The organism is Paraeggerthella hominis, from assembly GCF_021044775.1.
Lineage (GTDB): Bacteria > Actinomycetota > Coriobacteriia > Coriobacteriales > Eggerthellaceae > Paraeggerthella > Paraeggerthella hominis.
Window position 1 is genome coordinate 1 of record NZ_JAJNOQ010000011.1, and the last position, 57,671, is coordinate 57,671.

Annotated in this window: 47 protein-coding genes (1 of these 47 running past the window's edge); 10 read left to right on the plus strand and 37 right to left on the minus strand. The window is 64.5% G+C overall.

Annotated features, from left to right (window positions below; genetic code table 11):
* Positions 1-239: hypothetical protein (locus tag LQE90_RS10645; RefSeq protein ID WP_231088297.1), on the plus strand; the 239-nt coding region annotated here is incomplete at its 5' end.
* A gap of 163 nt (positions 240-402) precedes the next feature.
* On the opposite strand, the gene LQE90_RS10650 is transcribed toward LQE90_RS10645, so the two are convergent.
* Positions 403-1,458, minus strand: coding sequence for a putative endonuclease domain-containing protein (locus LQE90_RS10650; RefSeq protein WP_216529716.1), 1,056 nt, complete (start codon positions 1,456-1,458; stop codon positions 403-405).
* A gap of 820 nt (positions 1,459-2,278) precedes the next feature.
* Entirely contained in the window at positions 2,279-4,378 is a 2,100-nt protein-coding gene (locus tag LQE90_RS10655) for a sodium-translocating pyrophosphatase (RefSeq protein WP_181792564.1), read from the minus strand.
* Positions 4,379-4,675: 297 nt separating this feature from the next.
* Here LQE90_RS10655 and LQE90_RS10660 point away from each other — a divergent pair, with 297 nt between their 5' ends.
* Positions 4,676-6,589, plus strand: coding sequence for an LTA synthase family protein (locus tag LQE90_RS10660; RefSeq protein ID WP_231088298.1), 1,914 nt, complete (start codon positions 4,676-4,678; stop codon positions 6,587-6,589).
* Positions 6,590-6,664: 75 nt separating this feature from the next.
* On the opposite strand, the gene ribF is transcribed toward LQE90_RS10660, so the two are convergent.
* The 13 genes from ribF to LQE90_RS10725 form a co-directional block, all read right to left on the minus strand.
* Positions 6,665-7,588, minus strand: coding sequence for a riboflavin biosynthesis protein RibF (ribF, locus tag LQE90_RS10665; protein ID WP_114566931.1), 924 nt, complete (start codon positions 7,586-7,588; stop codon positions 6,665-6,667).
* Positions 7,572-8,585 carry a tRNA pseudouridine(55) synthase TruB gene (gene truB, locus LQE90_RS10670; RefSeq protein ID WP_231088299.1) on the minus strand — a complete coding sequence of 338 codons (1,014 nt, stop codon included), beginning with the start codon at positions 8,583-8,585 and terminating at the stop codon, positions 7,572-7,574. The genes ribF and truB overlap by 17 nt, the downstream gene beginning before the upstream one ends.
* A complete protein-coding gene (locus LQE90_RS10675; RefSeq protein ID WP_114566933.1) occupies positions 8,582-9,601 on the minus strand; it encodes a DHH family phosphoesterase in 1,020 nt (339 codons plus the stop codon). The genes truB and LQE90_RS10675 overlap by 4 nt, the downstream gene beginning before the upstream one ends.
* Positions 9,602-9,613: 12 nt before the next feature.
* Positions 9,614-10,054 carry a 30S ribosome-binding factor RbfA gene (gene rbfA, locus LQE90_RS10680; RefSeq protein WP_114566934.1) on the minus strand — a complete coding sequence of 147 codons (441 nt, stop codon included), beginning with the start codon at positions 10,052-10,054 and terminating at the stop codon, positions 9,614-9,616.
* A gap of 108 nt (positions 10,055-10,162) precedes the next feature.
* Positions 10,163-12,910 (minus strand): translation initiation factor IF-2, encoded by a 2,748-nt coding sequence (gene infB, locus LQE90_RS10685; protein WP_216529719.1) that lies wholly within the window; start codon positions 12,908-12,910, stop codon positions 10,163-10,165.
* An 18-nt stretch (positions 12,911-12,928) separates the two neighbouring features.
* Complete coding sequence (rnpM, locus tag LQE90_RS10690) at positions 12,929-13,210, minus strand: RNase P modulator RnpM (protein WP_114566936.1); 282 nt, start codon at positions 13,208-13,210, stop codon at positions 12,929-12,931.
* Between the two features lie 26 nt (positions 13,211-13,236).
* The gene (nusA, locus tag LQE90_RS10695) at positions 13,237-14,451 is read right to left on the minus strand and encodes a transcription termination factor NusA (RefSeq protein ID WP_114566937.1); all 1,215 of its coding nucleotides are present in this window, start codon (positions 14,449-14,451) and stop codon (positions 13,237-13,239) included.
* 25 nt (positions 14,452-14,476) lie between these two features.
* Complete coding sequence (gene rimP, locus LQE90_RS10700; RefSeq protein WP_216529720.1) at positions 14,477-14,950, minus strand: ribosome maturation factor RimP; 474 nt, start codon at positions 14,948-14,950, stop codon at positions 14,477-14,479.
* 340 nt (positions 14,951-15,290) lie between these two features.
* Positions 15,291-16,454, minus strand: coding sequence for a putative ABC transporter permease (locus tag LQE90_RS10705; RefSeq protein WP_216529721.1), 1,164 nt, complete (start codon positions 16,452-16,454; stop codon positions 15,291-15,293).
* 77 nt (positions 16,455-16,531) lie between these two features.
* Positions 16,532-18,934: a glycoside hydrolase family 3 C-terminal domain-containing protein gene (locus LQE90_RS10710; protein WP_216529722.1), complete on the minus strand. Its 2,403-nt coding sequence runs from the start codon at positions 18,932-18,934 to the stop codon at positions 16,532-16,534.
* A 24-nt stretch (positions 18,935-18,958) separates the two neighbouring features.
* The gene (locus LQE90_RS10715) at positions 18,959-20,371 is read right to left on the minus strand and encodes a DUF2252 domain-containing protein (protein WP_216529723.1); all 1,413 of its coding nucleotides are present in this window, start codon (positions 20,369-20,371) and stop codon (positions 18,959-18,961) included.
* 141 nt (positions 20,372-20,512) lie between these two features.
* Positions 20,513-21,247, minus strand: coding sequence for a LytR/AlgR family response regulator transcription factor (locus tag LQE90_RS10720; protein WP_216529724.1), 735 nt, complete (start codon positions 21,245-21,247; stop codon positions 20,513-20,515).
* Between the two features lie 159 nt (positions 21,248-21,406).
* Positions 21,407-23,263: a sensor histidine kinase gene (locus tag LQE90_RS10725; RefSeq protein WP_216529725.1), complete on the minus strand. Its 1,857-nt coding sequence runs from the start codon at positions 23,261-23,263 to the stop codon at positions 21,407-21,409.
* 31 nt (positions 23,264-23,294) lie between these two features.
* On the opposite strand from LQE90_RS10725, the gene LQE90_RS10730 reads away from it, so the two are divergent.
* Entirely contained in the window at positions 23,295-24,407 is a 1,113-nt protein-coding gene (locus LQE90_RS10730) for a hypothetical protein (RefSeq protein WP_216529726.1), read from the plus strand.
* Here the strand turns inward: LQE90_RS10730 and LQE90_RS10735 are convergent.
* The 4 genes from LQE90_RS10735 to LQE90_RS10750 all read right to left on the minus strand — a co-directional run bounded on the left by LQE90_RS10735 (position 24,404) and on the right by LQE90_RS10750 (position 29,467).
* Positions 24,404-25,105, minus strand: a complete 702-nt coding sequence (locus tag LQE90_RS10735) for a TorD/DmsD family molecular chaperone (protein WP_216529727.1) — start codon at positions 25,103-25,105, stop codon at positions 24,404-24,406. The two genes, LQE90_RS10730 and LQE90_RS10735, sit on opposite strands and share 4 nt — an antisense overlap.
* A 2-nt stretch (positions 25,106-25,107) precedes the next feature.
* The gene (gene nrfD / locus LQE90_RS10740; protein WP_216529728.1) at positions 25,108-26,334 is read right to left on the minus strand and encodes an NrfD/PsrC family molybdoenzyme membrane anchor subunit; all 1,227 of its coding nucleotides are present in this window, start codon (positions 26,332-26,334) and stop codon (positions 25,108-25,110) included.
* 87 nt (positions 26,335-26,421) lie between these two features.
* Complete coding sequence (locus tag LQE90_RS10745) at positions 26,422-27,042, minus strand: 4Fe-4S dicluster domain-containing protein (RefSeq protein WP_216529729.1); 621 nt, start codon at positions 27,040-27,042, stop codon at positions 26,422-26,424.
* A 10-nt stretch (positions 27,043-27,052) separates the two neighbouring features.
* Complete coding sequence (locus LQE90_RS10750) at positions 27,053-29,467, minus strand: molybdopterin-dependent oxidoreductase (RefSeq protein WP_216529730.1); 2,415 nt, start codon at positions 29,465-29,467, stop codon at positions 27,053-27,055.
* A 333-nt stretch (positions 29,468-29,800) separates the two neighbouring features.
* Between LQE90_RS10750 and LQE90_RS10755 the strand changes: the two genes are divergently transcribed.
* A complete protein-coding gene (locus tag LQE90_RS10755; protein ID WP_216529731.1) occupies positions 29,801-31,366 on the plus strand; it encodes a PucR family transcriptional regulator in 1,566 nt (521 codons plus the stop codon).
* A 175-nt stretch (positions 31,367-31,541) separates the two neighbouring features.
* Positions 31,542-32,543 carry an MBL fold metallo-hydrolase gene (locus LQE90_RS10760; protein ID WP_216529732.1) on the plus strand — a complete coding sequence of 334 codons (1,002 nt, stop codon included), beginning with the start codon at positions 31,542-31,544 and terminating at the stop codon, positions 32,541-32,543.
* Here LQE90_RS10760 and LQE90_RS10765 read toward each other — a convergent pair.
* The 7 genes from LQE90_RS10765 to fixA form a co-directional block, all read right to left on the minus strand.
* Positions 32,516-34,207, minus strand: coding sequence for an AMP-binding protein (locus LQE90_RS10765; RefSeq protein WP_216529733.1), 1,692 nt, complete (start codon positions 34,205-34,207; stop codon positions 32,516-32,518). The genes LQE90_RS10760 and LQE90_RS10765 overlap by 28 nt on opposite strands.
* A 51-nt stretch (positions 34,208-34,258) precedes the next feature.
* The gene (locus tag LQE90_RS10770; RefSeq protein WP_114566952.1) at positions 34,259-34,837 is read right to left on the minus strand and encodes a helix-turn-helix domain-containing protein; all 579 of its coding nucleotides are present in this window, start codon (positions 34,835-34,837) and stop codon (positions 34,259-34,261) included.
* Positions 34,838-35,118: 281 nt separating this feature from the next.
* Positions 35,119-35,607, minus strand: coding sequence for a DUF1269 domain-containing protein (locus tag LQE90_RS10775; protein ID WP_216529734.1), 489 nt, complete (start codon positions 35,605-35,607; stop codon positions 35,119-35,121).
* Positions 35,608-35,864: 257 nt separating this feature from the next.
* Positions 35,865-36,164, minus strand: coding sequence for a ferredoxin family protein (locus LQE90_RS10780; protein WP_114566954.1), 300 nt, complete (start codon positions 36,162-36,164; stop codon positions 35,865-35,867).
* Entirely contained in the window at positions 36,161-37,462 is a 1,302-nt protein-coding gene (locus tag LQE90_RS10785) for an FAD-dependent oxidoreductase (RefSeq protein WP_216529735.1), read from the minus strand. Before LQE90_RS10785 ends, LQE90_RS10780 begins: the two co-directional genes overlap by 4 nt.
* 137 nt (positions 37,463-37,599) lie before the next feature.
* A complete protein-coding gene (locus LQE90_RS10790; protein ID WP_114566956.1) occupies positions 37,600-38,484 on the minus strand; it encodes an electron transfer flavoprotein subunit alpha/FixB family protein in 885 nt (294 codons plus the stop codon).
* Between the two features lie 48 nt (positions 38,485-38,532).
* Positions 38,533-39,291, minus strand: a complete 759-nt coding sequence (fixA, locus tag LQE90_RS10795) for a putative electron transfer flavoprotein FixA (RefSeq protein ID WP_114566957.1) — start codon at positions 39,289-39,291, stop codon at positions 38,533-38,535.
* A 514-nt stretch (positions 39,292-39,805) separates the two neighbouring features.
* Here fixA and LQE90_RS10800 point away from each other — a divergent pair.
* The gene (locus LQE90_RS10800) at positions 39,806-40,591 is read left to right on the plus strand and encodes an enoyl-CoA hydratase/isomerase family protein (protein ID WP_114566958.1); all 786 of its coding nucleotides are present in this window, start codon (positions 39,806-39,808) and stop codon (positions 40,589-40,591) included.
* Between the two features lie 240 nt (positions 40,592-40,831).
* Here the strand turns inward: LQE90_RS10800 and LQE90_RS10805 are convergent, their stop codons facing one another.
* From LQE90_RS10805 to ilvD, 6 genes are all read right to left on the minus strand, one after another.
* Positions 40,832-41,305 carry a hypothetical protein gene (locus LQE90_RS10805; RefSeq protein ID WP_216529736.1) on the minus strand — a complete coding sequence of 158 codons (474 nt, stop codon included), beginning with the start codon at positions 41,303-41,305 and terminating at the stop codon, positions 40,832-40,834.
* A 99-nt stretch (positions 41,306-41,404) separates the two neighbouring features.
* Positions 41,405-42,703 (minus strand): hypothetical protein, encoded by a 1,299-nt coding sequence (locus LQE90_RS10810; RefSeq protein ID WP_216529737.1) that lies wholly within the window; start codon positions 42,701-42,703, stop codon positions 41,405-41,407.
* A gap of 771 nt (positions 42,704-43,474) precedes the next feature.
* A complete protein-coding gene (gene ilvC, locus LQE90_RS10815; protein ID WP_216529738.1) occupies positions 43,475-44,470 on the minus strand; it encodes a ketol-acid reductoisomerase in 996 nt (331 codons plus the stop codon).
* 63 nt (positions 44,471-44,533) lie between these two features.
* The gene (ilvN, locus tag LQE90_RS10820) at positions 44,534-45,019 is read right to left on the minus strand and encodes an acetolactate synthase small subunit (RefSeq protein WP_114566962.1); all 486 of its coding nucleotides are present in this window, start codon (positions 45,017-45,019) and stop codon (positions 44,534-44,536) included.
* Positions 45,016-46,926, minus strand: a complete 1,911-nt coding sequence (ilvB, locus tag LQE90_RS10825; RefSeq protein WP_216529739.1) for a biosynthetic-type acetolactate synthase large subunit — start codon at positions 46,924-46,926, stop codon at positions 45,016-45,018. Before ilvB ends, ilvN begins: the two co-directional genes overlap by 4 nt.
* Positions 46,923-48,596 (minus strand): dihydroxy-acid dehydratase, encoded by a 1,674-nt coding sequence (gene ilvD / locus LQE90_RS10830; protein WP_216529740.1) that lies wholly within the window; start codon positions 48,594-48,596, stop codon positions 46,923-46,925. The genes ilvB and ilvD overlap by 4 nt, the downstream gene beginning before the upstream one ends.
* A gap of 658 nt (positions 48,597-49,254) precedes the next feature.
* On the opposite strand from ilvD, the gene LQE90_RS10835 reads away from it, so the two are divergent.
* The 3 genes from LQE90_RS10835 to cysK all read left to right on the plus strand — a co-directional run bounded on the left by LQE90_RS10835 (position 49,255) and on the right by cysK (position 52,336).
* On the plus strand, positions 49,255-50,172 hold the full coding sequence (locus LQE90_RS10835; RefSeq protein ID WP_216529741.1) for a cysteine peptidase family C39 domain-containing protein: 918 nt from the start codon (positions 49,255-49,257) through the stop codon (positions 50,170-50,172).
* Between the two features lie 597 nt (positions 50,173-50,769).
* On the plus strand, positions 50,770-51,324 hold the full coding sequence (locus tag LQE90_RS10840) for a gamma carbonic anhydrase family protein (RefSeq protein WP_114566966.1): 555 nt from the start codon (positions 50,770-50,772) through the stop codon (positions 51,322-51,324).
* Between the two features lie 79 nt (positions 51,325-51,403).
* Positions 51,404-52,336: a cysteine synthase A gene (gene cysK, locus LQE90_RS10845; protein WP_114566967.1), complete on the plus strand. Its 933-nt coding sequence runs from the start codon at positions 51,404-51,406 to the stop codon at positions 52,334-52,336.
* Between the two features lie 72 nt (positions 52,337-52,408).
* Here cysK and LQE90_RS10850 read toward each other — a convergent pair whose 3' ends face one another.
* The 5 genes from LQE90_RS10850 to trxB form a co-directional block, all read right to left on the minus strand.
* The gene (locus LQE90_RS10850) at positions 52,409-53,215 is read right to left on the minus strand and encodes an MBL fold metallo-hydrolase (RefSeq protein ID WP_216529742.1); all 807 of its coding nucleotides are present in this window, start codon (positions 53,213-53,215) and stop codon (positions 52,409-52,411) included.
* A gap of 93 nt (positions 53,216-53,308) precedes the next feature.
* The gene (locus tag LQE90_RS10855) at positions 53,309-54,142 is read right to left on the minus strand and encodes a purine-nucleoside phosphorylase (RefSeq protein WP_216529743.1); all 834 of its coding nucleotides are present in this window, start codon (positions 54,140-54,142) and stop codon (positions 53,309-53,311) included.
* Positions 54,143-54,235: 93 nt separating this feature from the next.
* Positions 54,236-55,240 carry a N5-glutamine methyltransferase family protein gene (locus LQE90_RS10860; protein ID WP_216529744.1) on the minus strand — a complete coding sequence of 335 codons (1,005 nt, stop codon included), beginning with the start codon at positions 55,238-55,240 and terminating at the stop codon, positions 54,236-54,238.
* A 1-nt stretch (position 55,241) separates the two neighbouring features.
* A complete protein-coding gene (prfA, locus tag LQE90_RS10865; RefSeq protein ID WP_216529745.1) occupies positions 55,242-56,315 on the minus strand; it encodes a peptide chain release factor 1 in 1,074 nt (357 codons plus the stop codon).
* A 140-nt stretch (positions 56,316-56,455) separates the two neighbouring features.
* Positions 56,456-57,427: a thioredoxin-disulfide reductase gene (gene trxB, locus LQE90_RS10870; RefSeq protein ID WP_216529746.1), complete on the minus strand. Its 972-nt coding sequence runs from the start codon at positions 57,425-57,427 to the stop codon at positions 56,456-56,458.
* A gap of 189 nt (positions 57,428-57,616) precedes the next feature.
* Here trxB and msrB point away from each other — a divergent pair, with 189 nt between their 5' ends.
* A protein-coding gene (gene msrB, locus LQE90_RS10875) for a peptide-methionine (R)-S-oxide reductase MsrB (RefSeq protein WP_216529747.1) crosses the window boundary here: on the plus strand, positions 57,617-57,671 show its 5' end (the start). 1,079 nt of this gene lie beyond the right edge of the window; only the first 55 of its 1,134 coding nucleotides appear in the window; it begins with the start codon at positions 57,617-57,619; its stop codon lies off the right edge, out of view.

Consider the following 57,671-nt stretch of genomic DNA (forward strand, 5'->3'; position numbering starts at 1 on the left):
GCCTAGTCCTCGGCCGAATCGCCGAAGAAGAGCCCTGCCGCCGGGGTTTGCGCGAGCATGCCCGAATCAAACGGCCCGATCCCGAAAAAGCAATTGACAAAACCATAGAAACACCCCCCCCCATCGCGCAATCCGTGCGCACGACGTCGAATATTACGCAGTCCGTGCGCACGACGTCGAATTTCGCGCAGTCCTGTCAAAACGATCGAGTTTTGCGGCGATTTTCCGCCTTTTTATGATTGCTCGCCAACACACGATTTTCATTGTCCCAGTTCAGAAGCTTATCCGCTTGCTTTATCCTGGTTTGAGGACCAGCAAAACTCGTCCGTTTTGACAGATGGGCCCTACGCGTCCGAAAACCGATCGAAAGTCGGCAGCGTCCCGAAAGCCCTTCACGGCAACTCACAGCACTGCGGCTCTCAGCATGCGGCACGCTTGCGCGAAACCATCGTACGGACGAACCCGCTCGCCTAAAGCAGCAGCAAGCTGACGCGCCGCCTTGTCGAAGCGAGCAAGATCCATGATCTGGTGATTCGTCATCGTGCGCACCGACACCCCCAGATGGGACAAGTCATCGCGACGTTCCGAATCCCTTGCGATCCGAGAAGGACCGGTATGGTACTCGTCGCTTTCGTACTCAACGTCGAGCTTCGCTTGCGACCAGTACAGATCGCATAAGTAGTATCCCTTTTCGGTGCAATCTCGCCGCGCGTCCGGCACATCCATTCGATAATTCAATTCGGGATGCGAAAGCGCATAGCCGCCCATTCTTCGCGGAAGGCAAAGCAGCAACGTCAAAGCCGTCTCGCGCGGCGAAGCGGAACAGGCGACCAAATGCTTGAGGACTCTTCGAGCCGCAGCCGCGCCAGGAATTCCCCGTGCAGATTCGACGTATCGAGCAAGGGCCGACGCCGTGGTCAAAAGCATGGGCCTCCCGTACCGCGTGCGCCCATCGCAGTTGCGCGCGTACGTTCCGCACAACTCGAATCCCAAGGCAAGAAGCTCCAACGCAGGCAAGACGGAAGCCATCTGCACGAAGCACAGCTCCGGCGAGCTCGCGTACAGATCTTCGTCCAATCGCACGAATGATCCAGGAGGAAACGGGCGCGCATGAACATGGCAGCGCACGCCGACGCGGTCGATCCGATCGCACGTACAGGGCACGACCACATGCACGGGCGATTCGCGAGAAACGCGCCCGAGCGGCAATCCGCTTTCAAGAAGCAGGGAATCCCCGCGAGCGCGATCGACATCTACGGCCTTGCGGCCCTGGAAAAACGCCGCGGTATCGGCATCGCGGCTGCGAGCCCGCGCCGCCTTGTCCGCATCGCCGATAAGCTCCGACGATCCGACGGGATGCCGAACGCGTTTTCCAGAGCAGGGCACCCGAAGGCGGGCGTCGAACCTTCCCGACCGCCAACATTCCAACGCTGTTATATGGCTGATGTATATAGTCATATATTAAGACTAGCAAGGGCAACGCCCCTCATGTTCGCGGACAATCGTTTCGTTATCTTCACGTTATCTTGCGCTGGATTCCTGCTAGATTCCCGCTAGACCCGTGCTAGATTCCTGCAAGGTTTTCGCAAAACCACGCCCAGAAGACGGCAGGCGTGCATCCGCGCCGATGCACGCGCAGGCAAAGGCGAAAGCGGGATCGCGGCTGAAAGCAAACGGCGAACGGGCGGGCCGAGACGAGCGCGCAGCTAGAGGAAGGCACGCGGGTCAAAGTGGACGCACGGCTGGAAGCAGGTACGCAAGCTGAAGCAGGCGCGCAAGCTGAAGCAGGTCCGCAGGCTGAAGCAGGCGCGCAAGCCGAGGCGAGCGCACCGGCTGAAACAACCGTGCGGACCGAAGCGGAGCACGCAGACCGGCGGAACGGACAGCTTGCAGGAACGCGTGCAGTAGCAGAATGTATTCGACACGGTCCGCTGTCAAAACGATCGAGTTTTGCGGCGATTTTCCGCCTTCTCGAGGTTGTTCGCTGATGCGTGATTTTCATTATCCCAGTTCAGAAGCTTACCGGCTTGCTTTATCCTGGTTTGAGGACCAGCAAAACTCGTCCGTTTTGACAAAACTTCGAACTGAAGATGGGGTCAGCGAGGACTGCAAGTCCCCGAAGCGCAAGACGGAGCCGGGCACGTCGCAAGCCCCCGAAACTGGAACGGAACCGGGTACGCGGGCAGCGCCCGTCCTCGCCGCGCGACCGCCTCCTAAAACAACACGGGACCCGGCGCGAAGCCGGGTCCCGAAACGTGCAAGCTTTTCGAACGAGCGCTTACATCATCGTCTGAATCGCGACGAACAGCGGGGTGAACGTCAGCGAAACGATGGTCATCAGGTTGATGAGGATGTTCATGGACGGACCAGAGGTGTCCTTGAACGGATCGCCCACGGTGTCGCCGACAACGGCGGCCTTGTGAGCATCGGATCCCTTACCGCCATGATAGCCCTGCTCGATGTACTTCTTCGCGTTGTCCCACGCGCCACCGGCGTTGGACATGAAGATGGCCATGAGCATACCCGTGGCAACGGCGCCGGCCAAAAAGCCGCCCAGCATAGCCGGGTTGAAGCAACCGATCGCGACCGGCACGATAATGGCAAGGCAACCGGGAAGCATCATCTCGCGCAGCGCGGAGCTGGTGGAGATGGCCACGCACTTGTCGTACTCGGGCTCGGCCTCGTACTCCATGATGCCCTTGATCTCACGGAACTGGCGACGCACTTCCTCGACCATGGCATGAGCAGCGCGGGACACGGCGCCCATGGTGAGGGCCGCGAACATGAACGGCATCATGGCGCCGATGAAGATACCGGCAACGATCAGAGGATCGGTGAGCGTCAGCTCGAAGTTCGGAATAGCATGGTGCATCGTGGCCTGGTAGGACACGAACAGCGAGATAGCGGACAGGCCCGCAGAGGCAATGGCGAAGCCCTTCGCGATGGCAGCGGTGGTGTTGCCCACGGCGTCCAGCGCGTCGGTGCGATCACGCACTTCCTCGGGAAGTCCGGCCATCTCGGCGATGCCGCCCGCGTTGTCGGCAACAGGGCCGTACGCGTCGACGCCAATGGTGATAGCGGTGTTGGAAAGCATGCCAGTTGCGGCAAGACCCACGCCGAACAGGCCGACGGCAATGCCGCCCTCAGCCGAGGCGAGCGGGAACGCAAGGTTGCCGAACGTGTACGCGCCGATGATAGCCAAAGCAACCAGCACGATCGGAGCGATGGTGGACAGCATGCCCGTGCCGATGCCCTCGATGATGACCGTGGCGGCACCGGTGTCGGCAGCCTCGGCGATCTTGTGGACCGGCTTGTACTTGTCGGAGCAGAAGTACTCGGTGATCTTGCCGATGGCAAGGCCGGCCACCAGGCCGCACAGCACCGAGCCGAACAGCCACAGCGGCTGCGCCTCGACGGACTGGGAGTTCCAGATGGAGAACAGGCAGAAGATCACGACGATCTCGATGCCGGCAGCCAGGTACGTGCCGCGGTTGAGCGCCTTGTGCAGGGCAGCGCCTTCCTTGGTGCGCACGGCGAACAGGCCGATGATGGACGTGAGGATACCGGTTGCCGCGATGATGAGCGGCGTCACCAGGGCCCACACGAGGTCGCCCGTGGCGAAGTACCCGCCCAGCGCGCCGAAAGTGGCGGCCAGGATGGTGGGGGCCAGGATGGCGCCCGTGTAGGACTCGAACAGGTCGGCGCCCATGCCGGCCACGTCGCCTACGTTGTCGCCTACGTTGTCGGCGATGGTGGCGGGGTTGCGGGGATCGTCCTCGGGAATGCCCGCTTCCACCTTGCCCACGAGGTCAGCGCCAACGTCGGCGGCCTTCGTGTAGATGCCGCCGCCCACACGGGCGAACAGCGCAACAGCAGAAGCGCCGGTGGCGAAGCCTTCGACCATGCCGATGTTGGTGTGCATCTGAGCAACCTCGACGATGTCGATGCCGAACACCAGCAGGATAAGCCACAGCGACAGGCCCAGCAGGGCGAACGACGCCACGCACAGGCCCATGGTGAGGCCGGACTTGAAGCTGATGTTCAGGGCCTTGGCAACCGACTCCTCGGCAGCGTGAGCGGTACGCGTGTTCGCGCGCGTTGCCACGTGCATGCCAACGTAGCCGGCCGCCGCAGACATCACGCCGCCCGTGACGAACGCAAGCGCCGTGATCGGCGACAGGAATACCGCCATAACAACGGCCACGATCACCATGAAGATCACGAGCAGCTTGTACTCGCTCATCAAAAACGCCTTAGCGCCCTGCTGGATCTTCAGGGAGATGTTATTCATCTTGTCCGGACCCGGGTCCTGCTTCAGAACCCACGTTCCGAGGTAGGCTGCCATGCAAATGCCGATGAGGGCGCACACGGGAGCCATCCATGCGACTGCAGTAGTCACGTGTCTCCTCCTTTTTTCGACCAATACGATATGCGACCTTTTCGCCGGGCATTCGAGCGAGAAAGTCGCAACCGCTTTATTCTAGAGGATTTGCAGATAATGTGAACCCGTAATCGAGTTTTTTTGGATACATGAAATTGCAAGCGTTTCACCAGGAATCAGGCCGCGCATCGACAATCAGGGCGGATTCAAGCTGCAAACGAAGCGATATCCGGTATACTTCGCCTTTTCACATCACCGACGATGCATGCATCTGAACCACGCGAGGAGCACGTTATGCCCGGTATACGCCACGCACGCGCCGCACAAGACGCGGTGCGTGCGCTTTTCGCCCTGATCGCGGGCGCCGTCGATCGCTTCCGATCCCTGCCGTCCGCGAAAAAGGCGCGTCCCTTCGTTCTTGCGCTTGCCGTGCCAACGGCTTTCCTGCTGCTCGAAGTGCCCTACAACGCGAACCTGCTTTCCATGGATCCTTATTATGCGGGGTTGAACCTCGTCCTCTTGGCGATCCTTTTCGGCATCTGCTACTTCGTCGGGCAGCGCTCCCGCGCGGCTGTTGCGGCGTTTCTGCTGGCTTGTCTGGCGGCCGGAACGGCAAACCACTTCGTCATCATGTTCAAAGGCCAGCCCGTCGTGCCTGCCGACCTGTTCGCCCTGTCCACGGCCGCGTCGGTGGGATCGGGCTACTCCTTCGAGCTTGACGCGAGCCTGCTTGCGAGCATCATGCTGTTCTTGGGGTACTGCGCCGTGCTGTTCCTGATGCCGAAGCAGCGGCTCTCGTTCCGACGCGGCTTGACCAACGCCACGTGCGCGCTTGTGCTGGTTGGAGGCTTCGGCTGGTCGCTAGCCGCCGTCGACATCGAAAAAGCCTTCGATTGCACGGTGGACGTATGGGGCGTCAAGGAATCGTACGCCGAGCAAGGATCGGCGCTTTGCTTTCTCAAGCGCGTCCAAGACCTGAGCCCTGCCGAACCCGACGGATACGCAACCGCGGCCATCGAGGACATGCTGGACTCGTACGCAGACGCCACGGCCATCCCGGAAGCGCATGCCGGCGAACTTGTCGAACAGCCCACGGTCATCGCCATCATGAACGAGACGTTCTCCGACCTGTCGCGCTACCCCGGCCTTGCCGACACCGAGGCCCGCCCCGCCCGGTTCCACGAGCTTGCCGCCGAAGCGCTCGAGGCCGGCGAAGCCTACGCCTCGGCCATGGGAGGCGGCACCTGCAACAGCGAGTTCGAGTTTCTGACCGGGTCGAGCATGGCGCACCTGGGCGGAGGCGTGTATCCGTACGTGCTTTACGACCTGGACAAAGCCGAAAGCCTGGTGTCGTACTTCTCATCGATGGGCTACGCCACGCACGCGCTGCATCCGGCCGAGGGCACGAACTGGAGGCGCGACCGAATCTACGCGCAGCTGGGATTCGACCGATTCAGCGACATAGCCTCCTTCGACGGCGCGGACACGTTGCGCGGCCTGGTCACCGATCGCGCCACCTACGACTACGTGCTGAACCTGTTGGCGGAAAACGAGCAGCCCCAGTTCATCTTCGACGTGACCATGCAAAACCACGGCGGCTACGACGTGGGCGGCCTTTCCGAAGAGATGAGCGTGAGCGTTCCGCTTCCCGACGGAACCACGTCGCTCGAGCTGAACGAGTACGCAAGCGTCATCCGCCAGGCAGACCAGGATCTGGCGTATCTGACAGAGCAGCTGAACGCGCTTGAGAGGCCGGTGGTCCTCTGCTTCTTCGGCGATCATCAACCCGGTTTCAGCGACTGGCTGTTCGAAGCCACGCACGAAGGCGTGTCCGCAGACGATCTGGGGCTCGATGCCGTGCAGTCGCGCTACGCTGTACCCTACCTCATCTGGGAAAACGACGCCGCACGCGCAATCAAGCAACAGCGTGGAAACCCTGTCGAGGACGAAGCCGACGCCCTCGCCACAGGACCGGTCGAGCAACGGTCGAGCCTGAACTACCTGGGCGCCAAGCTGGTGGACTCAGCAGGCCTTCCCACCACGAACTACCAGCGCTTTTTGCTGTCGATCAGCGAATCCATACCCGCCGTCAACCTCAACGGCTACCTGAGCGCCGACGGCACCTGGCACTGGCTCGACGAGGAAGCGGACGCCGAAAACCTGCTAGACGCCTACGCCTGGATACAGTACGACAACCTGTTCGGCTAAGGCCGAGACAACGAACAAGGCGGGAGACGATACCGTCCCCCGCCTTGCGCCATTCCCCGTTTTGCGCGCACAACCCTACAGGTTATCCCTCACCCATTGGATGTTGCCCTGCACGGTGGCTATGAGCTCTTCGAGGTCGTCGAACTTGCGCATGGGTCGCAACCAGTGCAGGAACTCCACCTTGATGGGCTTTCCGTACAAGTCGCCCGAGAAATCGAGCAGATGCACTTCGCAGGTGGCCGTCGCGCGATCGGCGAACGTAGCCGCCACGCCCACGTTGACCGCAGCCTTGTAGCGAGCGCCGTCGACCACGGCCCACGCGGCGTACACGCCGTCGCCTAGCGGGCGCAGCTGATCGTCCACCACCAGGTTCGCCGTCCGAAATCCCAGGTCCGCACCCTCTCCGCGCCCGGGCATTACCGTTCCCGTCATGAAGTACGCGCGTCCTAGAAGCCGGTTCGCTTCCTCGATGGCGCCGTCGGCCAAAAGCAGGCGGATGCGCGTGGCCGTTATGGGCGCGCCGTCTTCGCTCTTCAGGCTATGGGCGCGCACGTGCGTGCCCTCGACAGAGCCCCACGCATCCAGGTCGTCCACGGTTCCTGCCGCGCGAGCTCCGAACTTGAAGTCGAACCCCACGTGTAGAAACGCCGGCGGCGTACCGTCGAACGTCTGCACGAGAAAGCGCTCGGGCGAAGACGCCGCGAATTCCCGCGTGAAAGGAAGCGCCACCACCGCGTCCACGCCGGTTTGCGCCAGCATGGCCAAGCGCTCGTCGTTCGTCATGAGCTTCTTGAGCCGATCGGGGTGAAACACCTCGTCAGGATCGATGTCGAACGTCAGCGCCACGCTGCGTCCGCCGCTTTCGCGCGCCGTCTCGCGCGCGCAGTCAAGCAGGAACCGATGCCCGCGATGCACGCCGTCGAACACGCCGAACGCGCACGACGCGCCGGAGAAGAACGCATGGTCGAAAGATTCGTCCGCCCTATAGATCTTTGCCACGAGACACCCCCGTCTGAAACACGCAGCGCGCCTGATACGCAGCGCGCGCCTGATCGTAACCGTACAGCGCAACCAATTTGTTGTCGGCAATCACCGCAACCGTCTCCCCGTCCTTCGGACCCGTGCAGCTTTCGCGCACGCCCGAGGTGCACGCGCACAGCTCAAGGTCGGCCGTCGAGCGACGCCGCTCGTACAGGGGATGCGCCGAAGCAGGCAACGGAGAGCCGTTCGCCACCTTCGGGACAGCCGCATCCTGCGCGAACAGGAAGCGCCCGCCCAAAAGCCGAATGGGATCGAGCGCGGCGCGGTCCTTGAGCTCCGCGAGCACGTCCAAGCTGACGCACTCTTCCAAGTCGAGCGTCCCCAGGCGCGTCCGCTCCAACGCGGCAACGTGAGCCGGGCAGCCGAGCGCCACCCCCACGTCGCGCGCCAATGCGCGAATATAGGTGCCCTTCGACACGTGGAACGCCACGTCCCAGGTGGGAAGCTCGTCGCCGCGGCCCTCGCGCACCTCGAGCAAGCGCGCCTCGTACACCTCGATGTCGCGCGGAGCCAGGTCGATGATATTGCCCGCACGCGCAGCTTCGTAGGATTTCTTCCCGTTCACCTTGATGGCGGAATACGCCGGCGGCAGCTGCTTGCTAGCCCCCACCAGTCCCTCCACAAACGAAGCGGCGAAGACGGGGTCGGTCACGCAAGCCGGAACGTCGCCCGTCCGCGTCACGCGGCCCTCGGCATCGTCGGTATCGGTCCCCACGCCGAACGCGATGGTCACGCGGTAGTGCTTGTCGTGCGCGGTCAAATACGACCCGAGCCTGGTGGCGGGGCCGATACAGATGGGAAGCACCCCGGTTGCCATGGGATCGAGCGTGCCCGTGTGCCCCACGCGACGCTCCCCGAATATGGTCCGGCATCGATTCACCACGTCATGCGAACTCATGCCGCCGGGCTTGTTGACCCCTACGACCAGCGAAAGCCCCGATGTTCCCCGCTTCACCCCGTGCACGCCCCTTCGCCAGCCTTGGCCCCAACCGTCTTCTCCAATGCGGCGTCCACCAAGGCCACCGCTTCGTCCAAGGAGCATTCGAGCGTGAATCCCGCAGCAGCCCGATGCCCTCCCCCGCCGAACGTGCGAGCGAGCGTCGCAACGTCGGTGTCGTCCTTCGCGCGCAGGCTTCCGCGCACGACGTCTCCCTGCTCGCGCAGCATGCAGGCAACGCGCACGCCCGACACTGCGCGCAGCGCGTCGATGATGGGCTCGGCGTCGGCCTTCACCGCGCCTGCCGACTCGAAATCGTCAAGGGACAGCCAGCTCATGGCGTACGCGCCGCCGGCTCCAAACCGCATGCGGCCCACGGCGACGCCTTCAAGGCGCACCGAGGGGAGCGAGCGATTCTGGAAGATGGCCCGCGAAACGAACGCCGGGTCGGCGCCCGCTTCGACCATCTGAGCCGCGGCGCGCATGGCGGCCGCGTCGGTGTTCTGATACTGGAAGCGCCCCGTGTCCGTGACCAGCCCCGTGTAGCAGCACAGGGCGACGTCTCCCGAACGGTCGACGCCGAGCAGCCCCGCCACGTCCCACACGAGCACGGTGGTAGACGCCGCGTCCGGATCCACGTACACCAGATCGGTCATCGTGGTATCCACCGCATGGTGATCGATGGTGACCGCAAGGTCGCATTGGTCGCGCAGCGCGGCCGCAGCCTCGGCGATGCGCTCGCGCGTGGGCACGTCCACGGCCACGAACGTGCGCGCAGGCCCTTCGTACAGCTCGGCCGGGACAAGGTCGTCGGCACCAGGCAGAAACCGCAAGCGCTCGTCGATCGGCTCGTTTTTGGCAAGCACGCACGTCACGCGCTTGCCAAGCTGCCGCAATGCGGCAGCGAGCGCAAGCTGCGACCCGATGCAATCCCCGTCGGGACTCACGTGCCCGCACAGCACGAAGTCATCGCGCTGCTTGAACGCCGCGGCAAGCGCCGCAAGATCGGTATTCGTTTGGGGGGTAACGGACATACGGTCTCCCTGCTATTCGTCGGCCGATTCCGCCACCTGCGCGCGGGCGCGCTCGTCTGCAAGGGGGTCGGCGTCGGCGGGCACGTCCGCATCGGTCGGCTCGTCCACCTTGTTGCGCGCGGCATCGCGCTCGAGCGCCGTAGCAATGCGCTCGGCCTGGTCGACGCTGCGATCCAGCAAGAAGCGCAGCTCGGGAGCGATGCGCCACGACAGTTTGCGAGCCATGAGCGAGCGGATGCGGCCCGACGCCTTGGAAAACGCCGCCGCCACGTCCTCGTAGCGCTCGGGCTCGGTGGTGTAGAACACGTTGCACACGCTGCGGTCGTAGCTGACCTCGCAGCCCGTGATGGTCACGAGCTCAAGGCGGGGATCGGATATCTCGAACAAAAGGATGCTCGCGATGACCTCGCGGGCCTGCTCGTTCACCTTGCGGTTGGAAGAACTCTGTTTCATGATGCCATCTCCTTCCGAAGAGGGGTTATGCGCAAAACGCGCTCGTCAAGCCCAGTGTAACGTGGAACGTTTGACGAGCGCGCAGATTATTGCAGTGACGGAGAACGGTTACTCGGTCCGCTCGACTTCCTTGATCTGGTAGCCTTCGATGTGGTCGCCCACCTTGAGGTCCTGGAACTTCTCGATGCCGATGCCGCACTCGTAGCCCTGCTTCACGGACTTCACGTCGTCCTTGAAGCGACGCAGCGAAGCCATGACGCCCTCGAAGATCACCGTGCCGTCGCGGACGATGCGCACCTTGTCGTCGCGGTTGATCTCGCCCTCGATGATGTAGCAGCCGGCGATCGTGCCCACCTTCGGCACCTTGAACGTGTCGCGCACCTCGGCGATGCCGGTGTCCTCTTCCACGATGTCCGGGGACAGCAGGCCCACGCGCGCCGCATTGATCTCCTCGATAGCCTGGTAGATGATGCGATACAGGCGGATGTCCACCTTCTCCTTCTCGGCTTGCTGCTTGGACTTGCCGGTCGGGCGCACGTTGAAGCCGATGATGATGGCGTCGGAGGCCGAGGCCAGCGTAACGTCGGTCTCGGTGATGCCGCCCACGGCCGAGTGCACGATGTTGATGCGCACCTCGGACTGGTCCATCTTCTCGAACGCGTCGCGCAGCGCCTCGATGGAGCCCTGCACGTCGGCCTTCACGATGAGGTTCAGGTCGGTCTGCTTGCCCTCCTCGATGCGGCTGAACAGATCGTCCAGGCTCATGTGGGACTTGGCGTCCTGCTCGGCCAGGCGGGCGCGCAGCGCGCGCTCCTCAGCCAGCTTGCGCGCATCGCGCTCGTCGGCGAACACGCGGAACTCGTCGCCGGCGGTGGGAACGCTGTTCAGACCCAGAATCTCCACCGGATCCGCCGGAAGCGCCTCGTCGACGTGCTTGCCGCGCGGGTCGACCAGCGCACGGACGCGGCCGTGCGACGTGCCGGCCACCACGACGTCGCCCGGATGGAGCGTGCCGCGCTGGACGAGGACGGTGGCCACGGGGCCGCGGCCCTTGTCGAGGTTCGCCTCGATGACGAAGCCGGAAGCCTCGGCGTTGGGGTTCGCCTTGAGTTCGAGCACATCGGCCTGCAGCAGGATGGTTTCAAGCACGTCGTCGATGTGCAGGCGCTTCTTGGCCGACACCTCCACGAACATGTTGGAACCGCCCCACTCCTCGGGGATGATGCCGTATTCGGTAAGCTCCTGGCGCACGCGATCGGGGTTGGCGCCCGGCTTGTCGATCTTGTTCACGGCCACCACGACGGGGACCTCGGCGGCCTTGGCGTGGTTGATAGCCTCGATGGTCTGCGGCATGACGCCGTCGTCAGCGGCAACCACCAGGACGATAACGTCAGTGACCTGGGCGCCGCGAGCGCGCATGGCCGTGAACGCCTCGTGGCCCGGCGTGTCGATGAACGTGATCTGACGGCCGTCGATCTCAACGACGGACGCACCGATGTGCTGCGTGATGCCGCCGGCCTCGCTGGCCACCACGCCGGTGTCGCGGATGGCGTCCAGAAGCGACGTCTTGCCGTGGTCGACGTGGCCCATGACGGTGACCACGGGCGGACGCGACTTGAGGTCCTCGTCCTTGTCGTGGTACACCACCGCGTACTCCTCTTCGGGAGACACGACGCGCACCTTGCGGCCCATGTCGTCGGCGATAAGCTCCACCAGGTCGTCGCTCATGGACTGCGTCAGCGTGAGCACCTGGCCCAGCATGAACAGGCGCTTGATGATGTCGTTAGGCTGCACGCCCAGCAGCTCGGCGAACTTGCCGACGGTCGAGCCCTGCGGGATCTCCACCACGGAGTCGTCGAGCACCAGCTCGGGGTCGAGGCCCTTCTCGATGGCCTCCAGCTCCAAGCGCTCGCGCGTCTCGGCCTCGCGCTTCTGCTTGCGCTTCTTGCGGCGGCCTTCGCCCTCGCTCGACGTGGTGGCGGCGGCAACGGCGGCGCGGGCCTCGGCCAGCACCTTGTCGCGCTGCAGCTTCTCGGCCTGCACGGCCATCTGGGCATAGCGGTCCTCGGGCTGGGTCTGCTGCGCCTCCAGCTCGGGAACGATCTGCTCCACGTGGCCGCCCTTGCGGCCGTGCTTCTTGGGAGCGCGGTCGGGCTTGCCCGACTTGCGCGCGGAGGACGCTTCCTGCTTCTGCGCCTCGATGCGCTGCTTCTCGGCCTCGATCTGCGAAAGCAGCGAGTCGAAGCCAGACGCCTTCTTGGCGCCCAGCACCGGAGCGGGCTTCTTGGGGGCCGGAGCGGACTTGCCGCCCTTGCCGCTGCGCTGGCGCAGCGCTTCCTCGACGGCCTGCTTCTTGGCCACCTCGGCGGCCATCTTGGCCTGACGGGCGCGAGCGCGGGCTTCCGCAGCCTCGCGGGCTACGCGCTCCTTCTCGCTCTCGATCTGGCTGGCCAGGCTCTCGAACGGCGACGACGCCGGCGCTTTGCGCGGATGGTCGCCCTCGTCGTGGGAGCCGCCCTCGTCGGACGGGCCCTCTTCGGCGCGGCGGGCACGCTCGGCCTCGCGGGCGGCGCGCTCCTGCTCCACGGCTTCGCGGCGGGCGCGCTCTTCCTCGGCGCGCTTGCGCTCGGCCTCGGCGCGCTCTTCCGCCAGCTTCCTGGCCTCTTCGTCCTCGAGCTGGCCCGCGCGCTGCTTGATCTCGGGCTCGAGGTTCTTGCGGATCTTCTCAACGTAGGCGTCGGCGAGCATGCTCGCATGGCTCTTCGCAGGGATCTTCATCTGTTGCAGCTTGTCGAGCAGCTCTTTGCTCGACATATCGAATTCCTTCGCCAACTCATGTACGCGCATGCTGGCCATATACCACTCCTCTACTTCTTAATTCGCTTCGCGCGAGGCCGTTGCGACGTCGGCAGCGATCCGTTCGTACTCATCGCCGCCGAGCGTCGTCTTGAGCGCCCGGTCGAGCTTTTTCTTCTTGCATGCGGCGGCGAAGCATTCTGCGGAGCAAACGTACGCCCCCCTGCCCGGCGCACGGCCGGTCCCGTCGAACGACACGGTGCCCGAAGGATCGCGCACGATGCGCAGAAGACCGGCTTTCGCCGCCGGCGTTCCGCATGCGATGCAGCTGCGCTGCCCCTTAGTCGTCGTCGTGTTCATTCGCAAGGCCGCCTACCTGGTAACTCTTAAGCCTCGTCGAGGTCCGCGTGGACGCCGCAGTAGCGGCTGCCCGGACGAGCGTGGTTGCGGCAGCGAACGCCGTCCTCGCCCACGTACGAGCACAAGCCCGCCTCGTCGTCCACGTCTTCCTCGTCGATCAGCATATTGCCCTCGGAGGGAAGCTGCTCGCTTGTAAAGCTTGCGCTCTTGATGTCGATGTGCCAGCCTGTCAAGCGCGCGGCAAGGCGGGCGTTCTGGCCCTCTTTGCCGATAGCCAGCGACAGCTGGTCGTCGGGCACGACCACCGTGGCGTAGTGGTTGTCCTCGTCGATTATGACGCGCGTCACCTTGGCGGGCGACAAAGCGTTGGCCACGTACACGGCCGGATCCTCTGCCCACTGGATGACGTCGACGCGCTCGTTGCGCAGCTCTTCGACCACCATGCGCACGCGGCTGCCCTTGGGGCCGACGCACGCGCCCACCGGGTCGAGGTTCGCCTCGCGCGAAGCCACGGCGATCTTGGAACGGGCGCCCGGCTCGCGCGCGATCGACTTGATCTCCACCATGCCGTCGTAGATCTCGGGGACCTCGATCTCGAACAGGCGACGGATCAGATCGGGATGCGTGCGGGACACGACGATAGCCGGACGGGCCTGCTCGCCGCGCATCTTCGGCGCATCGGAGTTCGGGTCGCGCACTTCGATGATAAGCACCTTGAGGCGCTGGTTGTGACGGTAGTGCTCGCCCGCCGGGCGCTCGTTGCGCTCGTTGGGGCTGCGCTTGACGTCGTAGTGCGGAAGCTCCGCCTCCACGCCGTCGCGAATCTTGATAATGGTGAACTCGGGCGTGCCCTGCAGCACCGTGCCCGTGACCAGGTCGCCCACGCGGCTGGAGAACTCCTCGTAGATGGACTGACGACCCGCTTCGCGCACGATGGAGGCGATGACGCCCTTGGCGTTCTGCGCGGCGATGCGGCTCACGTCGGCCGGCGTGACGTCGCGCTCCTCGAACTCAAGGTACTCGCCGGTTTCCTCGTCGGGCTCTCCCACCGGAACCAGCTCGTACACGTAGATGTGCCCCGTCTGGCGATCGATGGTCACGCGAGCGTCCCACTCGAGGTCAAGAATGCGCTCGTAGCTCTTCGCCAGAGACACCTCCAGGCGCTCGATGAGATAGAACTCGTCGATCTTGCGTTCGTGGGCCAGCGCCTGCAAAGCCTCGATCAATTCTGAACTTGCCACGTCTTCGCTTCCTTTCCTCTTAAGCTCAAGCCTTCGAGCTGAAATCGATCATGCCCTTGAGATGGGCGCGCTTGATGGTGTCGAGCGGGATCTGCACGGAGGAGCCGTCCACGTCGAGCGTCACGACGCCCTCGCCAGCCCCCTGGATGGTGCCCGTCCACGTGCCGCGGCCGTCGAGCGGCTGCGCCTTGACCACGGCCGTCTGCCCCGCATAGCGCGCGAAGTGCTCGATCGTGCGCAGCGGGCGGTCGATGCCGGGCGAGGACACCTCGAGCGTGTAAGCCCCGGGAAACGGGTCCAGCTCGTCCATGATGTCGTTGATCCACGCCTGCGCGGAGGACAGCTCGTCAAAGCTCACGCCCTCGGGCGTGTCTATGAACACGCGAATGGTCGGAGCCTTCTTGGCGCCGACGACCTCCACGGTCACGACCTCCACGCCCTCCTGAGCCGCACGGGGTTCCAGCGCGTCAAGCAGCTGTTGTTCCTTTTTGCTGAGCACGCCTTCTCCTTTCTGTGCCCTAACATACAAAGAAAGCGGGTGAAACCCACTTTCTCGTCTGCGAAAGTATGGTGCGCGCCGTCGCGCGCTTGCTGTTCTGCAATGCGCGAATATTTATACCATACGGCCCGCGTTTTGCCTAGTCTTGCCAAGAAGCTGCCCGCAAGTTCCCCACATTTTGCGCGAGGGCCGCGCGAAGGGGCCCGCGCAGCCGAATCCGGACCCCTGCCGGCGAAATCGCCGAGGGACCGGCCGTTTGGGCGCAGGCACGGCGTACCCGTCATCCTGCAATTCAAACGGACGAGCCCCGGCAGCGATTCCGCCGGGGCTCGAAGCCCGGCTACACGTCCGCGCGAGCGGAATCCTCCACGTTCATGTCCATGGTCTGGAATCGGTTCTGCATGTACTCGTTGTCGAAGTGCTTGGCGTAGAACTGCTCGATGGGCGTCTCGGGAGCCTTCCCCGCCATGCGCTGGTACCAGCAGTCGATGGACTGGATGCTCATGATGCCGTCCACCAGCATGAGCGCCGCGCACACGGCCGTCACGCCGTAGCGCCAGTTCCACGGGATCATGTTGATCAGCTTGAGCAGCTGCGGCAACAAGAGCTTGATCCACGCCATGCCCAAAACGCCCCACATCACCATGAACACGAAGTTCGTGCGCCCGTCGATGGACAGGAACGATCCCGTGTAATCCCATGCGCGGATGCCGAAGGCGAACTCCATGATCCAGCTGGTGAAGAACTCGAACGCACCGCCGATGACGGCGCTCACCAAAAAGACCACCCAGATAGGCTTGTCATGGAAGCGGTTGAGCGCGATGGTCATGAGCAGCGCGCCGAAGCCGTAGATGGGCGAGAACGGCCCGAACAGCATGCCGGCGCGGTCCTGGTACTCGTGGAACAGAATGAAATGGTAGATCGTCTCGATGACAAGACCCAGGATGCAGCACACCACGAAGATCCAGAACAGGTTGAAGAAGTTCAGCGTGATGAATCCTTTTTTGGGCTTGCGCTGTCGCGCGACCTTGCGCTCCTGGGCGCGCTGCTCCTTGTCCATCTTCTTGAGCTTGTGCTGCAGCCGACGCTCCTCTACCAGTTGCGGGTCGAGGTACGCGGTCACCGCAATGAGGATGACCAGCTGGATCAGGTACCCGATGTGATGGGCGGAAAGGCCGAACAGCATCATGGTGCCGATGATGGACAGCACTGTCAAAGCAACCAGCGTGTTGGCCGCGGCCGCCGCATGCTCGCGCCGGTTGCGGATCAGGCGGTAGCCCAAGAACACGAAGAGCACGGCGGTGACCACGAGCACCACCATGAGGGCGGAGAAGATGATCACCGACGCCATGCGGTAGCCTTCGCCGCCGATGCCCTGGACGAACGCCAGGACCACCGGGATCAGATCGCCCAGCGACGTCAGGCCGCCCAGCATGCACAGCACGCCGAACAGCTTCAAAAGCCAGGGCATGCGCCCGTCTTCCTTGTTGTTCCCCTCTTGCATTCCCATTCCTTTCGATCGAGCGGCGCCGCCGTCTTCGACGGTCGGGCACGCAGCCTTCTTTCTACTGTGCAGCCGCTTCACGCTTGCGTTGCAGGGTCCTCGGAAGCCGAGGCGCCGGCAAGCACGCGACGAAGACGCTTGAACCCTCTGAAGAACCGATAGTTCAGTATATCAACCGCGCCGTCCACCAGCCCCATGTCGACGCCCGACATGGCAAGCGTGCGAAGCGGCGTGTCCATGACCATGCGCTCGGCCGCCGCGCGCGCCGCAGGGTCGCTGCGCGCGAGCAGCTTCAGCTCGTGGCGCAGAATCCAATGCACGGCGCATCCCACGAGCGACGCCTTGAGATCCCCTACCGTCGCATTGGGCGTGTAGGGGCGCATGGCAACGATGACCTTGGGATACGGCTTGGCGTACAGCGCCCTGAACGCCTCGTCGGCAAATCCCGAGGCATGCACCGCGCGATACGCCTGCGGCACCGCTTGCCCCGCGCGGGGAACGCCCGCCACGTCAAGGGTGACGCGCAGCCGCACGTCTTGGCTGGAAGCGGACACCCGCACATCGTAAGCGCCCTCGAACACCTCCCAAGAGGACGTTTCAGGATCGTAATGCGCGAACGCCCGTCGAGGAAGCGCCAGTTCGACACGGCGCTCCTCGCCCGGCTCAAGCGCTACCTTCGCGAACGCCTTGAGTTGCTGAACAGGGCGGATTCCCGCGTCGTCGAGCGGCGCCACGTACAGTTGCACGGCCTCCCTGCCGAACCGATCCCCTACGTTTCGAACCGTGCAAGACACGGCGAACCCATCGTCGACCGCCTCGATATGCAGGCTCTCGTACGAGAAGCGGGTGTAGGACAGCCCGTGCCCGAACGGGTAGGCCACCTCCACGCCGGCGGCATCGTAGTACCGGTAGCCGGAGAACACGCTCTCCCGATAATGCGCCTGCCTTCCGGTAGCCGGGAAGAAGTCCGCGCACGGCGTGTCGACCAGGCACACGGGCCAGGTTTCCGCAAGCTTGCCCGAAGGGTTCGCGCGACCGAGCAGCACGTCGGCAGTCGCCTTCCCGCCGCAGCAGCCCGCCAAGTAGCTCAGCAGGATGGCGTTCGGACGGTCGCGCCAAGGAAGCTCTACGGGCGACCCACCCTGCAGAACCACCACGGTGTTCGGGTTGGCCGCGCACACGCGCTCGACCAGGCTGTCATGGCCTTCGGGCAGACCCATGTGGGAGCGGTCGGCTCCTTCCGACTCCGATGCGTCCGGCAGCCCGACGAACACCACAGCCGCATCGCAGCGCCGCGCGACCGCGGCGGCCTCCTCAAGCTGAGCCTCGGTTGCCGCGCCCGTTTCGCGATCGTAGCCTTCAGCGTACGAGCATGCGGCTTGGGCGGCGACCAGCTCGTCGAACGCGCAGTCGAGCGAAACGGGGTTGATCTTGGACGACCCCGCCCCCTGGTAGCGCGGGTGCTTTGCGAACGCGCCGATCACCGCGATGCGCGCGCCCAGCTCAAGCGGCAGGGCGCCCTCGTTCTTCAAGAGCACCGCCGACTGCTCGGCAACCTCGCGCGCAACCTCGAGGCGCGCGTCAAGGTCGCGGATCCGGACGATGTCGCGCGCACGCTCGTGCTTGTCGTGCAGCTGAAGCACGCGGCGCACGGCGTCGTCCAAGCGCTCGCGGGATATGCGGCCCGCGCGCACGGCGTCAGCCACGTCAAGGCGATAATCGGGGCGAACCCCGGGCATGACCAGGTCCAATCCCGCCGGCAGGCTGTCGGCGTTCGAGCTTTCGGCGCCCCAGTCGCACACGTAAGCGCCGTCGAAGCCCCACGCCTTGCGGCCAACCTCTTCCATAAGCCAAGGGTTCTCGGAGCAATACGTGCCGTTGATCAGGTTGTACGCGGTCATAATGGTCCAGGGCTTGCCCTGTTCCACAGCCAGCCGGAACGGCTCCAGGTACAGCTCGTGCAACGCCCGCTCGTCCACCACCGAATCGGAGATGAGCCGGTGCGTTTCCTGGTTGTTGCACGCGAAGTGCTTGAGCGACGCGCCCACGCCGCGGCTCTGCACGCCTTGGATGTAAGCCGCGCCCAGCGTGCCGGCCAGAAAGGGGTCCTCGCTGAAATACTCGAAGTTGCGACCGCACAACGGGCTGCGCTTCATGTTCACGCCGGGGCCCAGCACCACGGCCACGCCCTGTTCGCGCGCCTCGTCGCCTATGGCCTCCCCCATGCGCCGCAGCAGGTCGACGTCGAACGAGCACGCCGAGGCGCTGGCCGTGGGAAAGCACACGGCGGGATCGCTTTGGGAAAGCCCCAGGTTGTCGGCCGCGCCCGACTGGTGACGCAAGCCGTGCGGGCCGTCGGACACCTCGATAGGGGCAACGCCCAGCCGAGGGCAGCCGCCGAGGACCCAGTAGCCCTCGCCGGTCAGGCATGCGCACTTCTCTTCGAGCGTCATCTGCTCGAGCACCGATTCGACGTCCATAAGGCATCCTCTCCTTGCGCCCTGCTACGACAGCGGTTCCGGACCGGCGTCAAGGCCGCCGTGGGCCAGCGCATCGACGAACACGCGGTAATCAGCTTCGTTCTGGTCGGCGTAGGCGCGCGCGAAATCAGCTACGGCCCGGTCGAACGAACCCGATGTTCCCAGGTAGCCTGCGATGGCGCACCGATCGCCCGTGCGCGCATGAGCGCGTGCGAGCGTCCAGCCGCACAAACGGCCCGTGGCCTCGATCTCGGCGGCGGGCGCCGTTTCAAGATCGGTCGACGTCTTCCAATCCCAAAGCTGCCGTACGTAGTAATCGCGCTTGCGGCCCGTCTCGTCCGGCGCGCTCGTCCATCCGAGCAGCACGTCCCCCGCAGCCTGCATGAGCCGCTGCCCCTGCACCACGCGCTGGCCGTGGGACGCCCATCCGCTGGGTCCGCAATAACGCTCGAGCACCGAAGCCTGCGCTTCTTTCACCTGCAGCACAAGCGGATCGCGCACGTCTCGACCCACAAGCGCGATAATCCACGCTCGCGTGCCCACGCTTCCCACGCCCACCACCTTTTGGGCGGCGTCAAGGTATTCGTACTGATCGAACAGGCAGCATCGCTCGGGCGCAAGGCTTTCACGGTACCCCTCCAGAAGCTCGATGAGCGAGGCGGCCACGCGATCGGCCTCGGCAACGGACGAGAACCGATCGAGCGGAACCACGTTGGGGGGATCGAACGCGATGGTCGCTCCTGCTTCGCCCACCTGCACGAACCGGCCAAACGCACGGGCGCTCGTCTTCGAGAAGGCGCGTTCGAGCTGCTTGCGCACGCGGCGCTCCTCCTTTGCGGAAGCGCCCTGCAAGGCATGCGACAGCACCTCTTCCACATCGAGGCGCGCGCTGTGCACGTCAAGGGCCCCTTTGCGCGCGAACGAGGCCATGGCCTCGCGGTAGGCCGCCGTCGCAGAGCGCACCGCAGCGCGACGCCAACTGGGCTTGAAGCCGCGGTTGCGCCCGCATATTTCGATGCTTGCAGCCAGGCGCTTGACATCCCACTCCCACGGCGCGGGCGCGGTTTCGTCGAAATCGTTGACGTCGAACACAAGGCGCCGATCAGGTGCCGCGAAACCGCCGAAGTTCGCTATATGCGCATCGCCGCACGCCTGCACCGCCAAGCCGGTGGAAGGAGTGCGCGCAAGGTCGGCCGCCATGCCCGCCGCGTTGCCGCGGAAGAAGGCGAACGGAGACGCGCTCATGCGCAGATGGCGCTCGGGCAGCAGGTAGCGCAAGCGATCCGCCTCTTGCTCCCTCAAAAGGTCGATGACCTGGGAGCGACCCGCCTGCACGGACCAGGCGGCATGGGATGCGCGCGGAACGGCGCCGCGCAGGGCCTTGCCGCGGGAAAGCCCGCTTCCGACGGCCGCGCTGCAATCGCAATCAAGCTTCATGGGACCATCCCTTCCGAGCGCGCGAAGCGCTCTGACCGCATACTGCCGCTTCGTGCAAGGCGCAGTGGAGAGTACAGTATAGGCGAGCGGCGCTCTGCCGGCCGCCTTCCGCGAAACAGGGCGGATCAACCGCGAAATCGGTCACTTCGGCAACGTGGAGCCCGACCCCCTTCCCCCGCAGGCGGCATCTACGAAATACCGATGGTACGCCTCGTGCATCTTGCGCTTCTCTTTAACGCGCACAGGAACGCGAGTGCCGTCGCGCAGGACGAAGTCGTCGCGCACGTCGGCGATGTAGTCCATGTTGACCAGGCAACTGCGATGGCAGCGCAGGAAGCGGCCGTCGTCGAGCTGATCCTGTACGTCGCCAAGCTTGGCGAAACCACGATAGCAAGCGCCGTCCACCGTATGCAGCAAGACCGCATGATCGCGGCTTTCCAAATACAGGATGTCGCCGTAGGGAATGTAGCGACGTCCGGTTCCCACGCGAAACGCCAAGCGGGGAACGGAAGACGGCAGCACTCGGTCGAGCACGCGCTCGATCCCCTGCTCGCTTACGGGCTTGATCAGGTAATCGGTTGCGCGCACCTCGTAGCTGTCCACGGCGTGTTCGCGCGATACAGTCAAAAAGACGATATTCGTGCTCGCACCGGCGCTGCGCAAGGCGCGCGCAACGGACAGGCCGTTCTCTTGCTCCAGGTACACGTCCAAGAACACGAGATCGAAAGGCTGCTTCGCGGAATCCGCGATCAATTCCCGACCTGTGGCGTATTCTTCGCAGCTTGCGCGGGCGCCACGCGCCGACAAAACGCGATCGAGAACCGTGCGCAGCTCGGTGCGGCACACGTCCTCATCGTCGCAGATCGCTATCCTCAACTCGCCTTCCCGCCTTCCTTGCAAAGATGCAGCCGCCTGGCTTTTCCTATGAACAGTTTACTCGCAATTTAGCGGCACACCACTATTGACATGCGGCTATCGGCAACGAATCCGCCGCGATAGAGCATGCGGGAACCGGCACGGCAAGATCGAAACGGGTCACAGGCCGCGTTCTTTCGCCCCATTCCCAAGCTTCAATACAAGGCGCACGACGACCGCGTCCTCGCCCGAATCGATGACCAGCGCGCCGTCGTGCGCCTCGACGATCTGCCGCATAGCGGGCAGGCCCCATCCGTGATCGCCCCCGTCGGACTTGCTCGTGGCATCGAACGATGCATCGGCGGGCATGACGTTCTCGCACCGTGCAACCAGTCGGTCGCCTTCGACGCACATGGCGAAGTCCACGTAGGGACGCCGGCACCCCGCAAGGCGCGCGCGATCGCACGCCTCCACTGCGTTCGACAGCAGGTTGGACAGCAGCACCGCAAGCTCGGTGTCGCGCAGCGGCAGCTCCTCGGGGACGCGCACGTCGCACCGCACTTCAACGCCGCGCTCCTGAGCAGGCGCCAAATACCCCGTCAGAGCCGCGTTCACCACCAGGTTGCCCGAATAGCGAACCGGAGCCGCGGCGTCATGGCCGGAAGTGAGCTCGTCCAGATAGGATCGGCACCGATCCAAAGCGCCCTCTTCAAGCAGGCGCCGCAACGTCTCCACGTGATGGCGCAGATCGTGACGGGCCATCCGGGTAGCCTCCTCGGCACGACGCATATGCAGCAAGCTGTCCTTCGCCGCACGCGCCTGCACGGACAGATCCCGCACCCGCTCCTGCGCGGCGCTCATCCTTCTCACGCGAACGACCAGCATGCAGGCGAACACGGCTACCATGGCCAGCGCCGCGTATTCCTGCTGCCAAAGGCCGTACAACGGCTCGTACGCGTTGTTGTCCAGCAGATTCGCCCCCAAAGAAGCGCCCAGGACCGCGCATGCGCACAGGACGTAGCGCGCTTCGGGGCTGCGCGACCCCAGGCCAATCGCGGCGCAGACCGTCAGCATGACCCAGCAGGCCAGCCTGAGCAGGGTCTGATACGCGCCGTACGCTTCGATGGTGACCGGCCAAAGCGGAATGACCGCAGCCACCCACACGAGCGTGACCAGCGGCAAGAAGAGCATCGCTCGACGCGCAACGCGTGCCCACGACCGATCGAGCGCCCCCGTCGAGCGCGCCGCCACCGACGCCGCGCACACGAACACCGCCGTCCAGGCCGCATCCTCGACGGCGTAGACCCACGGATCCCCCAAGCCCAAGCGCCACGCGATCCCCCGCCAGCCCGCAACGGACAGCGCAAGGCACAGCAGGCCGAAATCCCGTACGACCGGGTCTTCCCCGCGGCGCCCGTACACAGCGAACGCGAACAGCGCCGAGACGAGCGGAAACAGCACGAGCACGCCCGATAGCAGGGAGTTCGCCAGCTCAACCTGCGCGATAGCCTGCGCCGAACCGATAAGGGGCGGGTACACAAGACCGCTGTAGTAATGGGATTGGTTGCGAACCTCCAGCACAAGCTCGGTGTGCTCGCCCACGATCAAGGCCGCTTCCGGACCCGTCTTGTCCGACGCCACCGAAATCCCGTTCGCGTACAGCGTGTAGTCGGTGAACACTTCGGGCAGCAGAATGACGAGAGAGCGCTCGGCGCGCGGCCCTTCGTAGCGCACGTCCAAACGGTACGTCGCGCTGCCGAACGCCGACGTGCCATTCGGCAGGTACGAGAAGTTCGAGTACTGCCCGATGAACGTCTCGATCGGAGCGGATCCGTCCATGGAAACAAGCCAGCCGTCCACGAGCGGGACGGACCGAGCCACGTCGTCGTCGGAAAGCGCGATCGAACCGTCGTCCCCGTACGGCGGAGGCGCAGCGTATTTGTTATCATGGAAATACGTAAACGAAAGCAAGCAGCCAACCGCAAGGAACACGACCGCAGCAGGGACGAGCGCACGGACGATAGCGCGAACCGACATGGTGCCCCTCCCCCGAGACGACAGGATCCTCGTGCCACATCATACCAGAAGCGAATCGAAGGCGGCGGCGTTCGGTTGCTGCGCCCTTGCCGCATGCGCGGCGCTCGCGATAGGATGCGCATGCCCGAGCGCAAATCAAGCCTGGGCGCACGAGGGCGTCGCGCTCTCGGATCGCTCGTTGGGAGGAAGCGGCGGGGTTCTCGGCGGCGGGATCTCGGGGAACGGCACCGCATCCCCGACCGTCGAGCAGCCGTACGGCCAGATTGTCAGGATCATACCGGGAAGGGGCATGACGACCGTCTTGTTTCTGCCGGCGCTCCCCATCGATCCCGGATGGGGGCAGGTGAAGCACCCCGACCTGCAGGTTCTGTACCTGGATCGCCGCTACGCCGACGAACCTGAAGACTCCTGGGAGCGCTGGGGCGTCTACACGTGGAACGAAGACCACCTGATGTACGAAACGCCTGAAGGGGATGGCATCAGGGCCGTGTACGACGACAACTTCGCCAATCCGTCCATTCGGCATTGCGCAGTCTTCCATCGCTCCGAAACCGTCGACTACCGCGACTTCTACCTTCGCGCCACGGCCGTCGTGCTCCAAGACGGCGAAACCGTGGAGACGGTCTTCGAGCCCGCGCTCATCACCTACCCCGAAGGCTCGCGTCCCTCCGACGACGAGAACGGCCTCACGCCGCCTCCTTCGGTCGTCAATCCGCCCGAAACCGATTCGGGAGGCACGGGCGGAAACATTGGAGGCGTAGGACAGGGCGAAAGCGAGCGCGTCCATCCCGAAGGCGGGCCCGAAGCGCCGGAGAGCAACGGGCCTGCCGCGCAGGAGGCATCTGAGCCGACGGGCGCAGGCGGCGTTCGCGCGAGCGACGCGCCCCAGGAGCGCACCGCGTCCGAGCCTGCGCAACCGTCGGTCGCCCCGGCACCCGAAAAAGCCTACGCCGCACAGGAACCAACCGTCGAGCCTGGCGCCGCCGCAACCCAAAAGCCAACCGTCGAGTCCGACGCCGCCGCAAGCGAGGTCGCGGACGAGCCCGCCGGCCTGCCCGGATTCGCCTGGGCCTTGGGCCTGACGGCCGGGGTCGTGGGCATAGCCGGCGGCGCGATCGCCGTCATGCGCGCCAAGCGCCGCTAAACGCCGACGCCCTCCGCGAACGCGCAGCACGCGCCCTCGGCAACCTCCACGATACCAAGGTAGTAGCCTTCGGGGGCGGCGCTTTCCACCGCCTCGCGCAGCGCCGTCGCCCAAGAAGCCGGGTGCTCGCTTGCGAAACGCGCCAAACGGCGCCCGTCGCCCGCGGGGCGCTGGCCCGTCGCCATCTCCCTGCAAGCCGCAGCCAAGTAGAGCAGCTCCAGGCCAAGGTGGTCGGGGTACTGGTTGCTCGGCCCGCGCACGGCAAGGCCCGCGTCGCGCAGCAAAGCGCGCATCTCGAAGGCCGCATCGCCGAAGCCCGCCTCCCCTACGCGCCCGCGCACGGCGTACATGGTTTCCCAAGGCGGCGCCGCAGGCTTGGGCGGGCCGATGAACAACCGCGCGTACTCCACGTCCACGCGCTCGACGGCGGCATCGCGGCACGAGGAAGCGCCGCGCGCATAGCGCTTCAGCCGATCGACCCCCAAAGCAGCCCGATCATGACAGCGAAAAGCGCTGCTCAGCTGCTGGGAAAACGCATCCCAGAACGATTCGTGCAGTCCGATCGACGTTTCGGTGGTCATGGGCCGCAGCAAGCTGTTGCCAAGAAACGCGAACGTTTCCGCCCGGCTACGCCATACGTCCCGCCAGGTCGAGGTTGCCGCAAGCACCGACGCCGGCCACTCGGCGCATTCCATCATAGCTACTCCTCTGCTCCTAAACTACGCTCCCAAGCCTTGTCGTCGGCCTCGGCGGGAGCGGGGTCGTAGCGCAAGAACACTTTCGCCAGCAGCAAAAACGCCATGACGCCCACGGCCACCATGCCCACGACGATCAGGATCTCGGGCAGCGTAGGAGCGTACGAGCTGGTCACGGCCCAACCGTCCATGCCGTACAGGCCCCTTGACGAGCTGGACCCGCTCACCAGGCCCGGAGCGCCCGACACGTTCGGGAATATGAAGCTGGTGAACAAAAGCCAGATGCGCTTGCAAAACACGCCGACCACAACGCCTGCCGCCGCCAACGCGACCAAACCGGGGCGTCGGCGATTGCGCGCGAACACGAGGATGCAGAACGGAACGACCACGCCCACGATAACCTCGATCCAGAAGAAGGGAGCGGTTGCGCCCCACACCATCTGGCCGAACACCTCCATGCCGTGCTCGGTGCCGGGATAGGCCATGGTCAGCACCTCGCATCCCACCATATAGCCGTCCACTGCGATGCACACGGCAAGAAGGCCCGCCAGGTTCGCGATAAGCTTGCGCGACGTGGCGAACACGCGCTGCCGGTTCATCCACAGAAGCGACAGCAGCAAAAGCGCCAAGCCCGAATCCATGGCCGACGCCACGAACAGCGGGGCCATGATGGTGGAGTACCAGCCTTCGCGCGCAATCTGCAATCCGAAGATCCACGCCGTCACCGAGTGCACCAGGATAGCCACCGGCAGGGCGAAGCGCGATACGATGGCCACCTTGTCCTTCGCACCGGGCTTGCGCGACGTCATGAAGTACAGGTAGACCAGGTTGATGACCAGATACGTGCTGATCACGCATATATCCCATAGAAGCGGCGAAACGAAGTTGGGCGTTACCAGCAAGTTGAGCAGGCGCACGATGCCGCCCAGGTCGATCAAAACGAACGAGCCCGCGATGCAGATGCACACGAGCGATACCAAGATGGCGGGAAGGGCCACCTTCTTGTACTCCGCCACGTGGAAGATCGACGCCGACGAAGCCACGATAAGGCCGCCCGCGGACAGCCCCACGAAAAACATGAAGCAGGCGATGTACAGGCCCCATGACGTGCCGTTCGACATGCCCGTGACGCCCAACCCGCCGACGAACTGGTACGCATACGCGCCCACGCCGACGGCCGCAAGGGCGGCCAACACGGCGAAGGCGATTTTATAGGTTCTTGTTAACTGCATGTAGGTTTCTCCTTAACGCACGGATCTGCGCAGCCGCTCGGGCGGCGCGACGCCGCAACGTCGCGCCGCCCGGCCAAGCGATGCGATCTAAAGTCCGATATAGAAAAGCTGCGGGCGCGTGCCCTTTTCTTCGAGCAGATGATGGGCTTCGGGCGAACACGCCAACTTCGAGATGTCGCTGTCGGGATCGTCAAGGTCGCCGAACGTGCGAGCGCGCGCCGGGCACACGCGCACGCACATGGGAATGTCCCCGTCGTCGGTGCGCTCCTTGCACAGCGTGCATTTTTCCATCACGCCCTTGGCGCGTACGGGAACCCGCGCGTCACCGTAGTTGAAGGCAGGCTCGCGCACCGGCTCGTCCCAGTTGAACACGCGAGCGTTGAACGGGCAGGCCGCCATGCACATGCGGCAGCCGATGCACTTGTCGTAGTCGATTTCCACGCGCCCCGAAGCATCCTTGTAGGTTGCGCCCGTGGGGCACACCTTCTGGCAGGCGGCGTTCTCGCAATGCTGGCACTGCACGGGCAGGTAGACGCGCGTCAAGTTGGGGTACTGCCCCACCGCGCCGTCGATGACGTCGCAATCCTTCGTCAGGATGCGGTTCCACAGCATTCCCATGGGCACGTTGTTCTGCATCTTGCAGGCGTTCGCGCAGGTATGGCAGCCTACGCAACGGTTCAGGTTGATGGCGATAGCCAGTTTCGTCATGGTTGCCCCCTTACGCTTTTCTGATCTCGACGAGCGTGTCGGAGAACGGGATGACCGGGCCGCACAGCAGCTCGTCGCCGCGCTCTACCGCAGCATCGTTGGTAACGGATTGCAGGTTGCCGCGCGCCAGGTAATCGGCCGTAGCGCCCTCCACCAGGCGAACCGACCCCGATCGAATGGCAGGATTGCCGTGAACGCGCACCTCGAAGCTGCCGCGGTCGTTGAACACCTCCACGACGTCGCCCGTAGCCAGGCCGCGCGCGGAAAGATCGGCGGGATTCGCGTCCAGCGTGGGCTCGAAGTACTGCTGGATCCACTTCGCGTCGTTGAACTGGTTGTGGATGTGAAAGCGCGTGCGAACGTTGGCCAGCTGAAACGGGAACTCGCTGCGCAAAGGGTTCTGCGCGTTCGCCTCGAGCGTCGGCTCCCATTGGGGAAGCCCCTGCCCGAAAGGCACGAGGTTCTGGTAGTACAGGTCCAGCCTTCCCGAAACCGTGTCGAACGCGAAGTCGGCGTACTCCTGGCGCGGCTTCTCGATGCCGGGCAGGGGCCACGTGCCGTGGTGCTCGTTGATCTGGTCGATGGTAAGGGAGGCGATCCGCGGATCCTCGGCGCCCGAGAGAATCACCGACGCCAGCTCGGTCGAGTCCTTCGGCAGCGCGTCCTCGCAGCCGAGCCGCTTCGCGAACTCCTTCTGGATCCAGAAATCGGTGCGCGCTTCGAAAAGCGGGTCGATCACCTTGTTTTGCAGCACGATCTGGTTGTACCCCACCTTCACGGCGCCCACTTCGGCATCGAGCTCGAAGCGCGTCGTGGCGGGCAGCACGTAGTCGGCCCACTTGGCGCCTTCGGTGAAGTACGGATCGATCGACACGATCAGGTCGAGCGTGCGCGCCCAGTCCTCGGTTTTGGACATGTTGGCGAAGTGCTGGGCCATGAAGTCGCCGCAGCAGATGTAGGCTCTCACGCTGTTGGGCTTCGTGCGCATGTCGTAAGCCGCCATCTCGTCTTCAGAGGGAGCCAGGGAATCCGGCAGCTTCCACGATCCCAGCGTTGTGGAATGGCCGTTCCAGCATCCGCCCACGAACACGCCGACATTCGCGCCGGGCTTGCAGATGTTCCCGGTCACGCCAGCTAGCACTGCTGCGGCATGACCTGCGATATCGGCGTTGCCCATCTTGTCGTTGCCGCCCCATCCTAGCGCAAGCGACGACGGTCCTTTGGCGTACGCGCGCGCAAGCGACTCGATCTTTTCAGCGGGAACGCCCGTGACGCCCTCGGCCCATGCCGCCGTGAACTCCTTCTGGGTTTCGACCAGCACGTCGTAGGCGGTCCGGGCGCGCACGCCGTCGATCACGACCTCGCCGGACAAAGCCGCCGAGACGCCCGGCTGGTCATAGGGAGCGGGCCGGCCCGTAGCCGAATCGATGACGAAGAACGGGTTTTCAGCGCCCGTCTGGGGCTTTTCCACCTGAGGGTCTTCCGCATGCTGGCGCACGAGCTGCCCCGTCGAAGCATCCACCAGGAAGGGCAGCGACGTGTGGGCGGCCATGAACGCCCGATCCGCCAGCCCTTCGTCGAGGATCACCGACGTCATGGCAAGGAACAGGGCCGCGTCGGTGCCCGGCTCGATAGGCACCCACTCGTCGGCCTTGCCGGCCGTGGTCGAGAAATGAGGGTCCACCGACACGATGCGCGCGCCGGCCTCCTTCGCCTCGAAGAACAGGCGAACCTGGGGCAAGCTGGACTCGCAGAAGTTGCATCCCACCATGAGCACCATGCGGGAGTTCACCCAATCGCGCGCCTCGCCCGTGGCCATGGCGAAACCGCCTCCGTAGCCGATGGCGGGGTCCAAGCCGTTGCCCATCCCCACGTCGATGCCGGCATTGCCGCCGGTCTGCGCGCCCAGCAGCGACGCGAGAAACGGCATGCTCGCCTCGCTCGACGAGGTGACCATGACCGCCTGCTTGCCGTGATCGCGCTGGATGTCCTTGATGCGCGAAACGATGTCGTCGAGCGCTTCGTCCCAGCTTACTTGCACGAATTCGTTCGATCCCCGCTCGCCTACCCGCTTGAGGGGCGTCTGCACGCGCCCTGCCCCGTATATATGCTGCACCTCGGAGATGCCCTTCAAGCAGATCGTTTCGTAACGATCGTCCACGCATGTGTTCGGTTCCACCTTCACCAGACGGCCGTCGCGCACCGTGCATTTGAGCGGGCACATGCCGCCGCAATGCTCCTGATGGTACGTGCAAGCCGTATGCTCTTCGCCCGCCGCCGCGCGCTCGGCGCCCGACGGGCCGATGCCCGCGTACGCCGCTGCGGGCGAAAGCCAGCTATCGGGCGTGAACATGTCGGCCCCTGCCGCGACCAAGCCGCAGGCGGCGAGGGACCCCGCGAGGAAACCGCGCCTCGTCAACTCCATGTACTTCTCCTATCGTCTTGCTTGCATTCGGGTTGCGCCAAGCCCTTCGCACGCCGTGCCGTCCCCCTGGCCCTCGTCCGTCGCGCAACCCGCACCAGGCCGCAGTGTAGGAAACATGAGGGAACGCGTCTTTATTCCATCCGCCGAAATACGCGGCCCAAGCTTTGTGCATAGTGAACAAAGGGGAGTATCATCCCAGGTGAAAAGATGCTGTAGCAAAGAGCGGGCAGCGAATCGCACCGCGTTTCACCGAGCGATCCGCAAGCCTTGAACCCCGTTCGAAGGGCGGAAAAGACCGGTCGCCCGGCAGCGCTTCGGCTCGAAGGAGGCACTATGCGCTTCAACCTTGACCTTGTGCGGGACGAACTGGCCGACCTCTCCCCCGTCGCGTTGTTCGACCACTCGACGCACCTTGACCTCGATCGAATAGAACTGCTCGAAAAAGCCAGCGGGCCTCGGGCGGGAAGCTTGTTCATCGCAGAGGCGGAAACGCTCGCTCAGGTCGATCTCGAAGCGTTCGACAAGGGGGCGCTTTTGATCTTGGGCCCGGACCTGCCGGACACCCATGCGCTGCCGCTGCCTGCCGTGCTGGTGCCCGACCCGTCCCGAACGCTTCAGGCAAGCGCGCTGCTGGCGCGGCTGCTTGAGTTTCGCATGCGCCTCGATGCCTGGTCGGAATCGCTTTTGGAGGCCATGGCGCGCGACGCGTCGCTGCAGGAGGTCATGGACGTGGCGGCCACGGCGTTTCGCAACCCCCTCATGGTGTCCGATTCCGCGCTGTACTACGTGCTGTGCGCCGGGCACCTTCCGAACGACTTCCATGACGAGCTTTGGACGACCGCCATCGAAACGGGCGTGTGCCCCACCGAGCTGTACTTCGACCTTTGGATGAGCAGTTCCGAAAACGCCTTCCACTGCGATCGGGCCTACTTCGTGGAGAACGCGCCCCGAACCGGCCATTCCTACCTGGTTCGCAACCTGCTGCACGACGGCGCGTACCACGGCTGCTTCGAGCTGGTCGACGCGAACGCACCGTTCACCCAAAGCGACCTGGTGCTCGCGGATCACCTGGGACGACTGCTCGTGCTGATCCTCCCCCGGCAGATCTACCCCCAGCTTGACAAGTCCTCGAAGAACCCGATCGACGAACTGCTTGCCGGCAACGCCGTACGCGGGCGCGTGCTGGCCTACGAGCTTTCGAAGTTCGGTTGGTCCGTCGACGACCCGTACTACGTCTGCCGCTTCAGCGGATCGGCGCGAAGCGAGCGCTCGGAAGGGCCCCACCGCCAAACGCTGAGGCGGATCGAGCGGCGGTACCCGCGCGCCCGGTTCCTCGAGGCCGAAGACGATGCCTACCTCATGGTCGCCCGAGAAAAGGACTACCCGCTTGACGAAATGCGCGAGCGCCTGGAGGAACCGGCGGCCGACGACGGATTGCCGGCGCGCTTTCTGGCGGGGTTCTCGTCGGTGTTCTCCGACTTCCACTTCCTGCGCACCGCCGCGCAGCAAGCGAGCTTCGCCCTGAACCTCGTCGAGGACGATCCGTCCACCGGGCGGAATCTTCGCACGGTCACCCGATTCTATGACGATTGCTGGTTCGACGACCTGTCCGATCGCCTGAACCTGACCGGGGACGCCCGTTGGCTGCTCGATGACCGCGTCGTGCAGCTCGCGCGCATCGATGCGCGCGAAGACACGCGGTACGTAGAAACCGCGCGGGCCTACCTTGAAAGCGGATGCGGCGCCACGCATGCCGCCGAGGCCCTGTTCGTCCATAGAAACACGCTTTCGTACCGGCTGAAGAGGATACGAGCCCTCAGCGGGATGGACCTGGAGGACCCCTCGACCGCCGGCACGGATCTGCTCAGGATCCTCCTGTCATGCAGGATCGTCGCTTGAGGTCCCGCGCCGCCTGAGGGACGCACGGGGCGCGCCGCAGCATCGCCCCACGCCGTGCAACCGTGCGCGTGGGCGATGTTTTTACCCAAAAGACGCGAAACGTGGCGATACCGTGGCGGCCCGTATTTCGTGGTATCGTTCACCTGAAACAAATCCCGAAACCGCAAGGAAAGCCATGCACGCCACCCGCATCCGCACGAACCCCGACCTGTTCGAAATCGAAGTTCCGTTCGACAACATCAGCACCAGCGGAACGAACTGCTATCTGGTGCAAGACGGCGACGACTCCCTGGTAGTCGACACGGGAGCCCCCACCGAAGACGGGTACCGCGTGCTTCATGCGGCTCTGGAAGAGCTTGGCGTGAACCCGGCCAGAACCTCGTACTTCCTGACGCACCTGCACTACGACCACGTGGGCCTTGTGGACCGCATCGCCCCGGCGAACGCAACCGTATACCTGAGCGCGGAGGGGTTGCAGATGGCGCGCGACGGCGGCGTGGAAGAGCTTCACGAGGACTTTCGGCGCCTGGTGGAAGAGGGCGTGCCGCGCGCGGATGCGGATGCGCTCGTGCGCTCGGTGTCGGGTCCGCGCGTCATCGACATCGATCGGTGCGCGCCGGTGGTCGTGGGCGACGGGGACGTCATCGACGTTGGAAGCTACCGCCTTCATGTGGTGGCAACGCCCGGACACACGCCCGACCACCTGTCGCTGTACGAGCCGCGAAGCAAAACGCTGATGGGAGGCGATCATGTGCTGTTCGTCGTCTCCCCCGGCGTCACCGTGTTCCCCGACGGATCCGACAGCCTGCAGGCGTACCTGGACAGCCTCGATCGCGTGAGCAACATGGAAATCGAGACGCTGCTGGTATCGCACGGCAAGAACCGCCCCGATTTCCACGAGCGCATCGATTGGCTGAAACGCCATCATCTGGAAAGGCTCGACGAAACCGTCGGCATCATCGAGCGCGAGCCGGGCCTGCTGGGCCAGCAGGTGGTGCGGCGCATTCGCTGGAACGTGCCGCACGAGCGCTGGGACGACATCTCGCTCATGCAGCGCTGGTGCATCCTCATGGAGGGCATCGCCATCCTCGACCACCTCGCCGCCACCGGACGTGTGACGCGATCGAAGGACGGCGACGCCCGCAACGTCTACTTCCCTGCTGCGATCAGCTCCTGAGCCATTTCGCGCAGCTTGAACTTCTGCACCTTCATGGACGGCGTCATGGGGAAGTCATCCACGAAGAACACGTGCTTGGGCACCTTGTAACGCGCGATGCGCGGGATGGCGTAGGCGCGCACGTCCTCTTCGGTCATGTTCTCGTAACCGGGGCGCACGCGAACGAACGCGCCCACCAGCTCGCCGAGCTTCTTGTCGGGAATGCCCACCACCTGCGCATCGAGCACGCCGGGCATGGTGAGCAGGAAGTTCTCCACCTCAAGCGGATAGACGTTCTCGCCGCCGCGGATGATCATGTCCTTGACGCGTCCGGTCACGCGGTAGTAGCCGTCTTCGTCAAGGGTTCCCAGGTCGCCCGAATGAAGGTAGCCGTCCGCGTCGATGGCGCGCGCCGTTTCCTCGGGCATCTTGTAGTAGCCCTTCATGACGTTGTAGCCCTTGCAGCACAGCTCGCCCGGCTGCCCGACGCCGCACTCCTCGCCGGTTTCGGGATCGACGATCTTCACCAGCACGGGCGGATGCTTGCGCCCTACCGTCTCGCACTTGTGCACGATGTCGTCGTCGGCGCTGGTCTGCGTGAACACGGGACTCGTCTCGGTCAAGCCGTAGCAGATGGTGATCTCCTTCACGAACATGCGGTCCATGACCTCGCGCATGGTTTCGGGCGGGCACGGGCTGCCCGCCATGATGCCCGTACGCAAGCTGGTCAGGTCGAAGGAATCGAAATCGGGGTGGTTCAGCTCGGCGATGAACATGGTGGGCACGCCGTACAGCGCGGTGGCGCGCTCCTTGTGGACGGCCTGCAGCACCAGCCCCGCGTCGAACTCCTCCACGATGATCATGGTGGAGCGATGCGTGAGGTTGGCCATCACGCCCAGCACGCAGCCGAAGCAATGGAAGAACGGCACCGGCAGCGTCACGCGGTCCTCGGGGCCGAGCTTCTGGCCTTCGCCGATGTAGAAGCCGTTGTTCAGGATGTTGCGATGCGTGAGCATGACGCCCTTGGGGAAGCCCGTCGTGCCGGAGGTGTACTGCATCATGACCACGTCGTTGTTGTCGAAGTGCTTCTCCGCCTCTTCGAGCGCGCTTTCGGGCACGTGCTGCCCCAGCAAGATGAGCTCGGGCACGCTGTAGCAGCCGCGATGCTTCTCCGGTCCCATGTAGATGATGTTCTTGAGGAACGGATAGTTCTCGGTTTCCAGGTGCCCGCGCTGCTGCGTGAGCGTTTCGGGCACCAGGTCGCGGATGATCTTGAGGTAGTCGACGTCGCGGTACGCATCGATCACGCACAGCGCCTTCATGTCGGACTGCTTCAGCACGTAGTCCAGCTCATGGCTTTTGTACACGGGGTTCACCGTGACCATGACCACGCCGATCTTGGCAGTTGCGTACATGAACGTCAGCCAGTCGGGAATGTTGCGGGCCCAGACGCCCAGGTGATCGCCCGGCTCCATGCCGATGGCCAGCAGGCCGCGCGCCAGGTTGTCCGTGCGCTCGTCGAAATCCTTGTACGTCCAGCGCAGGGAGCGGTCCGGGTACACGACGAACTCGTGGTCGGGGTCGATGGCCACCTGGTCGCGGAAATAGCGGCTGATGGTCTTTTCGGAATGCAAGGGATAATCCGCAGAGCCGGCAAGGGCTTCGGATGCAATGGGTTCAGGCATGCAGGTCACTTCCTTGTTGTAAATCGAGCACGGGCAGCGAAGGCGGCGGGCCTACAGCGGCGTGTACACGACGGCGAGGAACTTGGCGTTCTGCCCGTCGTGCGCGCGCACCTGGTGAGGCACGATAGAGTCGTAGTAGATGCTCTCGCCGGGATGCAGCACGTAGACTTCCTTGCCGTACTCGATCTCGATGCAGCCTTCCATGCCAAACAGCCATTCCTCCCCTTCGTGGCCGACCAGCTCATGGTCGGTCTCGCCGGAGGGCGTGACGGTGATGACGAAGGGATCCATGTGACGCGACGGACGCCCCGCCGCCAAGCTGAAGTAGCTCAAATCGCCGGCATCGCTGGCCGTTTGGAGCGACTTCACGCGCTCGACCTCGATCATCTGCTCGCGATCGATGTACGCCGGGCCCAAGTTCTCGTCATCGTCCATGAGCGTGCCCAAGCGAACGCCCAGCGCGCGGGTGATTTTGATGAGCGGAGCAAGCGAGGGCGGCAGCTTTCCAGCCTCAAGACCTTCGACGATCTCAACGTCGCAGCTGCAACGATCCGCCAGGTCCTGCACGGACAGGTGATGCGCCTCGCGCAGCGTCGTGATCTTGTTTCCCAGCTTGTTCTCATCCATCATGCCAGCTTCCTCTCTTCATGATCGTTTTACCAAGGTAAATGGTAGCCTATGATTCGCTCTCAACCAATCGCGAAATAGGTTTTACGGAAGAACGGACATGCAAAACGGTTTAGCGTCGCAAGCGTCACGGGTCCCGCGCGCGACGCGAGCTCAAAAACTTGGGCGCGGATGGGAGCCGCCATGTTACAGAGAGCTTGCGAAACGCATGGCGCACGCGGCGCATCGTGAAAAAGCCGCCCCTGAAAAGGGCGGCTTCGCGTAGTGCGGAACCAGAGCGGAGCCTAGTTCTTGAACAAGGCGTGCTTGAGCTCTTCCTCGTCTTTGATGGAGAGCGACGTTTGCAGCACGTCGCCGCCGAAGGGCCTGATGGCCTCGACGAACTTGTCGGTGGTCATGCCGCCGACCACCATGAACACGGCGGCGCTGTCGTCGACGGAAAGCAGGTTGCGCACGCGATCCTGGAAATCCTTGTCTACGCCGTGCTTGACAATAGCGCCGGTCAAGGCGCCGATGCCGGCTCCGATAGCCGCGCCGAACACGGGCACGAAGAAGAGCACTCCGAACAGAACGCCCCAGAACAAGCCCCATACCGCAGACGTGCCTATTTTGGAATCGGGAGTGACCACGTCGTACTTGCCATCGGCGCGGCGGGCGACCACCGCCACGGACTGCAAGCTCACGATAAGGTTCTTGTCGAGATCGAGAATCTTCTGGTAAGCGGATTTCGCCTCCATCTCGCTCGGATACCCGAGCACAACGAGCGTACTCATGCTTGATGCTCCTTTCTCTGGCTTTCATCGAGCCCTCACTGTACGCGCATGCGGCACCGCAGCAGCGAACGCTTCGGCTTTGGCACCCGTTCGGAACCGTTGCGAAACGTCGCCGAAACCAGCTGCGCGCCTGCGATCGTCCTTCCCCTCCCTATCGCGCTTGCACCGCGCGAAGCCGAAAAGCAACCGGGCCGCAGCGCGATGCTGCGGCCCGGTCAGGCGAAACGATACGGGGATCGGAGCGGAGATTTCCGATCCTAGCCGAAGCGGTACTCCACGCCCATCGTGGGCTGGGGGTTCTCCCACTTCTTCACGATGGTCGACCCGCAGGCTATGCGGCAGGTGCCGCACTCCAGGCAGCCGGCGTAGTCGAACGACTTCGCGCCCGACTCGTCGACCTTGTAGAGGGCCGCCGGGCACACGCGCACCAGCTTGAGGAACTCCTCGTCGTCAGGGTCGTCCACCAGCTCGATGTGGGCGTTCTCCTCGTCCACCTCGTACTTGTCGAGGGCAAGGAACTCGTCGACGTTGACGGTGATGTCAGCAATAGCACTCATAGGGCCTTCGTCGCTCCTCTCACTTCGCGAGCGAGCTTGAACAGCCCGCGCTTCTTCACGATGGGCATCATGCGCTTCACGAGCGGCTTCTGCGGTGCGCCGTCCACGCTGAACATGGCGTTGAAGATCTCCTTCACCATGACGGGGTAGTCGGTGAACATCGAGTCCCAGTGCTCCATGACGTGGGGCCACTTGCTGAAGGTGCGCAGGTCCTTGATAACGAACGAGTCCTCCATCTTGGCCTTGTAGGAGGACAGCCCCGCCTCGGAGACGTCGCCCTTGTCGATGGCCTCGACCGCGGCCTCGGCCGCCATGCGCCCGCTGGCCACGGCGAAGTCCATGCCGCGCACCTGGTAGCCCATGTTCATGCACAGGCCCGCCGTCTCGCCGGCGATGACGCAGCCGTCGAAGACGTACTTCGGGATCATGTTGTAGCCGCCCTCGGGCACCATGTGGCCGGAGTGCTCGACCAGCTTCGCGCCGCGGATGATGGGCGCCACGGCCGGGTGGTTCTTGAAGTCCTCGAGCATCTGGTACACCGGGTACGGGTTCGACGCGTCGGCCGCCGTGGAGATGGTGGCCACGAGGCCCAGGCTGATCGAGTCCTTGTTGGTGTACAGGAAGCCGCCGCCCACGTTCCCGTGCGTGCAGTCGCCCACGAACAGCATCGCCGCGCCCTCGCCCTCGGGCACGAGGAAGCGGTCCTCGATCTGGGAGGCCGGCAGCTCGAACACCTGCTTGATGCCCACGGCCATCTCGTTCGCCTTCGGGCGCGGGTTGCCCAGGCACTTCTCGGACAAAAGCGGGTTCACGCCCTCGGCCAGGATGACCACCTGCGCGGTGATCTCGTCCTCGCCCGCGCGCACGCCCACCACGCGGCCCGCCTCGTCCTTGATGAGCTCCTCCACGGCGATGCCGCAGATGTACTCGGTGCCCGCGTCCTCGGCCTTGGAGGCCAGCCACTGGTCGAACGGCGCGCGCAGGACGGCGTAGGAGTCCTTGCCTTCCTCCGCCAGTTCGTCGCTCGTGAAGTCGACGGCCATGCTCGAGCGCGCGTCCAGAAGCGCGATGCGCTCGTGGGTGATCTTGCGCTCGAGGGGCGCCTCCTGCTCGAAGTCCGGGAAGACCTCCTTGAGCGAATGCGAGTAGATCCGCCCGCCCGTCATGTTCTTGGCGCCGGCGAAGTTGCCGCGCTCGACCACGAGGACGCTCTTGCCGGCGGACGCGGCCACGTAAGCGGCCACGGCCCCGGCGCACCCGGACCCCACGACGATGATGTCGAAATCGGTCTCAGACACCTTTCATCCTTTCTCGTCTTATGAAAATCAACAACACACCAGCTTCACCGCAAAAGCCCGCTCGCTCGCCTGACCAGCAAGGTTCGAGCTTCTTGAAGCGGGAGGCCTCCATGAGCCCTCCCGCGGATCGAAGCTTTCTACAGTGCCGCTGTCAAAGCCGGCAGTACATCCTTGATGTCTCCCACCAGGCCGAAGTCGCACTGCTTGAAGACCGGCGCGTTCTTGTCCTTGTTGATGGCGAACATCGTGCCGGCGCGATTGCAGCCCACCATGTGCTGCATCTGGCCGGAAATGCCGCAAGCCACGTAGACCTTCGGCGACAGCATGAGGCCGGACACGCCAACGTAGGTCTCGGTGGGAAGCCAGTCCACGCCCTCGGTCAGCGGACGCGAGCAACCCAGGCCGGCGCCCAGCTTTTCGCACAGCGCGCGAGCCAAGTCAAGCTCGGACTCCTCCGCGAAGCCACGGCCCGCAGCCACGACCACGTCAGCCTTACCCAGGTCAACGCCGCTCTTTTCGATGGGCTTGGAGGACACGAGCTTCACCGGATTGGCCGGGGCAACCCAGGCCACGTCCTCGACCGCGTTCGCGCCGCTTGCCTCGGCGCCTTCGAACGCGCCAGCGGAAACCGTATAGATGGCCACGTCGCCCGCAGCCTTCTGCACGCGCTCGGCCACGCCGCCGAAGTACAGGCTCTTCGCGCCGTCGGCGGCGAATTCCATGACGTCGGTGATAACGGCGGCGCCCGCATGCGCGGCCAGGCGGCCGGCGATCGTCTTCATGTGACGCGTGGGCTCGACCAGCACGACGCTCGGCTGCTCGGCGTCGAACACGGCGATCACGGTATCGGCGGCGTCGTCCAAAACGGAGCCTTCGGGTACGGACACCTTCGCCACTTTGTCGGCAACGGCAGCGGGCGCATCGCCAAAGGAAACGAGGACGACCTCATCGGCCATGGTGCGGGCTCCGGCAGCAAGCTCGCGGGCAGCGTCGGCGCGCTCGGCAATAACAAGTGCTTTCATGGGTATGCTAGCCTTTCTCTCAGACAGCGGATTATCGGAAGACGGAACCTACAGGGCGGCCTTGAGGGCTGCAGCGAACTGCTCGATCGCGCCATCAGCCGAAGCGTCGAGGATCTCGAGCTTGCGGTCGGCCTGATCGGGAGCCTTGCAGGAGACAACGTCGATAGCGCCGTCGACAGCCGCCTCGGCACCGGCCACGTTCATCGGCTTCTTGCCGGCGGCCAGGATGTCCTTCATGCCGGGAATGCGGGGCAGCGCGATATCGGGAGACACGGACACAACGGCGGGCAGGGGCACCTCGACGGTTTCGACGACGTCCTCGAGCGTACGCTCGACGATGAGCGACGAGCCCTGCGCCTCGATCTTCGTGGCGCCGTTCACCACAGGAAGGCCCAGCTTCGCAGCCAGCTGCACGTCGACCTGCTGCGCGTAGTTGTCAGCGGAGCCGTCGCCGCACAGGATGAGGTCGAACGCGCCCACCTTGCCGACCAGAGCAGCCAGCGCCTCCGCCGTCGCGCGGGCATCCATGTTCGCGTATGCATCGTCGGCGGCCATGAACAGCTCGTCCACGCCGCGAGCCAGCACGTTCTTCTTCAGCTTGGAGTCGTCGATGGAAGCGGGGCCCGCCGTCATCGCAACCACCGAGGAGCCGTCGTTGGCTGCGGCCAGCTGCGCCGCGGCCTCGAGAGCGTTCAGATCGTACGTGGACACGATGCCCTTGGCCTTGGAGTAATCCAGGGAGCCGTCCGCGGACACCTGGATGTCCTGATCGTCGGGAACCACCTTGAAAGCAGCAACGATTTTCATCCTGTACCTTTCCCTTCTCGTTTGCCTTTATAAAGCGTTCGGACGCGACCCGCCGTCTTCGAGGGGAACATGCGGCGGATTCGGCGCGTTGAGAGCAGTTTGCACCGCTCGCCGCGCGGCGTCATCGCAAGATCGCCGTGAAAGCATCATTACTTACAATTTGACTATGCCTGCGCGCCCGTCCGCGCAGGTTCCATCGCCCGCGCGGCGCCACGGCGCAACGCCGCGCCCCCGCCGTGGGAAGCACTGCGCAAACGCGTTTCATAGCCCCTGATCAATGGCATCATTACGTATCCCTACTACTTTTTTTGCGATGCACCGATTTTTAAGTATCGCCGAATTACCATGCGCCTTGCGATGCAACGGCATAGCTGCGATCGCTAGTATTCAGGGCAGTTGTTCGAGCGAGTAAAACACGACGGCGGCACGCTGCAATCGAGCCGAATCACGTGCGGAACATCGCTCGGCGCCACGCGCGGCTTCGCGCGAAATCGCAACCAGTCAAGGAGGAGCAATGGCAGATTACTATGGTACCGACACCGTCGTATCCGAACTTCGCGAGGACGGTCTGCTGATCATCCGCATCAACCGCCCCGACGTGGCGAACGCCCTTAACGGCGTCACCTCCAAGGCCATGGAGAACATCATGAACAACGCCGAGACCGATCCCGCCGTGCGCGCGATCATCGTCACCGGCACGGGCAAGGTGTTCTGCGCGGGCGAGGATCTTTCCGAGCTGAGCGAAGGCGGCGAGTGCCAGACCGTGACCGAGCATGGCTTCGGCGGCCTGACCGCGCGCCTGTGCTCCAAGCCCGTCATCGCCGCATGCAACGGCTCCGCGGCCGGCGGCGGCATGGAAATCGCCTTGTCCTGCGACATGGTGGTTGCCGCCGAGAACGCCAAGTTCGGCTGCACCGAGGTTGGCCTGGGCATCATCGCTTCCACGGGCGGCATCGTGCGCCTGGCGCGCGACATCAACCGCAAGGATTGCATGGAGCTTCTGCTGACCGGCAAGAAGATCAAGGCTCCCGAGGCCAAGGCTCTCGGCCTGATCAACTACGTCGTGCCGGCCGAAGAGGTCATGGACCGCGCTATCGCGCTGGCCGAAGAGTGCCTGAAGAACGCCCCCCTCGCCCTCAAGTGGACGAAGAACATCGTGCACGCCGCCGACCAGATGTCCGAAGAGGATGCCATGCGCTACTCCGACGCCGCGTACCGCTTCCTGGAGAAGACCGCCGACGGCATCGAAGGCCCGGCCGCTTTCGTCGAGAAGCGCACGCCGGTTTGGCAGGGCAAGTAACTCCCCTTTTTCAATCCACTCGGTCCGCGCGGGCATTCGCGCGGCCATTCGCCACGTGCCCGGACTGCGCAGCCCGGGCACGTTTCATTGGCGGGACGGAGCAAGACGAACGAAACGACCGAAGCGCCAGGGCGGGCAACGGGCGCGCCGCGAGGCGACCGGACGACTACTGGGGCGACGCTTCCTTCGCCCTGTCCTCGCCTCGCCGTCACGCGCCGCCGGGCGCCGGGCGCCGTCAGCTTACTCCACGTTCGACATCACGCCGCCGTACATCTTGTACCCGACGGCCTTCGATTCGCAGTAGACGCTCTCGACGTTCAGAGCAGCCTTGGCCTTTTCGATAAGGTCGATCACCGCTTGGTCGCTTCCGTGCACGCTATCGAACACGAGCGTATCGTTTTGGATAATGGTGCCGTCTTCGGCGGCATAGCCGCCTTCGGCCTCGTACACCGTGTAGCCCGACCCTGCTTCGACGAACAGCGGGATAAGGATGTCCTTCGCCTCGTCCATCGTAAGCACCTGCTTGCCGGCATCCTTGTCGTACAGCCCGAAGTACAGACAGTACACGATCTCCTGCTGGTCGGTCACGCCGTTGACCAGCGACGGCGGCTCGTGCGAAGCTCCCTGCGCGCCCGTGCATCCGGCCATCACCGAAGCGGCGAGCGCCGTTGCGCACACGCACGCGCACAGCTTCCCAAACGTTTTCGTCTTCATAGCAGCCTCCCTTGTCTCGATGCGGCCTATGGTAGCACCGAGCCACGACGGCTGCGACCGAAATCAAGCGAGCGAAGCATTTCGTCCGCAAGAAGGCCGCTACGAGGCCGTTCCGCGTCCGGCGGCATCGTCAAGTTCGCCCGTGAGACGCTCTTTGAGCGTCAGCTTGCGCGGGGCGAACGGATGGGGCAAAGGCACGTCGCGGCCGATGGAGCGCATCGCGATGTCCCACAGCACCCGGTTGCCGCAATAGTACAGGTAGCGTTTTCTTATCTGGGGGATCTTCCGCTCGTCGAAGCACCCCGATTCGGCGAACCCATCGAGGATCGCGTCGCTTTTCTCTTTCGCCACGGCCCTTCGCCACGCGAGCACCGCGTTCGCCACGAACACGCCCACCGTATAGGGCAGCACCAGTGCCCGAACGAGCGCGATCATGTCCTCGCGCCGATAGCTTGAAAGCGCCGCAGCCTGGCCTCCCAAAAGGCTCGCGTCCAGCGCGCGGCCTTCGCTCGAGGCAACCCATTGCTGCACGTCGGACACCCACACCCCCGCGAACACGATGGCCGCGCCCGAGAACACCGCCGCCGCCAGCCCCATTCCCTTGAGCCACCAGCGAACGCTGCCCATCCAGTATTGGGGAACCGTATAGGTGTACAGCAGCAGCAAAAGCGCCGCGAACACGATCGATGCACCCACGATCAGCGGATCCTGCTGCAAGAAGTAGTCAGTAGCCACCTTCAGAACACTTTGAACCTGGTACAGCCAGGAAAACCCGCCCGCCAGCATGGTTTCGGCGGACAGGCCCCAATCCTGCACTACGGACATGACCCAGGAAAGCAGCATGCTGGCAACGGCCACGATGATGAAGAACGCCGGCAACGTGACGGACACGCTGGCCATGCCGCGCAGAAAGGCGCCGTCGAACCGCAGCGCAAGAAAGTAGAGCAGTAAAAACCCGCCCATGAGCACCGCGGCGAACGCCAGGTACGTGGCAAGCGTAGAGGGAATCGCCACGCCCGGGAAAAGCGAGAGCACCGCGCGAACGATCAGCGCGAACACCGTCGCCGCCACGATGGAGCCGCAGCTGAGGACCCACGCTCGCTGCACGCGATCGCGGTCGGTGTCAAGTTCGTCCACCCCGTTGCGCTCCACGACATCGACAAGCTCCAGGTTATGAATGCGCCGCATTGCGCATGCCGTCTTCAGCGAGAGCGCAACCGAAAGCGGCAGGAACAAGGTCAGGCCGACCCAGGCGGGCAGCGCGGCGCAAAACGCCGCGAACAGAAGCACGGGAATCCCCCATCGATACCAGCTGTCGAACGGACGCGCAACCCAGGCGCACATGCGCCGCAGGCACGCCATCGCAACGCGCTCGATGTCTTTGATAGTCGAATTCATACCAGCAGTGTACGATCGGGCGCAAGGGCGAACAAGCAACGCCACGGAAACGACGGAAGGCCGCCCGCGCTGCGACGAGGCAGTCGGCAAGCGCGGGGGATCGCATGCCCACGAGCGCGTGCCGCGCACCCGCGAGCGGGCCGCATGCCCACGGGCGCACCGCATGCCCACAGGCGCACCGCATGCCCACAGGCGCACCGCATGCCCGCGAACGCGAGCCCACGGGCGCGCCCCGCACCCGCGAGAGGGCCGTGCGCTCGCAAAATCGCGTTCGCTGGCGGTTTTTGACGGTTTGAGGTCGTCATGCGACACGTCACAAGTGCATTCCAACATTTACCGCATCAGCGCAAAGCCCTGAACTGGGGTGATACGATGCAAGCTGTTCGTATGCACCCACGAAGGCTCGCCCAACAACCTCAAACCGTGAAAACCTGCCAGCGAACGCCCTATTTGCTGCGCAACCCGGAACGGCCGAGCGAACAGGAGCCCATCGAGCGGAATTCGCCCAAGTGCGACCGGTCGAGAGCGCGCGACGCCGAGCGCGAACGTGCGCCGCCGATCGAGAGTAGTCGCACGCGGGCAACGAAGGTCCGCCCGCGCACGATCGCAAGCGGGCGCACTTGCCGGACGACGCCCGACCAGGCGCGCCCGCTCCGCAAAGGCGCACTTGCCGGACGCAAGCGGGCGGCGCAAGCTCGTGCCTGCGCCGCCCGCGTTTCGCGTCCTCGCATGAAAAGCCGCGCCCGCCCTGAAGACGCGCAGCGCCCCGGGTTAGTGGCGCGCGAACCTGAACATCGAGCGAATGCCCACGCCCACTTCCTCGATCGGAGCATTGCCGTGCTCCATGCGCTGCTCCTGCAGCCACTTCTGGCCGTTCTTGGAATCTTCCATGAACTCGTGCGCGAAGCTGCCGTCCTGGATGCGCGCGAGGATGTCCTTCATCGCGGCCTTCGCCTCGTCGCCGATGACCTGTGGCCCAGCGTAGTAGTCGCCGTACTCGGCCGTGTTCGAGATGGAGTAGCGCATGTTGGACATGCCGCCCTCGTACATGAGGTCCACGATGAGCTTCATCTCGTGGAAGCACTCGAAGTACGCCATCTCAGGCGGATAACCCGCCTCCACCAGCGTCTCGAAGCCGGCGTTGATGAGCGCCGTCACGCCGCCGCAGAGCACGGCCTGCTCGCCGAACAAGTCGGTTTCGGTCTCGTTCTTGAACGTAGTCTCCACCACGCCGGCCCGCGCGCCGCCGATGCCCCACGCGTACGACAGCGCCACGTCCTTGGCCTGCCCCGATGCGTCCTGGTGCACGCAGATAAGGCACGGCACGCCCGCTCCTTCGGTGAACACGCGGCGCACCATGTGGCCCGGACCCTTCGGCGCGATCATGATCACGTCGACGTTCTCGGGTGGCGTGATGTAGCCGTAGTGCACGTTGAAGCCGTGCGCGAACGCCAGCGTGTCGCCCGCCTTGAGATGCGGCGCGATCTCGGCCTCGTACGTAGCCGCCTGAGTCTCGTCGGGCGTGAGGATCATGATGAGATCGGCTTCCTCGGCTGCCTCGGCCACGCTCATCACCTGCAAGCCCGCCGCGACGGCCTTCCCCCGCGAACGAGAATCCTCGCGCAGCCCGATGCGCACGTCGCATCCGGAATCGACCAGGTTCAGCGCATGGGCGTGGCCCTGGCTTCCGTAACCGATGATGGCGATCTTCTTGTCCTGGATGAGCTGCGGATTCGCGTCGTTCTCGTGATAGATCGTAACAGCCATGTTCGTTTTCCTTTCTATTGGCTGATGGTACCTTGCTTGGACTTTCGGAAAAGCTGGGAAAAGCTACACGTCCTTGCTGTTTCGGGACATGGCTATCTTGCCGGTGCGGATGATCTCCTTGATGCCGTAGGCGCGGAAGAGGTCCTCCATGCCCTTGAGCTTGTTCTCGTCGCCGGTGGCTTCGATAGTGAGCGAGCTTCTTCCCACGTCGACGATCTTCGCGCGGAAGACGTTGGCGATCTCGATGATCTCGCTGCGCCGCTCGGGCGATGCGTTCACCTTGAACATCACCAGTTCGCGCTCGATGGCGGCGTCGTTGGTGAGGTCGGTGATCTTATGCACGCTGATCAGCTTGTGAAGCTGCTTGGTAATCTGCTCGAACGCAACCTCGTCGGCTTTGACGATGGCCGTCACGCGCGACATGGTGGGATCTTCGGTGGGACCGACGGACAGCGACTCGATGTTGAAGCCGCGCCGCGAGATGAGCCCCGTCACGCGCGAGAGCACGCCGGGCTTGTTCTCCACGAGAACAGACAGGATGTGCCTCATCGTCCCTCCCCTTTCTGCCCGGCTGCGGGCACGTCGATGCGCACGGCGCCCACCGCCACGTCGATCGCCCCCATGACCTCGTCGAGCGCGCGGCCCGGCGCCACCATGGGATACACGTTCTGATCGCGCGAAATGGCCACATCGAGCAAATAGGGGCCCGGCGCCTCCAGCATGCGCGCAAGCGCCGCATCCAGCTGATCGGGATGCTCCACGCGCTCGCCCTGCCAACCGTACGCGTCGGCCAGCTTCACGAAATCGGGCGTCGCGTCCAGCAGCGTAGCCGAGTAGCGGCCCTCGTAGAACAGCCGCTGCCACTGATGCACCATGCCCAGGCAGCGATTGTCCATGATGAGCACCTTCACCGGCGTGCCGTGCACGGCGGCCGTGGCCATTTCCTGGCTGTTCATTTGGAACGACCCGTCGCCGGCCACGCACACCACGCGCTTTTCGGGGCAGCCGATGGCCGCGCCGATGGCCGCCGGAAAGCCGAATCCCATGGTGCCCAAACCGCCCGACGACAAAAACGTGCGCGGCGCCTCGCGATCGATGCTCTGAGCCGCCCACATCTGATGCTGGCCCACTTCGGTGACCACGATGCTCTTGTGCGGATCCAGCAGAGCGGACAGCTTTCGCATGACCACCTCAGGCACGATTTCTTCGGGATTGTCCCCCAGATCAGGATGGTAGAACGGGTAACGCGAGCGCCACGCCGCTATCTTCTCGACCCAATCGCTCGTCGCAGGCTGGGCGTTCTCCTTCTCGAGCGCCGCCACGATGCCGGCCAAAACGCCCTTGAGGTCGCCCACGATGGGAATCTGCACCTCGCGGACCTTGCCGATCTCGGCAGGGTCGATGTCGATGTGGATCACGTCGGCCCGGGGCGCGAACTCGTCGAGCTTCCCCGTGACGCGGTCCGAGAAACGAGCGCCCGCAGCGATGATCAGGTCGCTTTCCGTCATGGCCAGGTTGGCGTACTTGGAGCCGTGCATGCCCACCGGTCCCAGGTTGAGCTTGTGCGAAGCCGGGAACGCCCCCTTGCCCATAAGCGTGGTGACCGCGGGAATCTGCATGAGCTCGGCCAGGCGGATCAACTCGTCGGAAGCGCCGGACGACACGATGCCGCCGCCCACGTACAGCACGGGGCGCTCGGCCTGCTTGATGCGGGCCACAGCCTGCTTGATCTGCTTGGCGTTGCCGCGATACGTAGGCTTGTAGGACGGCAGGTTCACTTCGTCGGGATAGGAGAACACCATGCCTTCGGAGGCAAGGTCGCTTGGCACGTCGATGAGAACCGGGCCGGGTCGCCCGGTTTTGGCGATATGGAATGCCTCGCGAAACGTGCGGGTCAGCTCGTCGGTCGACTGCAGCAGGTAGCTGTGCTTGACCACCGGCATGGAAATGCCCACGATGTCCGATTCCTGGAACGAGTCCGTGCCGATCACGCCGCGCGGCACCTGGCCCGTGATGACCACGAGCGGCACGCTGTCCATGTAGGCCGTCGCGATGCCCGTGACCGTGTTGGTGGCGCCCGGCCCGCTGGTCACGATGACCACGCCCACGTTACCCGTGGCGCGGGCGTACCCGTCCGCCTCGTGCACCGCGCCTTGTTCGTGCCGGGACAACACGTGCGTGATCTGCTGGGAATCGTACAGCGCGTCGTACATCTTGATGGCCTGGCCGCCCGGATAGCCGAACACCACGTCTACGCCCTCGGCCTCGAGGGAGGCGATCACCGCTTCAGCCGCGATCATCGTGGCCCCCTGCTTGGCGGTGCCGCTTCCCAACCCGCGCGGAGCGCCCACCGCAGCCGCGCTGGCCGCGGCTCGCGGTGCCGACGCTTTCTGCCGACCCGCCGCACCGCACGCGGCAGGCTCGTGCGCATCGCGTTCTTCGATTCGTTCGCTCATGAGACGTACGCCCCCTTGTCCGCAGATGAAACGAGCTTCGCGTATTTCGCGAGCACGCCATGATCGTGTTTCGGCGCGGGAAGGCGAAACGCCTCGCGACGCCGGGAAAGCTCGTCGTCGCTCACGTGCAGGGTGAGCGCGCCGCCTTCGATATCCACCGTCACCTGATCGCCTTCCTTAACGAGCGCGATAGACCCGCCCGCCGCAGCTTCAGGGCTCACGTGCCCGACGGCCGGGCCCTTCGTCGCGCCCGAGAAGCGCCCGTCGGTGATGAGCGCGACGCTCGTGGACAGGCCCATCCCCGAAATGGCCGACGTGGGAGTGAGCATTTCGCGCATGCCCGGGCCGCCCTTGGGGCCCTCGTAGCGAATGACCACGACGTCGCCCGAAACGATCTCGCCCGCGTAGATCGCCGCGCAAGCCGCCTCCTCGCTGTCGAAGCAGCGCGCCGGTCCCGTGTGCTTCATCATGGACGGGTCGACCGCCGACTTCTTGACAACCGCCCCGTCAGGCGCGATGTTGCCGTGCAGCACCCGAAGCGCGCCCACCGGCGAGAACGGGTTGTCGTGCGAACGGCACACCTCGCCGTCGGCCGGCTTCGTGCACGACGCCAGATAGTCGTCCATCGGCCCCATGCACGTCACGGCCGTGCGGTCGAGCAGCCCGAGCTTCGCCAGCTCGCGCATGACCACCGGCACGCCGCCCACCTCGTACAGGTCGCTGAGCGGGCGCGGGCCCGAAGGCTGCAGCTTCACCAGATGCGGAGTGCGCGCGCTTGCAGCGTCCCAGTCGTCCATGGTCACGGGGCATCCCGCTTCGCGCGCGATGGCCGTCAGATGCAGCACCGTGTTCGTGGAGCCGCCGAACGCCATATCGCACTCCATTGCGTTGTGCACGGCGGCGGCGCTCACGATGTCGCGCATGCATACGCCCCGCTCCAGCAGCTCCATCACCTTCATGCCGGCGTGCTTCGCCAGGCGGATGCGCTCGGAATAGACCGCCGGCACCGTGCCGTTGCCCGGCAAGGCGATGCCCAGGGCTTCGCACAAGCAGTTCATGGAATTCGCCGTGAACAGACCCGAGCAGCTGCCGCACGTAGGGCACGCCGTGTCTTCGTAGTGCTTGAGCTCATCAATCGTCATGGATCCCTGCTGAACGGCAGCCGCGCCATCGAACAGCGTGTTGAGATCGGTGGAGGGGCCGCAGCCGCCGGGCTGCTTTCCGGCCAGCATGGGGCCGCCGGACACGAACACCGTGGGAATGTTCACGCGCAGGGCGCCCAGCAGCATGCCCGGCACGATCTTGTCGCAGTTGGGAATGCATACGAGGGCGTCGAAGGCGTGGCCCTGCACGGCACATTCCAGGCTGTCGGCGATGACCTCGCGCGACACGAGCGAGTAGTGCATGCCGTCGTGGTTCATGGCAATGCCGTCGCACACCCCGATGGTCGAAAGCTCAAACGGCACGCCGCCCGCCATGTAGATGCCGGCCTTTACGGCCTCGGCGATTTTATCCAGGTTGTTGTGTCCGGGAATAACGTCGTTTCGGGAGTTGAACACCGCAACGAGCGGGCGCTTCAGCTCCTCGTCGGTGATGCCGTCCGCCTTGAGCAAGCTGCGGTGGGGGGCGCGCGCCACGCCGGCGGTAACGGCTTCGCTTCTCAGCTGCATCTGGCTCCTTCCTTCGAGTCCGACCATAAAAAAATCCTGTTGCACGTAAGCTGCACCAGGACCTCAGAAGGAAAGCGGATACGACGCGACGAAGACGCGCGGCCTATCTCAATCGGACTGATAACGGAGTCGCCGGTTCAGCCTACTTGCCCGCGGGTTCCCGAAGATCGTCCGGGTGAGCCGCGCAACGTTCGAACCGAACTGCTCGGAGGTGGCGTTCAGGCCGCCCACCACCGGCTCGCAGCATCCGCCGGCTCTCTGAAGATGGGTTCGTCCCTACTGTCCTCGTCAACGCATTTCGTTCTATGAAGTTGTTGCAGGCCAGTATACCCCAGCTTGCCGCGCGCACAAGCGAAACTTCGACGGGCGCGCGGCGCGCGCAGGAAATTCACACGAGCCAACTCGGAAATGAGGCGGACAGGACCGAGAGGGCAACGTCGAAGGCGGCCGTACCGCGATTCGATGCCAGAGAGCAACATGCATGCCCAAGATGACAATCCGTCAACCAGTCAGTCAGAACCGGGCAACGGTTTCGCCGGCGAACGCGGCGAAAAGCACCGAAACCGTACACTTTCTTTTTACGTACGCGTCCTGAAGCCGATACGGAACGCGCCACACGCTTGCCGTCGATCGCCTGGCCGCGAAAGGAGGAGCCGCCGTGACGAACCGAAACCTGCCCGACATGCCGTTTCAGGGCACCGGGCCGCAGCCGCACGTCGGCTTGCCGCAAAGCGAGCGGCACCTGCCCAACCGAACGCACGGCATCCGCTTCGACGTCTCGTTGCAACGGCCCTCCGTCGACGAAGCGCGCGATCCCTTCGCCACCGTGCGTCCCGCCACACCCGACCCGCACCGCGGCAATCGCCCGCCATCTGCGGGAACGGCCTCGATGCGGATACTTTCGGCCATCTTCGCCATTGTCGCAGTAGGGGCCGTGGGCACGATCGGAGGCACGCTCGTTTCCCGCGGCATCGCCGCAGCGCCCGAGGCCGACAGCGTCCCAGCTGCCGAATCCGCGCCCAGCCAAAGCGTCGACGCAGCCGGGAACAGCACCGCGCCCGCTTGGAAGAAAGCTTCTGCCCCCGCGCTCTTCCAGAACGATCCCGCCTGGTCATCCGATCCTTACGGATCGGGTACCATCGGCTCATCGAGCGGCGCGCCCCTGTGCTTGGCCATGGCGCGCATCGGCGTCACGGGAGACGCCGACATGGGACCGTCCGTCGTGGCGGCTTTCGCGCGCAGCAACGGCTACGTCGAAAACCCCGACGGCCTGCTTACGGAAGGCGCGCGCCAACTGGGGCTGAAGGTGAACTCGGTGGAGTCGAGCGAGCTGGCCATCAGGAAAGAGATCACCGCGGGACGCCCCGTGATCGCATCGCTCGACAGCGACTCCTCCGCCAGCAAGCCGTCCTACGTCGTGCTGGTCGACATCGATCGGCACGGCATGCTGGTGGTGAACGACCCGAAGCGCCGCGACCACGCCGTCCACAGCCGATCCTTCAACGACGTGGTGCGCCGAGCGAACGCGCTTTGGTCCTACCAGGCCGCACCCGCCTCCAAGCCCGCATCGCCGTAAGCCGCCCCGCGTGCAAGCGGGCGTCGCGGCGCAGCGGGACGACCGACGACAGAGCGCGTGCCTAGGGCATGCACCTGGCCGTGCGCGCCGGTGCATGTGCGCGCACGTGCACCGGCGTATGCGCGAGTCCGACCGCGGGCGCATGTGCGCACCCGACCACCGACGCGCGAATACCGGCCCATTGGGGCATTCCTGTCAAAACGGACGAGTTTTGCTGGTCCTCAAACCAGGATAAAGGTAAGTCGCAACTTCGTGACCTGGGGAAACAAAAATCAAGGTTACTCGGAACCTCCTCCGCAGAGCAAAAACCGCCGCAAAACTCGTTAGTTTTGACAGCGCGAGGGTTTTACGCTCCGCGGGCGCCCGCACGCAACCGAGCGCCAGAGGATTCCCAAGCCCCACCGCGCCCCGCCGCGCTCCCCCACGCAAGCGCCCGCGCCCTCCTTCTTACACTTCCCCTGATTTGAGGGTCCCGCCCGCCGCATTCAACCGCGATCCCCTCGAAACGCAGCGATCCCCTTCCTATAATAAAGTACGAACACGAAGCAGCGAGGCCGAGCGCCCACCGCGCGAACGGCCCGTCACAAGGAGGCCCGCATGGACTACCGTCAACTCGAGATCCATCCCGAAGCGCGCATCGCGCCCAACGCCACCCTCATTGGCAACGTATCCGTCGGCAAAGACGCCGTCATCCTGTTCAACGCCACGCTGCGCGGCGACTACGGATCGAAGATCGTCATCGGCGAGGGAACCAGCGTCCAGGAAAACTGCTGCGTGCATCTGGGCGCCGCAAGCGACTGCGTCATCGGCTCCGGCGTGACCGTCGGCCACGGAGCCATCGTGCACGGCTGCACCATCGGCGACAACACGCTGGTCGGCATGGGTTCCATCATCATGGACGGAGCGAACGTCGGATCGAACTGCATCGTAGGCGCCGGGTCCCTCGTTACCGGCGGAACCCAGATCCCCGACGGCATGCTGGTCATGGGCTCGCCCGCAAAGGTGCGGCGCCCCCTCACCGACGACGAAATCGCGCAAAACCGCGTCGACGCCGAAGGCTACGTCGCCATCGGCAAAGACCTCGTGGAAAACGGCATTATCTACGAAGGAGCGAACCTTCCTCGCGATATCATGACCATCGCCGTCAAGTAGATTCCGTATGCGCGTAAACGCGCAATGGTACAATGGATGCTTACCGCATACGAACCCGAACCATGATCGAGGAACCATCGTGATCTACGACAACGTGCTTGACGCCATGGGGCGCACGCCCCTCATCCGCCTGAACAGCCTCTCCGAAGAAGGATCCGCCCAGATCCTCGCAAAGTACGAAGGCGTGAACGTAGGAGGATCGGTTAAGACCCGCACGGCCTGGCAGATGATCGACCAGGCCGAAAAGCGCGGTCAACTGAAACCTGACAGCATCATCGTGGAGCCGACGAGCGGCAACCAAGGCATCGGGCTTGCGCTCGTGTGCGCCGTCAAGGGATACGCCGCCCGCATCATCATGCCCGACTCCGTGTCCGTCGAGCGCCGCAAGCTCGTACGCCACTACGGAGCCGACGTGATCATCGTGCACGACGACGGGGACATCGGCAAGTGCATCGCCGAATGCATCGCCACCGCCGAGCGCATGGCAGCGGAAGACCCGCGCGTCTACGTTCCCCAGCAGTTCGAGAACGAGGACAACCTGTTCGCCCATAAGTACCACACCGCGCTCGAGATCGTCGAGGACGTCGAAGGCCCCATTCACGGCTTCTGCTCCGGCATCGGCACGGGCGGAACCATCTCCGGCGTCGGACAGATCCTCAAGCGCCTGTACCCCGACGTGGAGATATGGGCGGTCGAGCCCGAAAACGCCGCCATTCTTTCCGGAGGCGGCATCGGCACGCACCTGCAGATGGGCATCGGCGACGGCTTGATCCCCGCCATCCTCGATCAGGAGATCTACGACGACATCTGCATCGTTTCGGACGAAGAGGCCCTCGACACCGCTCGCGCCCTCGCTCGCCAGGAAGGCCTGCTCTGCGGCGTGTCGTCGGGCACGAACGTAGCCGCCGCGCGCCGCCTCGCCCGCAAGCTCGGCGCCGGCAAGACCGTGGTCACGCTTCTGCCCGACACGGGCGAGCGCTACTTCTCCACCGAGCTGTTCGACGGCGAGTAAGCCGCACGAAGCGATCGAGCCGCGGCCGCTGCGCGCCCACCGGCGCAAAGCGGCTGCGGCGAGCGAACCCGTCTACTCCACGCTCACGAGCATTCCCTGGTACGCCGCCTGCACGGTCGCACCATGAGACGCGCGCGACACCACCGCAGCCAAAGACTCCTCGGGCAGACGGTACGTATTGTTGTTCTGCGAGATATGCATGGCAACCACCTGCTCCAACCGCGCGCACAGCAATGCGTCAAGCTCGTCGGCCGCCTGAACGTTCGACAGGTGGCCCACGTCGGACCCGATGCGACGCTTGACCGGATACGGGTACGGCCCCTCTTGCAGCATCCGCACGTCATGGTTGCTCTCCAGCGCCAAAATGCGCACGTTGGACAGGCCCTCGTGCGCCTCGCCCGTCACGATGCCGGTATCGGTCACGAACCCCAGCGCGTCGCCGTCCGAGCTTTCGAAACGAAACCCGCACGACGCAGCCGCATCGTGCGAGGTGGCGAACGCATGCACGCTCATCCCCGCAAGCGAGAGCGCATCGCCGTTCGCCAAAGCGCGCAGGTCGCATGCTCCCTCGAGCGCGCGAATCTCCTTGCTCGCAAGGCGCACAGCGCTGTTCACGTACACGGCAGGAGCAATTCCCTGCTTCGCCAAACCGCGCAGCACCACGCCCAGGCCCTTCGTGTGATCGCCGTGGTCGTGCGTGATCAGGACGGCTGCAAGGTTCGCCGGGTCGAATCCCGCCTCGTCGACGCGCGCGAAGAAGTCGCGCTTGCAGATGCCGCAATCAACCAGCACGCCCGCACCCGTAGCGGCGTCCTCGATCACGGCAGCGTTACCGTAGCTGCCGCTTGCCAGCACATGCAGCTTCAACCGATGGTCCATGGATTCCTTCCAAACGATACGGTGCGCCAAACGCCTGCCCGACGGGTTCCCGCCGAGTTTCCAAAGCGCTTGACGCGCGCAGATTCACTGTTGTTACAACTGTTCGATCACGCCCGTGATCAGACGCGCGAAATCGGCTTCGCGCGTCTTCGCCACATCGAGCACCTCGACGCCGGTGGGGCTTGCGCCCCCGATGCCGCATCCCATGTTCGAGACAAGCGACACGCCCAGCACGCGCATGCCCACATGGCGCGCGGCTATAACCTCTTCGCACACGCTCATAGCAACCGTGTCGGCTCCCCATGATCGGAACATGCGAATCTCGGCCGGCGTCTCGAAGCTTGGGCCGAGCAAGCCCAAATACACGCCTTCCTGCACGCGTATCCCCCGTTCAGCCGCCACATCATGGGCGATGGAACGCAACTGCGGGTCGAACGCGTCGAACATGGAGAAGAATCTATCGGACAGGTTGGCCGGATCGGGTGCGGCAATGGGGTTGCGCCCCGTGAAGTTGATCTGGTCGGACATGATGCAGAAATCGCCCACCTGGTAGTTCACGTTGAGCGCGCCGACGGCGTTGGTGGTGATGAGCGTATCGACGCCGAGACGCTGCATGAGCCACACCGGATACGCCACTTCCTGCGAGGAGTTCCCTTCGTAGCCGTGCAGGCGGCCCTGCATGGCCAGCACGCACTTCCCGCCCAGCGTTCCGCACACGAACCTGCCCACGTGCCCTTCCGCCGTGCTCGTGTTCATGCGCGGAACCTCGACGTAGGGAATCAGCTCCGCATCGGCGATCTCGTTAGCCAGCGGATTCAAGCCCGAGCCCAGAATCAAACCGATGCGCGGGCGCCGATCGCCCAGGCGCTTTCGCATGGTGTACGCCGAAAGCGTAAGATTATCGTCCAAGATGTTTCGTTCCAGCATGGCGACCCCTTCCCTTGGTTTCGCACCATTATAGCGAAGCAGCCGTCTCGCATGCGCGCGCCGCGCTCCGCCGTGCCGCCATGCCGTCGCAGGCTAGCTGCAGGCATCCGCCTTGCGCGCGGTCAAAACGCGGGGGCGTTGCGCCAGGTCGCGCACGATGCGCACATCCTGAAAGCCCGCTTCGCGCGCCAGGGCCGCCGCTTCGTCCAAATGACCCTCGTGCAGCTCGAACGCGAACGCGCCGCCAGGCTTGAGCGCAGCGCCGCACCACGGCAACAACCGGCGCAGCACGTCCAAGCCGTCCGATCCGCCGTCAAGGGCAAGCTCCGGCTCGAAGTCGGCCACCTCGCGCGGAATGTCGGCCAGCACCGCCGTAGGCACGTACGGCGGATTGGAAACCACCAGGTCAAGCGCGCCTATCATGCAAGAAGGAACGCATTCCCCCAGATCGCCCGCAAGCACCTCCACTCGCTCGTCCAAGCCGAGCGCCCGCGCGTTGTCGCCGGCAAGCGCAACGGCTTCGGGCGCGATGTCCGTGGCAACCACGTGCGCAAGCGGATGCTCGAACGCGATGGAGCACGCGATGCAGCCCGACCCCGTGCACAAATCGGCCACCAGCAACTCGGGAGCAGGAACCTGCGCATCGGGCGCATCTTCGGAGGCATCCCGCTCGTCAGCGGAATCGGCAGCAGCTTCGGCAAGAGGGGCTTCAAGCGCTTCTTCCGCCCAAGCATCGGCCGCAACGCGCTTCGGCGCCGGCGGCAGGAGCGACAGCGCCTCGCTCACCAGCACCTCGGTTTCGGGACGCGGGATGAGCACCCCGGGGCGCACCTGCACGGTGATGTGGCGAAACCCCACCTCGCCGGTGATGTACTGCAAGGGCTCTCCGGCGCCGCGACGCGCCACGAAACCGCGCAGCACGTCGCGCTCGTCCAGGGACAAGGGCTGGTCGAAGTTCGCGTACAGCTCGATGCGGCTCAGGCCCGTGGCCTCGGACAGCAGCCATTGCGCGGAGATGCGCGGGTTCTCGTCGCCTTTGCGCTCCAGATAGCCGACCGTCCAATCAAGGGCGGCCTTGATAGTCCAAACGTCGCTCAACCTAAACCGCAGCTTCCAGCTTCTGCGCGCGATCGGCGGCCTGCAACGCGGTGATCACATCGCCCAGGCCGTCGCCGAGCAGCACGCCGTTGTACGTGCCGTTGAAGCCGATGCGGTGATCGGTCACGCGATCCTGCGGGCCGTTGTAGGTGCGGATCTTCTCGGAACGATCGCCCGAGCCGATCTGAGCCAAGCGCTCGGCGCCCTCGGCAGCCTGCTGTTCGGCCAGCATCTTCTCGTACAGGCGCGCGCGCAAAACGGCCATTGCGGCGATCTTGTTCTGCAGCTGCGACTTCTGATCCTGCGACTGCACCACCAAGCCCGACGGCAGGTGCGTGATGCGCACGGCCGAGTCGGTGGTGTTCACGCACTGGCCGCCCGGGCCGCCGGCGCGATACACGTCGATGCGAAGATCGTTCTCGTTGATGTCGACCTCGACCTCGTCGGCTTCGGGAAGAACGGCCACGGTGGCCGTGGACGTATGGATGCGACCTTGGCTCTCGGTCTTGGGGACGCGCTGCACGCGGTGCACGCCGGACTCGAACTTCATGACCGAGTACACCTTGTCGCCCTTGACCTTGAACTGGATCTCCTTGAAGCCGCCGGCCTCCGAAGCCGACACGTCCATGGTCTCGGTCTTCCAGCCCTGCGCAGCAGCGAAGCGCTCGTACATCTTGTAGAGGTCGCCGGCGAAAATGGCCGCCTCGTCGCCGCCCGCGGCAGCGCGGATCTCGACGATGATGTCCTTGTCGTCCGCCGGATCGGCCGGAATGAGCATGAACTTGATGTCCTCTTCAAGAGCGGGAAGCCTGCTCTCGATCTCGGCCATCTCCTCCTGAGCGAACTCCTTCATATCAGGGTCGGAGAGCATCTCCTTGGCGGCGGCCAGATCGTCGGACGCCTGCACGTACTCGCGCGCCTTCTTTGCAAGGGGACCCTGGTTCGCGTATTCCTTGGCCAGGCGGTTGTATTCCTTCTGATCAGCAAGAACGGCCGGATCGCCCATCTTAACCTGAACGTCCTCGTAGGCCTCGATGATCTTGACCAGCTTCTCGCGCATATCGGTATCCTGCATGGTGTGTGCTGTCCTTCGTAACGTGGTTCACCTGATCGCACGCGCCGCGCGCGACGAGTGCCCGCCCCTGTGCAGGAGCGGGCACCACTGCGTAACTGGTTTATGATAGCAGATCGAAAAGCGCTTCGCAGCAACCAGCACTAGATCGCCAAGTACTCCGAAGCCTCTTCAGCGCACACCGCGCCGTCGGCGACGGCGGTGACCACCTGGCGGAGGAACTTCGTGCGCACGTCGCCGGCTACGTACACGCCCGGCACGTCGGTGGCGCCCGACTCGTCGGCCACCACGTACCCGGTTTCGTCCAGCTGCAAGGCCCCCTTCAAGAACTCCGTGTTGGGCTCGGTGCCCACAGCCACGAACAGGCCGCTCACGGGGATGTCGCGAATCTCCCCCGTCTTCAGCATCTCCACGCGCACGCCCGCAAGCGCGCCTTCGTCGGCCATCAGCTTGCGCGGCGCGGCGCTCCAGACGAACTCCAGGTTCTCCAGATCCTCCAAGCGCTTATGGTAGATGGCCGTAGCGCGCAGCTTGTCGCGCCGATGCACCAGGTACACCTTCTTGCAGATGCGCGACAGGTAGATGGCGTCGCCCACGGCCGTGTTGCCGCCGCCCACCACCATGACCTCCTTGTCGCGGAAGAAGTTGCCGTCGCACGTGGCGCAGTACGACACGCCGCGACCCTGCAGCTCATCTTCGAGCTCCAGCCCCAGCTTGCGCGGGCGGGCTCCGGTGGCCACGATGACGCTTTTCGCGCGGTATTCGCCGAACGCGGTGGCCAGCACCTTGGGTTCCTGCGCGAAGTCGACCGACACGACCTCTTCGCCCACGTGGCGCACGCCGAAGCGATCCGCCTGCTGCTTCATGGAAAACGCCAGCTCGAAGCCGTCCGCTCCCTCGGGAAATCCCGGATAGTTTTCCATGTGCTCGGTTTGGGCAAGCTGCCCGCCCGGCGAAATGCGCTCGAACACCACAACGTCGAGCCCTGCGCGAGCCGCGTACAGACCGGCGGTCAGCCCGGCGGGTCCCGCTCCGATCACGGCAACGTCCATAGCCTCAGGATGGGAGCCCTTGCACTCCTGCGAGGTTTCGTTCAAGGGGCGATCTTCGTTCATGTCAAGCCTCCAAACATCGTCTTTTTTCAACGATCAGTATACGGTAGAAGCGATGTGCGTTGCGAGGGCGTTCCTCAACGGCAGCGTTACGGTTTCGTTGTGCGTTCGTGGGAAAACGGCCGCAATGGCAACGATGCGCTAGGATGGGGCGCGACAAAGAGCGCACGGCGGCGCGATAGGAGCCACACTATGGACAAGCAACGCGAAGACCTGCACACTCTCTACCTTGCCGGAGGCTGTTTCT

Excerpts from the sequence above, each read along its gene's own strand:
- LQE90_RS10650 (WP_216529716.1), bottom strand. The coding sequence starts at position 1,458 with ATGACTATATACATCAGCCATATAACAGCGTTGGAATGTTGGCGGTCG.
- LQE90_RS10655 (WP_181792564.1), bottom strand. The coding sequence starts at position 4,378 with ATGGCTCCCGTGTGCGCCCTCATCGGCATTTGCATGGCAGCCTACCTC.
- LQE90_RS10660 (WP_231088298.1), top strand. The coding sequence starts at position 4,676 with ATGCCCGGTATACGCCACGCACGCGCCGCACAAGACGCGGTGCGTGCG.
- LQE90_RS10675 (WP_114566933.1), bottom strand. The coding sequence starts at position 9,601 with ATGTCCGTTACCCCCCAAACGAATACCGATCTTGCGGCGCTTGCCGCG.
- rbfA (WP_114566934.1), bottom strand. The coding sequence starts at position 10,054 with ATGAAACAGAGTTCTTCCAACCGCAAGGTGAACGAGCAGGCCCGCGAG.
- infB (WP_216529719.1), bottom strand. The coding sequence starts at position 12,910 with ATGGCCAGCATGCGCGTACATGAGTTGGCGAAGGAATTCGATATGTCG.
- rnpM (WP_114566936.1), bottom strand. The coding sequence starts at position 13,210 with ATGAACACGACGACGACTAAGGGGCAGCGCAGCTGCATCGCATGCGGA.
- LQE90_RS10705 (WP_216529721.1), bottom strand. The coding sequence starts at position 16,454 with ATGCAAGAGGGGAACAACAAGGAAGACGGGCGCATGCCCTGGCTTTTG.
- LQE90_RS10710 (WP_216529722.1), bottom strand. The coding sequence starts at position 18,934 with ATGGACGTCGAATCGGTGCTCGAGCAGATGACGCTCGAAGAGAAGTGC.
- LQE90_RS10715 (WP_216529723.1), bottom strand. The coding sequence starts at position 20,371 with ATGAAGCTTGATTGCGATTGCAGCGCGGCCGTCGGAAGCGGGCTTTCC.
- LQE90_RS10725 (WP_216529725.1), bottom strand. The coding sequence starts at position 23,263 with ATGTCGGTTCGCGCTATCGTCCGTGCGCTCGTCCCTGCTGCGGTCGTG.
- LQE90_RS10735 (WP_216529727.1), bottom strand. The coding sequence starts at position 25,105 with ATGATGGAATGCGCCGAGTGGCCGGCGTCGGTGCTTGCGGCAACCTCG.
- nrfD (WP_216529728.1), bottom strand. The coding sequence starts at position 26,334 with ATGCAGTTAACAAGAACCTATAAAATCGCCTTCGCCGTGTTGGCCGCC.
- LQE90_RS10745 (WP_216529729.1), bottom strand. The coding sequence starts at position 27,042 with ATGACGAAACTGGCTATCGCCATCAACCTGAACCGTTGCGTAGGCTGC.
- LQE90_RS10750 (WP_216529730.1), bottom strand. The coding sequence starts at position 29,467 with ATGGAGTTGACGAGGCGCGGTTTCCTCGCGGGGTCCCTCGCCGCCTGC.
- LQE90_RS10755 (WP_216529731.1), top strand. The coding sequence starts at position 29,801 with ATGCGCTTCAACCTTGACCTTGTGCGGGACGAACTGGCCGACCTCTCC.
- LQE90_RS10760 (WP_216529732.1), top strand. The coding sequence starts at position 31,542 with ATGCACGCCACCCGCATCCGCACGAACCCCGACCTGTTCGAAATCGAA.
- LQE90_RS10765 (WP_216529733.1), bottom strand. The coding sequence starts at position 34,207 with ATGCCTGAACCCATTGCATCCGAAGCCCTTGCCGGCTCTGCGGATTAT.
- LQE90_RS10770 (WP_114566952.1), bottom strand. The coding sequence starts at position 34,837 with ATGATGGATGAGAACAAGCTGGGAAACAAGATCACGACGCTGCGCGAG.
- LQE90_RS10775 (WP_216529734.1), bottom strand. The coding sequence starts at position 35,607 with ATGAGTACGCTCGTTGTGCTCGGGTATCCGAGCGAGATGGAGGCGAAA.
- LQE90_RS10780 (WP_114566954.1), bottom strand. The coding sequence starts at position 36,164 with ATGAGTGCTATTGCTGACATCACCGTCAACGTCGACGAGTTCCTTGCC.
- LQE90_RS10790 (WP_114566956.1), bottom strand. The coding sequence starts at position 38,484 with ATGAAAGCACTTGTTATTGCCGAGCGCGCCGACGCTGCCCGCGAGCTT.
- fixA (WP_114566957.1), bottom strand. The coding sequence starts at position 39,291 with ATGAAAATCGTTGCTGCTTTCAAGGTGGTTCCCGACGATCAGGACATC.
- LQE90_RS10800 (WP_114566958.1), top strand. The coding sequence starts at position 39,806 with ATGGCAGATTACTATGGTACCGACACCGTCGTATCCGAACTTCGCGAG.
- LQE90_RS10805 (WP_216529736.1), bottom strand. The coding sequence starts at position 41,305 with ATGAAGACGAAAACGTTTGGGAAGCTGTGCGCGTGCGTGTGCGCAACG.
- LQE90_RS10810 (WP_216529737.1), bottom strand. The coding sequence starts at position 42,703 with ATGAATTCGACTATCAAAGACATCGAGCGCGTTGCGATGGCGTGCCTG.
- ilvC (WP_216529738.1), bottom strand. The coding sequence starts at position 44,470 with ATGGCTGTTACGATCTATCACGAGAACGACGCGAATCCGCAGCTCATC.
- ilvN (WP_114566962.1), bottom strand. The coding sequence starts at position 45,019 with ATGAGGCACATCCTGTCTGTTCTCGTGGAGAACAAGCCCGGCGTGCTC.
- ilvB (WP_216529739.1), bottom strand. The coding sequence starts at position 46,926 with ATGAGCGAACGAATCGAAGAACGCGATGCGCACGAGCCTGCCGCGTGC.
- ilvD (WP_216529740.1), bottom strand. The coding sequence starts at position 48,596 with ATGCAGCTGAGAAGCGAAGCCGTTACCGCCGGCGTGGCGCGCGCCCCC.
- LQE90_RS10840 (WP_114566966.1), top strand. The coding sequence starts at position 50,770 with ATGGACTACCGTCAACTCGAGATCCATCCCGAAGCGCGCATCGCGCCC.
- LQE90_RS10850 (WP_216529742.1), bottom strand. The coding sequence starts at position 53,215 with ATGGACCATCGGTTGAAGCTGCATGTGCTGGCAAGCGGCAGCTACGGT.
- LQE90_RS10855 (WP_216529743.1), bottom strand. The coding sequence starts at position 54,142 with ATGCTGGAACGAAACATCTTGGACGATAATCTTACGCTTTCGGCGTAC.
- prfA (WP_216529745.1), bottom strand. The coding sequence starts at position 56,315 with ATGCAGGATACCGATATGCGCGAGAAGCTGGTCAAGATCATCGAGGCC.
- trxB (WP_216529746.1), bottom strand. The coding sequence starts at position 57,427 with ATGAACGAAGATCGCCCCTTGAACGAAACCTCGCAGGAGTGCAAGGGC.